61 protein-coding genes and 4 tRNA genes (1 of these 65 cut by a window edge) are annotated in these 54,930 nt (G+C 67.5%); 42 read left to right on the top strand and 23 right to left on the bottom strand.

Annotation, left to right across the window (positions count from 1 at the left end):
- A protein-coding gene (locus ACFWPX_RS14915) for an HAD family hydrolase (RefSeq protein ID WP_378913186.1) crosses the window boundary here: on the bottom strand, positions 1-628 show its 5' portion. The gene continues 398 nt to the left of window position 1, outside the view; 628 of the gene's 1,026 nt are visible here — the first part of the coding sequence; it begins with the start codon at positions 626-628; the stop codon falls past the left edge of the window.
- 88 nt (positions 629-716) lie between these two features.
- On the opposite strand from ACFWPX_RS14915, the gene ACFWPX_RS14910 reads away from it, so the two are divergent.
- The 5 genes from ACFWPX_RS14910 (at position 717) to ACFWPX_RS14890 (ending at position 6,217) form a co-directional block, all read left to right on the top strand.
- Positions 717-998: a glutaredoxin family protein gene (locus tag ACFWPX_RS14910; protein WP_378913187.1), complete on the top strand. Its 282-nt coding sequence runs from the start codon at positions 717-719 to the stop codon at positions 996-998.
- 207 nt (positions 999-1,205) lie between these two features.
- Positions 1,206-2,069, top strand: a complete 864-nt coding sequence (locus ACFWPX_RS14905; protein ID WP_378913188.1) for a redox-sensing transcriptional repressor Rex — start codon at positions 1,206-1,208, stop codon at positions 2,067-2,069.
- 76 nt (positions 2,070-2,145) lie between these two features.
- Complete coding sequence (locus tag ACFWPX_RS14900; protein ID WP_378913189.1) at positions 2,146-3,618, top strand: glutamyl-tRNA reductase; 1,473 nt, start codon at positions 2,146-2,148, stop codon at positions 3,616-3,618.
- Positions 3,615-4,646 carry a hydroxymethylbilane synthase gene (gene hemC / locus ACFWPX_RS14895; protein ID WP_378913191.1) on the top strand — a complete coding sequence of 344 codons (1,032 nt, stop codon included), beginning with the start codon at positions 3,615-3,617 and terminating at the stop codon, positions 4,644-4,646. The genes ACFWPX_RS14900 and hemC overlap by 4 nt, the downstream gene beginning before the upstream one ends.
- Positions 4,643-6,217 carry a uroporphyrinogen-III synthase gene (locus ACFWPX_RS14890; protein WP_378913192.1) on the top strand — a complete coding sequence of 525 codons (1,575 nt, stop codon included), beginning with the start codon at positions 4,643-4,645 and terminating at the stop codon, positions 6,215-6,217. Before hemC ends, ACFWPX_RS14890 begins: the two co-directional genes overlap by 4 nt.
- A 56-nt stretch (positions 6,218-6,273) precedes the next feature.
- Here ACFWPX_RS14890 and ACFWPX_RS14885 read toward each other — a convergent pair whose 3' ends face one another.
- Positions 6,274-6,552 carry a hypothetical protein gene (locus ACFWPX_RS14885; protein ID WP_062988789.1) on the bottom strand — a complete coding sequence of 93 codons (279 nt, stop codon included), beginning with the start codon at positions 6,550-6,552 and terminating at the stop codon, positions 6,274-6,276.
- A 252-nt stretch (positions 6,553-6,804) separates the two neighbouring features.
- Between ACFWPX_RS14885 and ACFWPX_RS14880 the strand changes: the two genes are divergently transcribed.
- The 6 genes from ACFWPX_RS14880 (at position 6,805) to ACFWPX_RS14855 (ending at position 10,289) form a co-directional block, all read left to right on the top strand.
- The gene (locus ACFWPX_RS14880; protein WP_378927851.1) at positions 6,805-7,983 is read left to right on the top strand and encodes a serine hydrolase domain-containing protein; all 1,179 of its coding nucleotides are present in this window, start codon (positions 6,805-6,807) and stop codon (positions 7,981-7,983) included.
- A 42-nt stretch (positions 7,984-8,025) separates the two neighbouring features.
- On the top strand, positions 8,026-9,003 hold the full coding sequence (gene hemB, locus ACFWPX_RS14875; RefSeq protein ID WP_378927850.1) for a porphobilinogen synthase: 978 nt from the start codon (positions 8,026-8,028) through the stop codon (positions 9,001-9,003).
- The gene (locus ACFWPX_RS14870; RefSeq protein WP_378927849.1) at positions 9,000-9,512 is read left to right on the top strand and encodes a hypothetical protein; all 513 of its coding nucleotides are present in this window, start codon (positions 9,000-9,002) and stop codon (positions 9,510-9,512) included. Before hemB ends, ACFWPX_RS14870 begins: the two co-directional genes overlap by 4 nt.
- Before the next feature lie 59 nt (positions 9,513-9,571).
- Complete coding sequence (locus ACFWPX_RS14865) at positions 9,572-9,694, top strand: hypothetical protein (protein ID WP_378913196.1); 123 nt, start codon at positions 9,572-9,574, stop codon at positions 9,692-9,694.
- Positions 9,695-9,724: 30 nt separating this feature from the next.
- Positions 9,725-9,988, top strand: a complete 264-nt coding sequence (locus ACFWPX_RS14860) for a hypothetical protein (RefSeq protein WP_378927848.1) — start codon at positions 9,725-9,727, stop codon at positions 9,986-9,988.
- A 76-nt stretch (positions 9,989-10,064) separates the two neighbouring features.
- Positions 10,065-10,289 carry a hypothetical protein gene (locus ACFWPX_RS14855; protein ID WP_378927847.1) on the top strand — a complete coding sequence of 75 codons (225 nt, stop codon included), beginning with the start codon at positions 10,065-10,067 and terminating at the stop codon, positions 10,287-10,289.
- Here the strand turns inward: ACFWPX_RS14855 and ACFWPX_RS14850 are convergent, their stop codons facing one another.
- Entirely contained in the window at positions 10,290-10,676 is a 387-nt protein-coding gene (locus ACFWPX_RS14850) for a hypothetical protein (protein ID WP_378913199.1), read from the bottom strand.
- A 207-nt stretch (positions 10,677-10,883) separates the two neighbouring features.
- Between ACFWPX_RS14850 and hemL the strand changes: the two genes are divergently transcribed.
- The 7 genes from hemL to ccsB all read left to right on the top strand — a co-directional run bounded on the left by hemL (position 10,884) and on the right by ccsB (position 17,242).
- Entirely contained in the window at positions 10,884-12,203 is a 1,320-nt protein-coding gene (gene hemL, locus ACFWPX_RS14845; RefSeq protein ID WP_378927846.1) for a glutamate-1-semialdehyde 2,1-aminomutase, read from the top strand.
- Positions 12,204-12,322: 119 nt separating this feature from the next.
- Positions 12,323-12,940: a histidine phosphatase family protein gene (locus tag ACFWPX_RS14840; RefSeq protein WP_378634497.1), complete on the top strand. Its 618-nt coding sequence runs from the start codon at positions 12,323-12,325 to the stop codon at positions 12,938-12,940.
- Positions 12,937-13,578, top strand: a complete 642-nt coding sequence (locus ACFWPX_RS14835; protein WP_378913200.1) for a TlpA disulfide reductase family protein — start codon at positions 12,937-12,939, stop codon at positions 13,576-13,578. The genes ACFWPX_RS14840 and ACFWPX_RS14835 overlap by 4 nt, the downstream gene beginning before the upstream one ends.
- Positions 13,575-13,802, top strand: coding sequence for a hypothetical protein (locus ACFWPX_RS14830; RefSeq protein ID WP_378913201.1), 228 nt, complete (start codon positions 13,575-13,577; stop codon positions 13,800-13,802). Before ACFWPX_RS14835 ends, ACFWPX_RS14830 begins: the two co-directional genes overlap by 4 nt.
- Positions 13,802-14,614, top strand: a complete 813-nt coding sequence (locus ACFWPX_RS14825) for a cytochrome c biogenesis CcdA family protein (RefSeq protein ID WP_378927845.1) — start codon at positions 13,802-13,804, stop codon at positions 14,612-14,614. Before ACFWPX_RS14830 ends, ACFWPX_RS14825 begins: the two co-directional genes overlap by 1 nt.
- Positions 14,614-16,242: a cytochrome c biogenesis protein ResB gene (locus ACFWPX_RS14820; protein ID WP_378927844.1), complete on the top strand. Its 1,629-nt coding sequence runs from the start codon at positions 14,614-14,616 to the stop codon at positions 16,240-16,242. Before ACFWPX_RS14825 ends, ACFWPX_RS14820 begins: the two co-directional genes overlap by 1 nt.
- Positions 16,243-16,285: 43 nt before the next feature.
- Positions 16,286-17,242 carry a c-type cytochrome biogenesis protein CcsB gene (gene ccsB / locus ACFWPX_RS14815; protein ID WP_378927843.1) on the top strand — a complete coding sequence of 319 codons (957 nt, stop codon included), beginning with the start codon at positions 16,286-16,288 and terminating at the stop codon, positions 17,240-17,242.
- A 130-nt stretch (positions 17,243-17,372) separates the two neighbouring features.
- Here ccsB and ACFWPX_RS14810 read toward each other — a convergent pair whose 3' ends face one another.
- The 3 genes from ACFWPX_RS14810 to ACFWPX_RS14800 form a co-directional block, all read right to left on the bottom strand.
- On the bottom strand, positions 17,373-18,020 hold the full coding sequence (locus ACFWPX_RS14810; RefSeq protein ID WP_378913204.1) for a hypothetical protein: 648 nt from the start codon (positions 18,018-18,020) through the stop codon (positions 17,373-17,375).
- 79 nt (positions 18,021-18,099) lie between these two features.
- Positions 18,100-18,291: a hypothetical protein gene (locus ACFWPX_RS14805; protein ID WP_378913205.1), complete on the bottom strand. Its 192-nt coding sequence runs from the start codon at positions 18,289-18,291 to the stop codon at positions 18,100-18,102.
- Positions 18,292-18,405: 114 nt separating this feature from the next.
- A complete protein-coding gene (locus ACFWPX_RS14800; RefSeq protein WP_056814442.1) occupies positions 18,406-18,615 on the bottom strand; it encodes a BldC family transcriptional regulator in 210 nt (69 codons plus the stop codon).
- 183 nt (positions 18,616-18,798) lie between these two features.
- On the opposite strand from ACFWPX_RS14800, the gene ACFWPX_RS14795 reads away from it, so the two are divergent.
- The 5 genes from ACFWPX_RS14795 (at position 18,799) to ACFWPX_RS14775 (ending at position 21,551) form a co-directional block, all read left to right on the top strand.
- Positions 18,799-19,125 carry a DUF4229 domain-containing protein gene (locus ACFWPX_RS14795; RefSeq protein ID WP_378913206.1) on the top strand — a complete coding sequence of 109 codons (327 nt, stop codon included), beginning with the start codon at positions 18,799-18,801 and terminating at the stop codon, positions 19,123-19,125.
- Complete coding sequence (locus ACFWPX_RS14790; protein ID WP_378927842.1) at positions 19,122-20,207, top strand: PLP-dependent cysteine synthase family protein; 1,086 nt, start codon at positions 19,122-19,124, stop codon at positions 20,205-20,207. Before ACFWPX_RS14795 ends, ACFWPX_RS14790 begins: the two co-directional genes overlap by 4 nt.
- Positions 20,208-20,295: 88 nt before the next feature.
- Positions 20,296-20,517: a hypothetical protein gene (locus ACFWPX_RS14785; RefSeq protein ID WP_019049431.1), complete on the top strand. Its 222-nt coding sequence runs from the start codon at positions 20,296-20,298 to the stop codon at positions 20,515-20,517.
- The gene (locus ACFWPX_RS14780; RefSeq protein ID WP_378927841.1) at positions 20,517-21,092 is read left to right on the top strand and encodes a Clp protease N-terminal domain-containing protein; all 576 of its coding nucleotides are present in this window, start codon (positions 20,517-20,519) and stop codon (positions 21,090-21,092) included. The genes ACFWPX_RS14785 and ACFWPX_RS14780 overlap by 1 nt, the downstream gene beginning before the upstream one ends.
- A gap of 63 nt (positions 21,093-21,155) precedes the next feature.
- A complete protein-coding gene (locus ACFWPX_RS14775) occupies positions 21,156-21,551 on the top strand; it encodes a phage holin family protein (RefSeq protein WP_378913209.1) in 396 nt (131 codons plus the stop codon).
- Here ACFWPX_RS14775 and ACFWPX_RS14770 read toward each other — a convergent pair.
- Together ACFWPX_RS14770 and ACFWPX_RS14765 are read right to left on the bottom strand one after the other, a co-directional pair.
- Entirely contained in the window at positions 21,548-22,420 is an 873-nt protein-coding gene (locus ACFWPX_RS14770; RefSeq protein WP_378913210.1) for a 1,4-dihydroxy-2-naphthoate polyprenyltransferase, read from the bottom strand. The genes ACFWPX_RS14775 and ACFWPX_RS14770 overlap by 4 nt on opposite strands.
- Before the next feature lie 90 nt (positions 22,421-22,510).
- A complete protein-coding gene (locus tag ACFWPX_RS14765) occupies positions 22,511-22,975 on the bottom strand; it encodes an SRPBCC family protein (protein WP_378913211.1) in 465 nt (154 codons plus the stop codon).
- Positions 22,976-23,096: 121 nt separating this feature from the next.
- On the opposite strand from ACFWPX_RS14765, the gene ACFWPX_RS14760 reads away from it, so the two are divergent.
- On the top strand, positions 23,097-26,639 hold the full coding sequence (locus ACFWPX_RS14760) for a BTAD domain-containing putative transcriptional regulator (protein ID WP_378927840.1): 3,543 nt from the start codon (positions 23,097-23,099) through the stop codon (positions 26,637-26,639).
- 54 nt (positions 26,640-26,693) lie between these two features.
- Here the strand turns inward: ACFWPX_RS14760 and ACFWPX_RS14755 are convergent, their stop codons facing one another.
- From ACFWPX_RS14755 to ACFWPX_RS14735, 5 genes are all read right to left on the bottom strand, one after another.
- Positions 26,694-27,518 carry an ABC transporter permease gene (locus ACFWPX_RS14755; protein WP_378913213.1) on the bottom strand — a complete coding sequence of 275 codons (825 nt, stop codon included), beginning with the start codon at positions 27,516-27,518 and terminating at the stop codon, positions 26,694-26,696.
- Positions 27,515-28,501, bottom strand: coding sequence for an ATP-binding cassette domain-containing protein (locus ACFWPX_RS14750; RefSeq protein WP_378913214.1), 987 nt, complete (start codon positions 28,499-28,501; stop codon positions 27,515-27,517). The genes ACFWPX_RS14755 and ACFWPX_RS14750 overlap by 4 nt, the downstream gene beginning before the upstream one ends.
- Before the next feature lie 59 nt (positions 28,502-28,560).
- Positions 28,561-29,685, bottom strand: a complete 1,125-nt coding sequence (gene menE, locus ACFWPX_RS14745) for an o-succinylbenzoate--CoA ligase (RefSeq protein WP_378913469.1) — start codon at positions 29,683-29,685, stop codon at positions 28,561-28,563.
- A 274-nt stretch (positions 29,686-29,959) separates the two neighbouring features.
- Positions 29,960-30,352 carry a VOC family protein gene (locus tag ACFWPX_RS14740; protein WP_378927839.1) on the bottom strand — a complete coding sequence of 131 codons (393 nt, stop codon included), beginning with the start codon at positions 30,350-30,352 and terminating at the stop codon, positions 29,960-29,962.
- Between the two features lie 13 nt (positions 30,353-30,365).
- On the bottom strand, positions 30,366-31,259 hold the full coding sequence (locus ACFWPX_RS14735; RefSeq protein WP_378913216.1) for a 1,4-dihydroxy-2-naphthoyl-CoA synthase: 894 nt from the start codon (positions 31,257-31,259) through the stop codon (positions 30,366-30,368).
- 141 nt (positions 31,260-31,400) lie between these two features.
- Between ACFWPX_RS14735 and ACFWPX_RS14730 the strand changes: the two genes are divergently transcribed.
- The 3 genes from ACFWPX_RS14730 to menD all read left to right on the top strand — a co-directional run bounded on the left by ACFWPX_RS14730 (position 31,401) and on the right by menD (position 34,416).
- A complete protein-coding gene (locus tag ACFWPX_RS14730; RefSeq protein ID WP_067449837.1) occupies positions 31,401-31,847 on the top strand; it encodes a DUF6918 family protein in 447 nt (148 codons plus the stop codon).
- A 365-nt stretch (positions 31,848-32,212) separates the two neighbouring features.
- Positions 32,213-32,473: a hypothetical protein gene (locus ACFWPX_RS14725; RefSeq protein ID WP_378913217.1), complete on the top strand. Its 261-nt coding sequence runs from the start codon at positions 32,213-32,215 to the stop codon at positions 32,471-32,473.
- A gap of 269 nt (positions 32,474-32,742) precedes the next feature.
- Positions 32,743-34,416, top strand: a complete 1,674-nt coding sequence (menD, locus tag ACFWPX_RS14720; RefSeq protein ID WP_378927838.1) for a 2-succinyl-5-enolpyruvyl-6-hydroxy-3-cyclohexene-1-carboxylic-acid synthase — start codon at positions 32,743-32,745, stop codon at positions 34,414-34,416.
- Here the strand turns inward: menD and ACFWPX_RS14715 are convergent.
- Entirely contained in the window at positions 34,371-34,625 is a 255-nt protein-coding gene (locus ACFWPX_RS14715; RefSeq protein WP_378913219.1) for a hypothetical protein, read from the bottom strand. The genes menD and ACFWPX_RS14715 overlap by 46 nt on opposite strands.
- A 182-nt stretch (positions 34,626-34,807) precedes the next feature.
- On the opposite strand from ACFWPX_RS14715, the gene ACFWPX_RS14710 reads away from it, so the two are divergent.
- The gene (locus ACFWPX_RS14710) at positions 34,808-35,413 is read left to right on the top strand and encodes a TIGR03086 family metal-binding protein (protein ID WP_378927837.1); all 606 of its coding nucleotides are present in this window, start codon (positions 34,808-34,810) and stop codon (positions 35,411-35,413) included.
- 59 nt (positions 35,414-35,472) lie between these two features.
- Here ACFWPX_RS14710 and ACFWPX_RS14705 read toward each other — a convergent pair whose 3' ends face one another.
- On the bottom strand, positions 35,473-36,105 hold the full coding sequence (locus ACFWPX_RS14705) for a TetR/AcrR family transcriptional regulator (protein ID WP_378927836.1): 633 nt from the start codon (positions 36,103-36,105) through the stop codon (positions 35,473-35,475).
- Positions 36,106-36,187: 82 nt separating this feature from the next.
- On the opposite strand from ACFWPX_RS14705, the gene ACFWPX_RS14700 reads away from it, so the two are divergent.
- Positions 36,188-37,231, top strand: coding sequence for an aldo/keto reductase (locus tag ACFWPX_RS14700; RefSeq protein WP_378927834.1), 1,044 nt, complete (start codon positions 36,188-36,190; stop codon positions 37,229-37,231).
- A gap of 9 nt (positions 37,232-37,240) precedes the next feature.
- On the opposite strand, the gene ACFWPX_RS14695 is transcribed toward ACFWPX_RS14700, so the two are convergent.
- The 4 genes from ACFWPX_RS14695 to ACFWPX_RS14680 form a co-directional block, all read right to left on the bottom strand.
- Positions 37,241-41,524, bottom strand: a complete 4,284-nt coding sequence (locus ACFWPX_RS14695; RefSeq protein ID WP_378927833.1) for a molybdopterin-dependent oxidoreductase — start codon at positions 41,522-41,524, stop codon at positions 37,241-37,243.
- Positions 41,525-41,722: 198 nt separating this feature from the next.
- Positions 41,723-42,436, bottom strand: a complete 714-nt coding sequence (locus ACFWPX_RS14690; RefSeq protein WP_378913225.1) for a demethylmenaquinone methyltransferase — start codon at positions 42,434-42,436, stop codon at positions 41,723-41,725.
- Between the two features lie 51 nt (positions 42,437-42,487).
- A complete protein-coding gene (locus ACFWPX_RS14685; RefSeq protein ID WP_378927832.1) occupies positions 42,488-43,630 on the bottom strand; it encodes a glycosyltransferase family 4 protein in 1,143 nt (380 codons plus the stop codon).
- A 72-nt stretch (positions 43,631-43,702) separates the two neighbouring features.
- On the bottom strand, positions 43,703-44,143 hold the full coding sequence (locus ACFWPX_RS14680; protein WP_378913227.1) for a DUF3592 domain-containing protein: 441 nt from the start codon (positions 44,141-44,143) through the stop codon (positions 43,703-43,705).
- 94 nt (positions 44,144-44,237) lie between these two features.
- Between ACFWPX_RS14680 and ACFWPX_RS14675 the strand changes: the two genes are divergently transcribed.
- Positions 44,238-44,735 (top strand): DUF2505 domain-containing protein, encoded by a 498-nt coding sequence (locus tag ACFWPX_RS14675; protein WP_378913228.1) that lies wholly within the window; start codon positions 44,238-44,240, stop codon positions 44,733-44,735.
- A gap of 42 nt (positions 44,736-44,777) precedes the next feature.
- Here the strand turns inward: ACFWPX_RS14675 and ACFWPX_RS14670 are convergent, their stop codons facing one another.
- The 3 genes from ACFWPX_RS14670 to ACFWPX_RS14660 are packed head-to-tail and all read right to left on the bottom strand — an operon-like array spanning position 44,778 to position 46,956.
- Positions 44,778-45,194 carry a VOC family protein gene (locus ACFWPX_RS14670; RefSeq protein WP_378913229.1) on the bottom strand — a complete coding sequence of 139 codons (417 nt, stop codon included), beginning with the start codon at positions 45,192-45,194 and terminating at the stop codon, positions 44,778-44,780.
- 9 nt (positions 45,195-45,203) lie between these two features.
- The gene (locus ACFWPX_RS14665; protein WP_378927831.1) at positions 45,204-45,665 is read right to left on the bottom strand and encodes a helix-turn-helix domain-containing protein; all 462 of its coding nucleotides are present in this window, start codon (positions 45,663-45,665) and stop codon (positions 45,204-45,206) included.
- A 10-nt stretch (positions 45,666-45,675) separates the two neighbouring features.
- Positions 45,676-46,956, bottom strand: a complete 1,281-nt coding sequence (locus ACFWPX_RS14660) for a geranylgeranyl reductase family protein (protein ID WP_378927830.1) — start codon at positions 46,954-46,956, stop codon at positions 45,676-45,678.
- 145 nt (positions 46,957-47,101) lie between these two features.
- On the opposite strand from ACFWPX_RS14660, the gene ACFWPX_RS14655 reads away from it, so the two are divergent.
- Positions 47,102-48,124 carry a polyprenyl synthetase family protein gene (locus tag ACFWPX_RS14655; protein WP_378927829.1) on the top strand — a complete coding sequence of 341 codons (1,023 nt, stop codon included), beginning with the start codon at positions 47,102-47,104 and terminating at the stop codon, positions 48,122-48,124.
- 62 nt (positions 48,125-48,186) lie between these two features.
- Positions 48,187-49,050: a zinc metalloprotease HtpX gene (gene htpX, locus ACFWPX_RS14650; protein ID WP_378927828.1), complete on the top strand. Its 864-nt coding sequence runs from the start codon at positions 48,187-48,189 to the stop codon at positions 49,048-49,050.
- A 120-nt stretch (positions 49,051-49,170) separates the two neighbouring features.
- On the opposite strand, the gene ACFWPX_RS14645 is transcribed toward htpX, so the two are convergent.
- Positions 49,171-49,662, bottom strand: a complete 492-nt coding sequence (locus ACFWPX_RS14645) for a YajQ family cyclic di-GMP-binding protein (RefSeq protein ID WP_056814350.1) — start codon at positions 49,660-49,662, stop codon at positions 49,171-49,173.
- 177 nt (positions 49,663-49,839) lie between these two features.
- Between ACFWPX_RS14645 and ACFWPX_RS14640 the strand changes: the two genes are divergently transcribed.
- From ACFWPX_RS14640 to rplA, 10 genes are all read left to right on the top strand, one after another.
- A tRNA-Tyr gene (locus ACFWPX_RS14640) sits at positions 49,840-49,922 on the top strand.
- Positions 49,923-50,153: 231 nt separating this feature from the next.
- Positions 50,154-50,226: transfer RNA gene (locus ACFWPX_RS14635), tRNA-Thr, on the top strand.
- 59 nt (positions 50,227-50,285) lie between these two features.
- Positions 50,286-50,361, top strand: a tRNA-Met gene (locus ACFWPX_RS14630).
- A gap of 36 nt (positions 50,362-50,397) precedes the next feature.
- Positions 50,398-50,568 carry a 50S ribosomal protein L33 gene (rpmG, locus tag ACFWPX_RS14625; RefSeq protein ID WP_056814348.1) on the top strand — a complete coding sequence of 57 codons (171 nt, stop codon included), beginning with the start codon at positions 50,398-50,400 and terminating at the stop codon, positions 50,566-50,568.
- A gap of 163 nt (positions 50,569-50,731) precedes the next feature.
- Complete coding sequence (locus tag ACFWPX_RS14620; protein WP_378927994.1) at positions 50,732-51,805, top strand: fused (3R)-hydroxyacyl-ACP dehydratase subunits HadA/HadB; 1,074 nt, start codon at positions 50,732-50,734, stop codon at positions 51,803-51,805.
- Positions 51,806-51,999: 194 nt separating this feature from the next.
- Positions 52,000-52,072: transfer RNA gene (locus ACFWPX_RS14615), tRNA-Trp, on the top strand.
- A 31-nt stretch (positions 52,073-52,103) separates the two neighbouring features.
- Positions 52,104-52,484 carry a preprotein translocase subunit SecE gene (gene secE / locus ACFWPX_RS14610; RefSeq protein WP_378913235.1) on the top strand — a complete coding sequence of 127 codons (381 nt, stop codon included), beginning with the start codon at positions 52,104-52,106 and terminating at the stop codon, positions 52,482-52,484.
- A gap of 112 nt (positions 52,485-52,596) precedes the next feature.
- A complete protein-coding gene (gene nusG, locus ACFWPX_RS14605) occupies positions 52,597-53,418 on the top strand; it encodes a transcription termination/antitermination protein NusG (RefSeq protein WP_378913471.1) in 822 nt (273 codons plus the stop codon).
- Between the two features lie 216 nt (positions 53,419-53,634).
- Positions 53,635-54,069 carry a 50S ribosomal protein L11 gene (gene rplK / locus ACFWPX_RS14600; RefSeq protein WP_063004011.1) on the top strand — a complete coding sequence of 145 codons (435 nt, stop codon included), beginning with the start codon at positions 53,635-53,637 and terminating at the stop codon, positions 54,067-54,069.
- A gap of 81 nt (positions 54,070-54,150) precedes the next feature.
- Positions 54,151-54,864 carry a 50S ribosomal protein L1 gene (rplA, locus tag ACFWPX_RS14595; protein ID WP_266293661.1) on the top strand — a complete coding sequence of 238 codons (714 nt, stop codon included), beginning with the start codon at positions 54,151-54,153 and terminating at the stop codon, positions 54,862-54,864.
- Positions 54,865-54,930 lie beyond the last annotated feature (66 nt).

Below are 54,930 nucleotides of genomic sequence, written 5' to 3'. Positions count from 1 at the left end.
TGGCGAGCTCGACCGGGGTGGCCGTGACCAGCCAGACCTGCTGGCCCGCGTCGAGGTGCATCTGGGCGAGCGCGCGGGTGCCGGGCCAGATCTTGTCGGCGATGATCTCGTCGTAGATCTCCTCGCCGAGCGCCGCGAGTTCGGCGGTGGGGCGGCCCGCGATGAAGCTGAGCGCCTTCTCCCGGCCGGAGACCATGTCGGAGGAGTTCTCCTTGCCGGTGACCCGGAACTTCACCTGTTTCCAGGCGACGTCGACCAGGTCGGAAGTCTTGAAGTACTTGCGCGCGGCCAACCCTCGGGCGAAGTGGACGATCGAGGCACCCTGCACGAGGGTGTTGTCGACGTCGAAGAACGCCGCGGCGGTGAGGTCGCGAGGGGCCTCGGGGCCCGCGTCGGCACCCTGCTCGGCGAGCTCGGCATCGTGGAGCTCGAGCGCGGCGTCGGCACTTGCCTCGCCGGCCAGGTTGGCGCGTAGCTCTTCATCACTCGGCCCGAACGGGCTGCGTGGCAGCCGTGCGAACTGTTCCTGCAGTTCCTGACCGAGGCGGCTGGGCTGCCACCGCGCAGGGAACTCCCCGAATCGCCCTGCGACGAATCCGGCCCTAGTCACCTTCGAACGTTCCGGCACCAGTACCCTCCGCTAGTCGCGCGAACCATGTCCACAGTAACCGGCTGCACCGACAACCCGCTGCGGGCTCGAGGATTAAATAGGGCTCATGACTAATCCCACATCGACGGTGACCCTGTTGACTCGCGCTGGTTGCGGCCTGTGCAGCACCGCACTGGCGCAATTGCAGACGATCTGTGGTGATTTCGGTCTCCCGGTCGCCACCATAGACGTCGATGAAGCCGCGGTCAGCGACCCGGAACTGCGTGCCGAATACGGTGATCGCCTGCCGGTGGTCCTGTTGAACGGCCGTGAACACAGCTATTTCGACGTCGACGAGCCCCGTTTGCGGGCCGACCTGAGCCGGATCGCTGGTCGCGACGGAAAATGAGGCCGAATTCACCGACTTTGTGAACGCCTGCACAAGCGGTTACGGTGGTGACACGCAATCCGCACCGCCCCTGGCACGCAGCGGCGGTGGCCGGGTTTGTACCGCCCCTATGGCACCGGTCGCGCTCTCGTAATCGCAGCGACCCACACCGGTGAACGAAACAGAGGAACCGGACCGCGATCAGGCCCGGAACGAGGAGCCGACGACGTGACAGAGCAGCACGAGACGCCGAGTGGCGTCTCCGGCAAGGCTCTTGTGCGGGACATTCCGCAGGCCACGGTGACTCGTCTCGCTACCTATCTCCGTGTTCTCGCCGGGTTGGCCGACGAGGGTGTAGTCATCGTATCGAGTGAGGAACTCGCTGTCGCGGCGGGTGTCAATTCGGCGAAGCTGCGCAAGGATCTTTCCTTCCTCGGACCCAACGGTGTGCGGGGTGTCGGCTATGACGTAGCCAAGTTGCGCACCAGGATCGAAGATGTGCTCGGACTGTCGCAGGGACATCGGGTAGTGCTGATCGGCGCGGGCAATCTGGGCCGCGCTCTGGTCGGTTACGGCGGATTCGGGGTACGAGGCTTCACCGTGGTCGGGATCTTCGACAACGACCCTTCGGTGATCGGTCAGTCGTACGCCGGTCTCGTCGTGCGCGATGTCGAGCAGCTGACCGGCCAGATCCCGGCGCTCGCGCCGACGATCGCCGTGGTGGCCGTGCCAGACGAGGCCGCCCAGGACGTGTGTGACCGGCTCGTCGCCGCCGGACTGCCGTCGATTCTGAGCTTCGCGCCACTGGAACTGCGCGCGCCCGCGCATGTGCAGGTTCGCCGCGTCGACCTGGCGATGGAACTGCAGATGCTGTCCTTCGACGCCGCCCGCAACGACGCGACCGCCCTGCCCGAGGTCGCCGAGGTCGGCTCCGGCCGCGTCGCGCGCCGGGTACCGCCGCCAAGCCATCTCACGCACGCCGCACCGGTCGAACCGGCCCGTGGCAGGCCAGCGCGTCGCACCGCGCCGCACTCGGCCACCCCCCACTCGGCAACGGAGCCAAGCACCAAGGGATCGGTGATCACGCCATGAGCGAGCGCCAGCGAGCGAATCAGCAACACCGCGTGCGGACGCGCATGACGAAACCGGGCGGCGGCGAGGTGCGGTCATGAGCGTTCTTCTCGTCGGTATTTCGCATCGGAGTGCCCCGGTCTCGGTGTTGGAGAAGGTCGCGATCAGTGACTCCGATCGGCCGAAGCTGGTGGATCGGCTGCTCGCCTCGAGCCATGTGTCCGAGGCGATGATCGTCTCCACCTGTAACCGGGTAGAGGTCTACGCGGTGGTCGACGCCTTCCACGGCGGTCTCGGTGAGGTGAGCGAGCTGCTCACCAAGCATTCCGGACTGCCGCTGGGCGATCTGACCAGGCACGCGTACGTGCGCTACAGCGAAGCCGCGGCCGAGCATCTGTTCGCGGTCGCCAGCGGTCTCGACTCGATGGTCGTCGGCGAGCAGCAGGTGCTCAGCCAGATTCGCAGTGCCTATGCCAGCGCCGATGGGCAGCAGGCGGTCGGGCGCACGCTGCACGAGCTGGCGCAGCACGGGTTGCGAGTCGGCAAGCGGGTGCATTCGGAGACCGGGATCGACCGGGCCGGAGCCTCGGTGGTGTCGGTGGCGCTGGACCGGGCGCGCGGAATTGTCGGCGATCTCGCCGGGCGGACCGCGGTGGTGGTCGGTGCGGGCGCGATGGGCGGACTCGCTGTCGCGCATCTGTCGCGGGCCGGGATCGGGCGCATCATCGTCGTCAACCGGACCCTCGAACGCGCACAGCGCCTCGCCGAGACCGGGCGCGCCATGCACGGTGTCGATGCCGAAGCGGTCGAGATGTCGAGGCTCACCGAGGCCATGGCGGGCACCGATGTCGTGATCACCTGTACCGGCGCGGTCGGGTCCGTGGTGACCCTGGCCGACACCCATCGCGCGCTCGCGGACCGGGCGCGCACCGACGCCGCCGAGCGTCCGCTGGTCTTCTGCGATCTCGGCCTGCCCCGCGACGTGGAGCACGCCGTCGCAGGCCTGCCCGGCGTCGCCGTGATCGACATCGAATCGCTGCAGCGCGATCCGGCCGCGGGTGCCGCGGCCGACGACACCGCCGCCGCGCGCCTCATCGTCGCCGACGAACTCGCCAAATACCTTGCCGGGCAACGCATGGCGGAGGTCACCCCCACGGTGGCCGCACTGCGTCAGCGTGCCGCCGATGTGGTGGAGGCCGAACTGCTCCGCCTCGATTCGCGGCTGCCCGACCTGGCCGACCCGGCCCGCGACGAGGTGGCGCGCACGGTGCGCCGCGTCGTCGACAAGCTGCTGCATGCGCCGACGGTGCGGGTGAAACAGCTGGCATCGACGCCGGGCGGCGACAGCTACGCCGAAGCGTTGCGTGAGCTGTTCGAACTGAAACCCGGTGCGGTACAAGCGGTTGCCGCGCCGATGGAGGTCGCCGCGGGCGAGTCCGCGCTGGCCGACGACTTCACCGCAGGCCACCTCGGCGATGGGCCGTCACGCTTGACCGAGTCAAGACCCGACACAGGCAGCATGCGAAACCACGCAGCGCCGCTCGGGCATGCGCAGGAGGAAACCGCATGACCACGACAGTGCAGGAAGAGGACACCGTGACCGCAGGCAGCACCAGTGCGCCGTGGCGGATCGGCACGCGCGGCAGCCTGCTCGCGCTGACACAGGCGGGCACCATCCGTGATGCGCTGATCGCGGCGGGGCAGCCCGCCGAACTGGTGGTCATCAAGACACCGGGCGATCTGTCGTCGGATCCGGTGCAGAAGATCGGTGTCGGTGTATTCACCTCCGCGCTGCGCGACGAGCTCGCCGCGGGCGGCATCGACATCGCGGTGCATTCCTATAAGGACCTCCCCACCGCGCAGGACCCGCGCTTCACCATCGCCGCGATCCCGCCTCGCGAGGACCCGCGCGACGCGCTGGTGGCTCGCGACGGCATGGTGCTCGGCGAGTTGCCCGCCGGTGCCCGCGTGGGAACCTCGGCCCCGCGCCGTGCCGCGCAGCTGCGCGCACTCGGTCTCGGCCTCGACATCCTTCCGCTGCGCGGCAATATCGACTCCCGCCTGCGCAAGGTGAGCGAGGGCGAACTCGATGCCATCGTCATCGCCCGCGCCGGCCTGTGCCGGATCGGGCGCACCGACGCGATCACCGAATCGCTCGAACCCGTGCAGATGCTGCCCGCCCCCTCGCAGGGTGCCCTCGCGGTCGAATGCCGCAGTGACGACCCGCAATTGATCGAGATACTCGCCGGTCTGGACGATGCCGCGACCAGAGCCGCGGTGCTCGCCGAGCGTTCGCTGCTCGGTGAGCTCGAGGCAGGCTGCACCGCACCGATCGGAGCGCTCGCCGAGATCGTCGAGTCGATCGACGAGGACGGCCGGATCTTCGACGAACTCTCGCTGCGCGGCTGTGCCGCCGCGATCGACGGCTCCGACGTTCTGCGCGCCTCGATCGTCGGCGCGCCGAGCGACGCGGCCGAACTCGGTCGCACGCTGGCGCGCGAACTGCTGGACCTGGGTGCTCGCGCATTGCTGAGCGTCACAGACGAACCGGCGCCCACCGACTTCACTAATTCCAGCCCGATGGAGAACAACCGATGAGCAGCAGCCGAGCTACCAAGAAGCAACCAGGGCGGATCCTCTTCGTCGGATCCGGCCCCGGCGACCCGGCCCTGCTGACCGTGCGTGCCCGTGAGGTGCTCGAGCGGGCGATGCTGGCGTTCACCGATCCCGATGTCGACAAGGGCGTGCTCGCCCTGATCGGCATCGCCCATGAGGTGGGCGAGGACGGCGAGAGCCCGGTCGACGTGCGGCCCGCCCTCGGCGAACCCGCCGAGGTGGCCAAAACGCTGATCGCCGAGGCGCGCAACGGTCACGACGTGGTCCGCATCGTCACCGGCGACCCGTTGACCACCGATTCGGTGATCAACGAGGTCAACGCCGTCACGCGTTCGCACATGGTGTTCGAGGTGCTGCCCGGCCTGCCCAACGGCTCGGCCGTGCCCAGCTACGCGGGCATCGCGCTCGGCTCCGGGCACACCGAGGCCGATGTGCGCGGCGAGGTCGACTGGTCGGCGCTGGCCGCCGCCCCCGGCCCGCTGGTGCTGCACGCCACCTCGGGACACCTCGCCGAGACCGCGAGCGCGCTGGTGGAACACGGTCTTGCGCCGCAGACTCCGGTCGCCGTCACCGTGCGGGGCACCACTCGTCAGCAGCGCACCATCGAGGCCACGCTGGCCTCGCTGAACAACGCCGCTTCCGAGCTGGTCGGCCCACTGGTGGTCACTGTCGGCAAGGAAGTCGACAAGCGCGCCAAGATGTCGTGGTGGGAATCGCGTGCCCTCTACGGCTGGACCGTGCTCGTTCCGCGCACCAAGGATCAGGCGGGCGAGATGAGCGAGCGGCTCGTCACCCACGGCGCGATCCCGATCGAGGTGCCGACCATCGCGGTGGAGCCGCCGCGTAGCCCCGCCCAGATGGAACGGGCGGTCAAGGGCCTGGTCGACGGGCGCTACCAGTGGGTGGTGTTCACCTCCACCAACGCTGTGCGCGCGGTGTGGGAGAAGTTCGCCGAGTTCGGTCTCGACGCCCGCGCGTTCTCCGGTGTGAAGATCGCCTGCGTCGGTGAGGCCACCGCGGAGAAGGTGCGCTCCTTCGGCATCAACCCCGAACTGGTGCCCAGCGGCGAACAGTCCTCCGAGGGCCTGCTCGCCGACTTCCCGCCCTACGACGACGTTTTCGACCCGGTGAACCGGGTGCTGCTGCCGCGCGCCGACATCGCCACCGAGACCCTGGCCGAGGGTCTGCGTGAGCGCGGCTGGGAGATCGACGACGTCACCGCCTACCGCACGGTGCGCGCCTCGCCGCCGCCCGCGGAGACCCGCGAGATGATCAAGACCGGCGGTTTCGACGCGGTGCTGTTCACCTCGTCCTCCACGGTCCGCAACCTGGTGGGCATCGCGGGCAAGCCGCACGCTCGCACCATCGTGGCCTGCATCGGCCCGAAGACCGCCGAGACCGCGATCGAGTTCGGTCTGCGCGTGGACGTGCAGCCCGAGTCGGCACAGGTGGGCCCACTGGTGGAGGCGCTGGCCGAGCACGCGTCGCGCCTGCGCGCCGAGGGCCTGCTGCCGCCGCCGCGCAAGAAGAGCCGCCGCAGCAGCAGCCGCTGATCTGCGCAGATACCCCGAAAGCCCGCCCGCGACGGCGGGCTTTCGGCGTATCAGGGTCATCGGCTGTAGCGCAGCAGCGTGCGCACCAGACGACAGGTGGCATCCGACGGCGGACGGATGTCGATCTTCTCGGCGGTGCGCCGAATCGTCTCGTTGGTGGCCTGATTGGGTAGGTACACACCGGAATCCAGCAGGGCGATCGTCAAACGCATGGCCTTGAGCCGACGATTGTGCGCCACGTACCAGCGGCGCGGACGGCCCGCGGGCAGTCGCTTCTTCTCGAGCGGCACGTACGGCGCGGTGATGAAAGTGGTCTGAGCGGCAATGGCATTCATTCGGCGTCCTCCCGTTGCGTTTGGGTCCCGCCCCCGATCGTCGGAACCCTCGAACACGCTTTCGATTATAGCGAGGGGTACCGACAGGTTTCGGTGATCTCGCGCGGAAGCCATTGAGCTCCACTGGGTTTCGATGTTATCCACAGGTTCGCCGGGCCCGGTTGCCGACCTCGACGCAGCGCTGCCGGTGGTGATTCACCAGTTGCTGTCGGACCGCTGTGGTCTAGTAGCAACGCAACCCGAGGAGAGGCGATGACGGTGGACGAGATCGACAAGCGGCTCGGCGCGCACGTCGCCGCGGACGAACTGCTGGGTCTCGCCTGGCTCATCGCAGCCGGCGACGACGTAACCACCGGCGCCATCGGCCATTTCGACACCGCACGCGAAATACCTGTCCGTACCGACACGATCTTCCGGATCTCCTCGATGACCAAACCGCTCACGGCGGTCGCGGCCTCGATCCTGATCGAGGACGGCGTACTCGACCCGACCGAACCGGTCGACAGGCTGCTTCCCGAACTCGCCGACTTACGGGTGCTCGCGAACCCCGCCGCCGAAGTCACCGACACGGTCGCGGCGAACCGCCCGATCACCGTCGACGACCTACTCACCTTCCGCCTCGGCTGGGGCATGGATTTCGCCGACTTCTCACCCAAACCACTCGACGCCGTCTGGAGCGACCTCGACCTCGGCTGGGGCCCGCCGACACCCGCGCGCATGTTGCCCCCGGACACCTGGCTGCGGCAACTCGGCACCTTGCCCCTGCAATATCAGCCCGGCGAACGCTGGCTCTATCACGTCGGCGCATCGATCCTCGGCATCCTGGTCGCCAGGGCAGCGGGCAAACCGCTCTCGGAATTCCTGGCCGACCGTGTCCTGCGCCCACTTGGCATGACCGATACCGGTTTCTCCGTCCCGCCGGACAAGCTGGCCCGCTTCGGCCCGCACTACGCGGACATCGACGGCACCCGCACCGTCTTCGACCCGGCCGACGGCCAATGGAGCACCCCACCCGCCTTCGAAGGCGGCGGCGACGGCCTGGTCTCCACCCTCGCCGACTACCACCTCTTCGCCCGCATGCTGCGCGACGGCGGCGAACTCGACGGCACCCGCATCATGTCCGAACAGGCCGTCAACGCCATGACCACCAACCACCTCACCCCTGAGCAACTGTCCCGCGGCGGCCCGAGTCCCGACGGCAGCGCGGGCTGGGGATACGGCGTCGGCGTCCAATTACGCGACCTCCCCGCCGGTCCCCGCGCAGGTGCCTACGGCTGGGACGGCGGCCTCGGCTCGACCTGGTCCAACGACGGCGCGGTAACAGCGATCCTGCTGACCAACCAGGCATGGAGTTCCGCCGGTCCGTCCCCGGTCTTCGCTACCTTCGAGCAGATTCTGGGCGAACTGGCCCGCGGATCCGACCCGATATAGGCGCTGCGGCGACCAACTGGCGACAGGCGTATTCTGCGGGCTATGACCGCTTTCGACCGCCCGCGGCGGTTGCGTAGGACACCCGCATTGCGTCGGCTCGTCGCCGAAACCACGCTGCAGCCGCGTCAGCTCGTGCTGCCGATGTTCGTCGCCGATGGCCTCGACGAGCCGCGGGAGATCAGCTCGATGCCGGGGGTGTATCAGCACTCACTGGACTCCCTGCGCAAGGCCGCGGCGGAGTCGGTGGCCGCCGGGGTCGGCGGGCTGATGCTGTTCGGGGTGCCGCTGCCGGAGGACAAGGACGCGACCGGTTCGCAGGCCAGTGATCCGAACGGAATCCTGAATCGTGGGCTGCGCGCGCTGGCCGAAGAGGTCGGCGACGCGACGGTCATCATGGCCGATACCTGTCTCGACGAATTCACCGATCACGGCCACTGCGGGGTGATCGGGACCGACGGCGCTGTCGACAACGACGCCACCCTGCACCGCTATGTGGAGATGGCGCTGTCACAGGCCGAAGCGGGCGCCGATCTGCTCGGGACCAGCGGCATGATGGACGGCCAGGTCGGCGCGATCCGGCGCGGACTCGACGCGGTCGGCAGCACCGACACCGCCATCCTCGCCTACGCGGCCAAGTACGCCTCGGCCTTCTACGGCCCGTTCCGCGAGGCCGTCGGCTCGTCGCTGGAAGGCGATCGCCGCACCTACCAGCAGGATCCGGCCAACCGCCGCGAATCGCTGCGCGAACTCGACCTCGACCTCGCCGAGGGCGCCGACATCGTGATGGTGAAGCCCGCGATGTCCTACCTCGACATCCTGCGCGACGTCGCCGATCGCTCGACGGTTCCCGTCGCGGCCTATCAGATCTCCGGCGAGTACGCGATGATCACCGCCGCCGCCGAGCGTGGCTGGATCGACCGCAGGGCCTCGATCCTGGAGTCGCTGATCGGCATCCGGCGGGCAGGCGCGGACATCGTGCTCACCTACTGGGCGACCGAGGCAGCACACTGGCTGTCGTGATCGTTCCACCGAACAAACCCGAAACCCTTCCCATGCCGGAAGACGTCGGCACCGCCCGTCAATTGTGGTGGGCAATCGCAGGCCTCGGTGTCGTCTACACCCTGGCCAGCGTCATCACCATGACCGGGGAGCGCGACAAGCTCAGCAAGCAGTTCCTCGACGAGATGCACAAGTCGGATCCGAACTTCCCGGCGTCCACCGTCGACGTGATGGTGCTGGTGGCGTTCGCGCTGACCGCGCTGGTCGGCGTACTGCTGGCCGGGGTCACCGTGGCCGTCGCGCATCAGCTCGGCCGCGGCAAGAGCTGGGCGCGCACGGTGCTCACGGTCGTCGCGATCTGGCTCGGACTCGGTGCGATCGCGACCATGTTCACCTTCTCCGCCGTCGCCAATCCCGCCACGATCGTGGCGGGTGGCTCGGCGATCGTGCAGGGCGTGCTGGCCGCGGGTGCCGCGTTCCTGAGCTACCGGCCGGAGTCGACGAAGTACTTCCAGTCCAACCGGAAGTGACACTGCGCAGTGTATGGTGAGGATTATCACACCGGCTGAACGCCGGGGGAGCGGAGGCAATGATGCGCGTGGTGATCGAGCAACCACACAGCCTGCGACGCGACCTGTTGGTCATCGGGTTGATGGTTGTGCTCACCATCGCGGTCATCGCGCTGATTCTGGCACCGAGCCTGGTCGGCTGATTCGATCTCGCCCCTGGCAGGATCTCAGGAATGAGACGCTGGATCGCGCTGTTCGAACTCGGCTTCGCCGTGCTCTTCCTGGCTTGCGCGGTCGTCAGCTGGCGTGCCGCACGGCGCACGACCGAATTCGCGGGCACCGATGAGCACCCCGGGTTCGCGGCGGTGCGCTATGTGCCGCCGTTGCTGTTGCTCGCCTGCGCGCTGGTGACTGTGAGCGGGGTGCTGGTGATCGATGCCGTCACCAGGATCTATCGCAGATCTGTAGCACGGCGCGACGTCGAACCGATGATCTAGAGGAAGCCGAATTCCGATGTGCGCGTGGGGGTTCGGGACGCGAGTTCGCACCGCGGGCTCCCTCGAGGAGGAATCGATGACCAGACTGACCGCAGGAATCTGTACCGTCGCCGCCGCCGTGGCGACGATCGCGCTGGCCGTGGCGCCCGCTCATGCTGCCCCCGGCCTGCCGCTCACCCCGATGATCGCCGAGCCGGCCGCCGACGGTTTCGCCCCGGAGACCGGCTCGAGCGGGATCTACAACGGCATCATGTGCCAGCTGCACACGATCTCCGCCGAAGTGCCCTGCATGTACACCTGATCAGCCGGTCCACTGCTGATAGACGTCGACGACGCGGCCGCCGCGCGTGCCGGGCGCGTTCAGGAAAATGGTGACGGTGCCGTCGGGATGAGCCGCCGCTTCCGTCACCACCTGGCGCAAGGTGGCACGGATGCCGCCGTCGGCGTCACGGTACAGATCGGTATCGGTGTGTAGACCCGCGCCGATCCGATTGGCGGGCACCATCATCGCGGTGATCGCCGGAATCGGCCCCGACCCGAGTGCCACGGTCTCCTCGTGGCTGAGCTGGGCACCGATCCGATCGGGCTGGGCCTGTGGTGCGAAGGCGGTGGCCGAACCCGCGCCGAGTAGCACTCCCACCGCGACGAACCCCGTGCCAAGGGCAGTGCTGGTGACGCCGAAAAGCATGAAATACCCTCTCGCTGATAACTGATTTCCCGGTGGCTCAGGTGCTGAGCCGCCCGGAGCGTAGTCGCAGGCCAATGGGCCTAGATCGAATTCTTTCGCCGATAGGGGCGGCGTGTCGGGCGTGTCGTCGGTGGGTCGCTGCGGTCTGGGTCACTGTGCTCCACCCTGTCGTCCGGCGTGCCGAGGCGAGCTGAGAGACTGGAATCCGTGAGTCCTACGCAGGTACCGGTTTCCGCCCAGCTCTTCGAGCGGGCAGCCTCGGTGATCCCGGGTGGCGTCAATTCCCCGGTCCGTGCGTTCAATTCGGTGGGCGGTACGCCGCGGTTCTTCACCTCCGCGAGTGGCTACACGCTCATCGACGCCGATGGCAACGACTACGTCGATCTGGTGTGTTCGTGGGGTCCGATGATCCTCGGTCACGCCCACCCCGCGGTCGTCGAGGCCGTGCAGAAGGCCGCGACCAGTGGACTCTCGTTCGGCGCGCCGACCGAGGCCGAGATCGAGCTGGCCGAGGCCATCGCCGCCCGCGTCGATCCCGTCGAGCGGGTGCGCCTGGTGAACTCCGGTACCGAGGCCACGATGAGCGCGGTCCGCTTGGCCCGCGGCTTCACCGGCCGATCCAAGATCATCAAATTCTCCGGTTGCTACCACGGCCATGTCGACGCGCTGCTGGCCGACGCGGGCTCCGGCGTGGCGACGCTGGGTCTGCCGACCTCGCCCGGTGTCACCGGTGCGCAAGCCGCCGACACCATCGTGCTGCCCTACAACGACCTCACCGCCGTCGCCGCCGCCTTCGAGGCGCATCCCGGTCAGATCGCTTGCGTCATCACCGAGGCCGCCGCGGGCAATATGGGCGCGGTCGCGCCGCTGCCCGGCTTCAACGAGGGCCTGCGCACCCTGGCGCACGACAACGGCGCGTTGCTGATCATGGACGAGGTGATGACCGGTTTCCGGGTCAGCGCGTCGGGTTGGTACGGCCGTGAGGGCGTCGCCGGTGACCTCTACACCTTCGGCAAGGTGATGAGCGGTGGCCTGCCCGCCGCCGCGTTCGGCGGTCGCGCCGAAATCATGAACAACCTCGCCCCGCTCGGTCCGGTCTATCAGGCGGGCACGCTGTCCGGTAACCCCGTCGCCGTCGCGGCGGGCCTCGCGACCCTGCGCGCGGCCGACGCGCAGGTGTACGCGGCGCTGGACCGCAATGCCGATCGTCTCGGCTCGCTGTTCGCGAAAGCCCTGACAGAGGCCGGTGTCGAGCATCAAGTCCAGTTCGCAGGCAATATGGTGAGCGTGTTCTTCGCCGAGCGCCCGGTGACCGACTACGCCGCCGCCAAAGCGAGCCAGACCTGGCGCTACCCTGCCTTCTTCCACGCCCTGCTCGACGCGGGCGTGTACGCGCCGCCGAGCGCGTTCGAGGCATGGTTCGTCTCCGCGGCACTCGACGAGGACGCGTTCGACCGTATCGCCGCCGCTCTGCCCGCCGCCGCCCTCGCGGCCGCGGCCGCAACCCCCGAAGGATCCCCAGCGTGAGCTCCGACCAGCCCGACGCAGAATTCGCCCTAGCCCCGGCGGATAGCGACGAGGCGCCCCATCCTGCCCCCGCCGCCGCGCCGCCCGCCCTCGACGACGACCCGTCGAGCGTCGAAACCATCGTGCACGTGCTGCGCCACGGCGAGGTGCACAACCCGAACGGCATCCTGTACGGCCGCCTGCCCGGCTTCAGTCTCTCGGTGGCCGGTCGCTCGCAGGCCGGTGCGGTCGCGCGCTCGCTGGCCGATCACGACATCGCGATGGTGATCGCCTCCCCGCTGCAGCGCGCCCAGGAGACCGCGGCGCCGATCGCGGCCGCGCACGACGTGATCGTGCGCACCGACGAGAACCTGATCGAGGCGGGCAACACCTTCGAGGGCCTTCGCGTCTCCGTCGGTGACGGTGCCCTGCGCAAGCCGCGGCACTGGTGGAAGCTGCGCGACCCGTTCACCCCGTCGTGGGGCGAGCCCTACCTGCAGATCGCGCATCGCATGCTCGCCGCGGTGAACAAGGCCCGTGTCGAGGCCGCCGGTCACGAGGTGGTGCTGGTCTCGCATCAGCTGCCCGTGTGGACACTGCGCCGATTCCTGCAGGGCCAGCGGTTGTGGCACGACCCGCGCAACCGGCAGTGCTCGCTCGCGTCGCTGACCTCGCTGGTCTACCACGGCGACACGCTCGTCGACATCGTCTATTCCGAGCCCGCGGGCGCGTCGGATCCGTCGGTACACGGCGCATGACTCGCTTGTCCTCATCGGGATCCGCCCGTGGCCGTCGGCCGCGGGCGCTGACCGCCGTTCTGTCCGCCGTGCTGGTGATCGTCGCCGCGGCGGGCTGTTCGACGGGTACCGATGCGGTTGCCACCGGTGGCGGGACCTTCGAATTCGTCTCACCCGGTGGTAAAACGGAGATCTACTACGATCCGCCCGCGACGCGCGGGACGATCGGCACGCTCTCGGGGCCCGACCTGATGAACGAGGGAAAGACCGTTTCGGTCAGCGATTTCCCGAACCAGGTCGTGGTCGTGAACCTGTGGGGACAGTGGTGTGGCCCGTGCCGCGCCGAGTCGCCCGCTCTGGAAAAAGTCTTCGCGGCGACCAAAGATCAAGGCGTCGCGTTCCTGGGGATCAACGTCCGCGACCATCAGCGCGACAAAGCCCAGGACTTCGTAGTGGACAACAAGATCGAATACCCGTCCATCTACGACCCGTCGATGCGAACCTTGCTCGCCCTCGGCGGAAACTTTCCCACCAGTGTTATTCCGACCACGTTGATCCTGGATCGTCAGCACCGGGTCGCCGCGGTCTTCCTTCGCTCGCTATTGGCAGAAGACCTACAGCCCGTGGTCGAGCGCATCGCCGCCGAGGAGAAGCAGTGAGCCGTCGTCGTCCTGGAAATCTGACCGCGTGTCGCCCCCGTCAGGGTGCTCGCCGCATGGGTGCGGGCTGGACGGTCGATGACCGTTGGGCCGGCATCGCGACCGTCCCGCGCAGTGTCGCCGGTGCCGGTCTGTTCGATTTCGGCCCCGCTGAACCGGCCGAGACCGAGCGAACTCTGTCGTTGCCGCGCGACGAGCAGCATGACGAGGACAGCACCGAGTGATGGTGCTCGCCGCAGTCGGGGATTCCTTCCAGCAGACGGCGGCATCGGGTCCGCTACTGCTGGCGCTGGGAGCCTGCCTGCTCGCGGGCCTGGTGTCGTTCGCTTCACCGTGTGTCGTGCCGCTCGTCCCCGGCTATCTGTCGTATCTGGCCGGGCTGGTCGGTGCCGAGGGGCCGCCTGCCACCAACGCGCAGGCGAGCACGCTCACCGCGCAACGCCGTAGCGCGAAGTTGCGGGTGGCCGGTGCCGCCGGGCTGTTCGTCGCCGGGTTCACGGTGGTGTTCGTGCTGGCTACAGCCACTGTTTTCGGCGTGATCCAGACCCTCAATGTGAATCGGGAACTGCTGCAGCGCATCGGCGGTGTGGTGACGATCCTGATGGGTCTGGTGTTCATCGGTCTGGTCCCCGCCCTACAGCGCGACACGCGGATGGAGCCGCGCAGGCTCACCAGCATCCTCGGCGCGCCGCTGCTCGGCGGGGTGTTCGCGCTCGGCTGGACGCCGTGTCTTGGGCCGACGCTGTCGGGTGTGATGGCGGTGTCCGCGGGCACCGAGGGCACCACCGCCGCGCGCGGAGTGACGTTGATCGTCGCCTATTGCCTCGGCCTCGGGCTGCCCTTCGTGGTGCTTGCCTTCGGGTCGGCCGGTGCGTTGCGCGGGGTCGGCTGGCTGCGGCGCAATTCGCGCACTATTCAGGTTGTAGGGGGTGTTCTGCTCGTCGCTGTCGGCGTCGCGCTGGTCACGGGGGCATGGGATCAGTTCGTCGGCTGGGTGCGTGACGGGTTCGTCTCCGAGGTGACTCTTCCGATCTGATGACTGACACGCTGACCACTCCGACCACCCCCACCCCGCCCGTCCGGCAGTCGCTGCCGGGCCGGGCCTGGGCCCTGGTCCGGAATTCCTGGCGCGGCCTGACCAGCATGCGCACCGCACTGGTGCTGCTGTTCCTGCTCGCACTCGCCGCCATCCCCGGCGCGCTGCTGCCACAACGCAGTCTGAACACGCAGAAGGTCGAGCAGTACATCGCCGACCGCCCGACGCTCGGCCCGTGGATGGACCGGGTCGAACTGTTCGACGTGTTCGGCAGCTTCTGGTTCACCGCCATCTACGTGTTGCTGTTCATCTCGCTGGTGGGCTGCATCCTGCCGCGCTGCTGGGACCACTACCAGGCGCTGCGCACCCCGCCGGTGCCCGCGCCGCGCAACCTCGGCCGGTTGCCGCACCACTTCAGCGAGACCGACGACCGCGCTCCCGATGAGGTCATCGAGGCCGCCAAGGCTTCGTTGCGTGGGTGGCGGACCGAGGTTCGCCCCGGTCAGCGCGACGGTGAGGTGACGCTGTCCGCGGAGAAGGGTTATCTGCGCGAGTTCGGCAACCTGGTGTTCCACCTGTCGCTGGTGGGACTGCTGGTCGCGATCGCGCTGGGCAAGCTGCTCGGCTACGAGGGCAATGTCATCGTGATCGCCAACAACGGTCCCGGCTTCTGCACCACCTCGCCCGCGGTGTTCGACTCCTTCCGCGCGGGCAACACCAATGACGGCACCGGCATGACGCCGCTGTGCATCAAGGTGAAGGACTTCAAGGCCGACTACCTGCCCACCGGCCAGGCAGAGATGTTCCACTCGAACATCGAATATCAGGCAGGCGCAGATCTCGCCACCGACACCTGGCGCAGCACCGAGCTCCAGGTGAACCACCCGTTGCGGGTCGCCGGTGACCGCGTTTACCTACAGGGACACGGCTTCGCGCCCACGTTCACGGTCACCTTCCCCAACGGGCAGACCCGCACCGAGACCATCCAGTGGCGGCCCGACGACGCCCAGACCTTCCTGTCCAGCGGTGTGCTGCGCATCGACCCGCCCGGTGGCATGTACGCCACCGACGAGGAACGCAGGCAGAACCAGATCGCCATCGAAGGTCTGTTCGCGCCGACCGCGATGTTCCACGGCAGCCTGCTCACCTCGGCGTTCCCCCGGATGGACGATCCGGCGGTCGCGGTCGACGTCTATCGCGGCAACACCGGCCTCGACACCGGTCGCTCGCAGTCGCTGTTCTCGCTGGATCCGGAGATGATCAAGCAGGGCCGGCTGACCAAGGAAGCACGGGTCAACCTGCGTCCCGGCGAGTCGACCACGTTGCCGAGCGGGGCGAAGGTCACCTTCGACGGCGCCCAGGAATTCGTCAACCTGCAGGTCTCGCACGACCCCGCCCAGCAGTGGGTGCTGGTGAGCGCGCTGACGATGATGGCCGGTCTGCTGGTGTCGCTGTTGCTGAAACGGCGGCGGATCTGGATCCGGGCGTACCCGGCCGACACCGCGACGGGTACCGTGGGTCAACGACGCGCCGTAGTAGAAATGGGCGGCCTGGCCAGAAGCGATCAAGCAGGCTGGGGTGCCGAATTCGATCGACTGCGCACACGGCTGCTCGGAGCGCAGAACTGATGCGGACCAGGGCACACGCACTCGACATGGAGACGGAATCCTGATGCAGATCGACGAAACGCTGGCACGGTATAGCGACTTCGCGTTCATGTCGGCCATGGCGGTCTACGCGCTGGCCACGGTCCTGTTGATCGTGCAGTACGCCTCGGCGCGGACCAAGCAGGTCGCCGCGCGCGAACTCGTCCCTGCGGGTGATCCGGGGTTGCCCGGCCGCATCGAGACCCCGCAGGCCAGACCGCTGGGCGAACGACTCGGCAACATGGCCTTCTCGGTGCTGCTGGTCGGCGCGGTACTGCACATCGGCTCGATCGTGCTGCGCGGCTTCGCGACCCACCGCTTCCCGCTGGGCAACATGTACGAGTTCACCACCATGGCCACCGTGGCCGCCGTGGTGATCGGCCTGATCTTCCTGCGCGACCAGCGCTATCGCGCGATGTGGGCGTTCCTGCTGGTTCCCGTGCTGATCCTGATGTTCCTGGCAGGCACGGTCCTCTACGCCGACGCCGCCCCCGTTGTCCCCGCACTTCGCTCGTTCTGGCTGCCGATCCACGTCACCATCGTCAGCATCGGCAGCGGCGTCTTCCTGGTCTCCGGCGTAGCCAGCCTGCTCTACCTGTTCCGCATGCGTCAGCCCGCGGGCGAGGAATCCACCAACATCCTCGGCACCATCGCGCGTCGTCTCCCCGACGCCCGCACCCTCGACCAACTCGCCTACAAAACCACCATCATCGGCTTCCCCCTCTTCGGCGCAGGCGTCATCCTCGGCGCCATCTGGGCCGAAGCCGCCTGGGGCCGCTTCTGGGGCTGGGACCCCAAGGAAACCTGCTCCTTCATCGCCTGGGTCCTCTACGCCGCCTACCTCCACGCCCGAGCCACTTCCGGCTGGCGAGACACCAAGGCAGCCTGGATCAACATCGCCGGCTTCGTAGCCATGCTGTTCAACCTCTTCATCATCAACATGGTCATCAGCGGCCTGCACAGCTATGCCGGATTGAACTGAGCGCTCAGCCCATCCGGCCTACAGCCGAGGCGTACAGCCGTCGGGGGATGCCGGCCTGCCTGGATCGCGGACATACGTAAGGCCCAGGGCTCGGAAGAGCTTCTGGGCCTTCGGTGTTCCTAACCGCTGATCAGCAGTAGTAGCAGATCTTGTTGGCGGGGAGTTCTACGTGGCAGTTCAGGCAGACCGGTTTGCGGAGTGGTTCGGGCTTGGGGATGGCTGCGGTGCGGCGGGCTGCGGAGGGGCGTTTGACGGCTGCCTCGGCGGCTTCGGCGGTGGCCAGGTCCTGGGAGGTGGACTGGCGGATGGCGGCGACCTTCGGGGGGAGGGTGGGCAGGCCGCCGTCGGCGGGGAGGTCGGTGGCGTAGTGCTGGTAGCACTGCCAGCGGGCGGCGGCGGCGTGCATTTCGAGGTCGTCGGGGATGGGCAGGCCCGCGAGTTCGAGGATGTAGCGGTAGCCGGTGCCGACGGTCTGGTTCTTGCGCACACACAGGGCGCTCAGCGGCGGCTCGTTGTTCTTGTGACAGTGCTCGGCGACCTTGTCCAGCACGACGGGCAGCCAGTGCTGCCACTTCACCGCGGTGCGGATGCCGGATTCTTCCTGGACCAGCTCGGCCAGCTCGGTGTTGACGATGAAGTTGTTGAAACTGGTGGCGGTATCGGCCAGCACCTCGTGTGCGGCGCGAGTCCACTCCAACCGTGCCTCGGTGAACGTCACGGCGCTGCCGTCGGCCGCGCGCCAAGTGGTCGGGACAGAACCCTGCTGCACATCAATCACCGGAATACGTTATCTACCCAGCTCTTTCGCCGCACAACGGGGGTATGTGCGTCAGCTCACGGCGACGCACATCGCGAGGTCACTCGGTGGGGCCGGAGTCGTCGCGGGGTTGTTTGCCGAGGCGCCAGAGGAATTCCGGGTCGTCGTCAGGGCCGAGAACCGGTCTGCGCGAGGGTGGGCCGGAATTCGGGCGCCGCATTTCGGGGCCGAACGCCTTCCAGCACAACACCGCGATGGCCACGATCGCGATGAGTGCCAATAGGTACGTCACGTCGCTCACCTCCTGCTATCGAGGGTAGCCGTGTCCGCACCGTGTGCACATCCGCAACGGGAGGGAAATTTTTGGCAAACGCGAGCCCGCGGTGGGCTCGCGTCGGCCGGCGAGTCAGCGGGGTGCTGCCTCGGTGGTGAGCGATCTGAGCAACTGCAAGACCTCGGACTCGCGGAAACGGCGATGTCCGCCCGGTGTGCGCAACGAGCCGAGCCTGCCGGCATGAGCCCACCTGGTGACGGTCTTGGGGTCTACGTGGAACATGGCGGCCACTTGGCCTGGTGTCAGCAGAGTGTCCTGAAGGCCGACGGTGATCGCAGTCATAGCTAACCTCTCCGTTTCGACAGTTCCCTCATCAGTGGCGTCATCGTCGCACTGCGACCCCCATGTAGTCGAACCACCTACAGTTGGTAAAGGGGAAGTAATAGACAAATGCCGCGAACGGGCAGCATCGAAGAGAGCGAACGGGCCGCGTCGAACAGATATGCGCCGGGCTACGCTGTAGTCGTGAGTGAAGCAACAGGTCAGCAGGGCTCTGGCGCCGGGAAGCGACTGGTACGCAATCTTGCGCTCTATACGCTGGCTCGTCTCGGGCTGGTGGTGGCGATCGCCGCGCTGATCGTGGGCATCGCCAAGCTGGTCGGAGTCGATGTGCCGATCATCGTCGCGGCGCTGTTCGCGTTGCTCGTCGCGATGCCGCTTTCGCTGACGCTGTTCAAGAAGCTGCGCGTGAAGGTGAACGAGGATATCGCCGTCGTCGACTCGCGCCGCCGCCAGGACAAGGCGCAGTTGCGGGCCCGCCTGCGGGGTGACGACGACAGCAAATCGGCGTGAAGTACCTCGACCGCAGCGCCCCACGTGACTGGGTCGACAATGCCGTCCGGCTGATCGACGCCGACACCCAGCGCTCCGCCGACACCCACCTGCTGCGGTATCCGCTGCCCGCCGATTGGCCGGTGCAGCTCTACCTCAAGGACGAATCCACCCACATCACCGGCAGCCTCAAGCATCGGCTGGCGCGATCGCTGTTCCTGTACGCGATCTGCAACGGCTGGGTGACCGAGGGGACGACCGTGGTCGAGGCGTCGTCGGGCTCGACGGCGGTGAGCGAGGCCTACTTCGCCAAGCTGCTCGGCCTCGACTTCGTCGCGGTGATGCCGGCGAGCACCTCGCCGCAGAAGGTCGCGCTCATCGAAGCGCAGGGTGGCCGATGTCATTTCGTCGATCGAGCGCCGGACATGTACACCGAGGCCAAGCGTCTCGCCGCCGAATCCGGCGGGCATTTCATGGATCAGTTCACCCACGCCGAGCGGGCCACCGACTGGCGCGGCAACAACAACATCGCCGAATCCATCTTCGAACAGCTGGCGCTGGAGAACCACCCGGTGCCGGAGTGGATCGTGGTCGGCGCCGGTACCGGCGGCACCAGCGCGACGATCGGGCGCTACATCCGTTATCGCAGGCACGCGACGCGCCTGGCCGTGGTCGACCCGGAGCACTCGGCGTTCTACGGCGGCTACGAGACCGGCGACGCGGGCTATGAGACCGGAATGCCTTCGCGCATCGAGGGAATCGGCCGTCCCCGGGTGGAACCGTCGTTCGTGGGCCAGGTGGTCGATCGCATGATCGTGGTGCCCGACGCGGCCTCGATCGCCACCGCCCGCCACGCGAGCACCGCGCTCGGCCGCCGCGTTGGCGGCTCGACCGGCACGAACCTCTGGGGCGCCTTCCATCTCATCGCCGAACTGGTCGCGTCGGGCCGCAGCGGCAGCGTGGTCACCCTGCTGTGCGACGGCGGCGACCGGTACGCGGGCACCTACTTCAACGACGACTGGGTGGCGGCCCAGAACATCGATCTGAGCGGTCCGGCGGAGATCCTCGCCGAATTCGCCACCACCGGTCGCTGGAACGGCTGACCTCACCCGCACCACTCTTCGGGGTCCTTCCACGCTCATTTGTCAATTTTTGTTGACAAATCTGTGGTCGTCAATCAAAATTGACGACATGACCGACGCAACAACCCTCGCCTCAGCGGCCGGTAATCCCGACCCGGCGGTCGGGCTGCGCGCTGTGCTCGCACTGCGCAGATTGGCCGACCGCCTCGAAACCATCCAGGTGGCCAACGCCAGAGCCAACGGATGGTCGTGGCAGGCCATCGCCGAGGCGCTCGAGGTGAGCAAGCAGGCGGTCCATCAGAAACACAATCGGAAAGGTGGAACCCGCTGATGTTCGAAAAATTCAGCCGCGAGGCCAGGGCCGCGGTGGTAAGCGCCCAGGACGACGCCAAGGAGTTGGGCGCGAAGCGGATCGGTCCTGAGCATGTGCTGCTCGGCACCCTGTCGAACGCCGAACCCGCCCTCCGGACGGTGCTCGACACGCGCGGCATCACCGCCGACGGTCTACGCACCGCGCTCGCCGCCCGCACGGGCGAGCCGCCGCTGGGCGCCGATGACGCGCAGGCCCTGCGCTCGATCGGCATCGACCTGGACGCGGTGCAGGCCAGCATCGCCGAGAACTTCGGACCGCAGGCGTGGGATCAGGCCGAACCGGAGGCCAAACGCGGCATGTTCGGCCGGCTGCTCGGCTCCGGGCACATCCCGTTCACCGGAACGGCCAAGAAGTCGCTCGAACTCGCACTGCGTGAGGCGATCCACCGCAAGGATCGCGAGATCACCTCGACCTACCTGCTGCTCGGGATTCTGCGCGGGGCGGACCCGGCCACCACCGACCTGCTCGGTGGGCGCGACGCGGTGTCGGGTTTACGCACAGATCTCTACGCGATGCTCGACCGCGCCGCGTGAATTCCACATCGGGTGTGTGTCAGACCCGCCGCAATGTCCGTTTACGGGCCTAGCATTGCGTCTATGCAACTAGCAATCCGGTTGGTCATCAACGCCATAGCCATCTGGGCTGCGGCCGCGTGGATCGACAAGATCGATATCTACGTGCCGCCCGAGTGGTCATCGGAGTGGGGCAACTGGGGCAAGGCCCTGGTCCTGCTCATCGTCGCGCTCGTGTTCACGGCGGTCAACGCCGTGATCAAGCCGATCGTGAAACTCCTGTCGCTGCCGTTCGTGATCCTCACGCTCGGCCTGTTCCTGTTGGTCGTCAACGCGGGGATGCTGTGGCTCACCGCCAAGATCACCGAGATCACCGACTACGGCCTTCGCGTCGACGGCTTCTGGGCGGCGTTGTGGGGTGGCTTGATCATCACGTTGGTCAACTGGGTGCTCGGCATTCTGGTACCCGACGGCGACTAGCCGACGAGCCCGACGGCCAGCGCGCTCAACGCCGACCAGGCCAGCAGCGCCAGCCCCGAATCGCGGAGGGCGGGAATCAGTTCCAGCCCGCCCTTGCCGGTACGCACGGGGGCGTTGGCCCGGATCGCCAGCGGTAACGCGAGCAATCCGGCCAGCGCCCACGGCGTGCGCGCGATCAGTGCGAGACTGATCACGAACGGCGCCGCGAGCAGCACCACGTGCAGGGTGCGGGTGCGCGCGTCGCCGAGTTTCACCGCGAGCGTGACCTTGCCGGACTCGGTGTCGGTGGGAATGTCACGCAGGTTGTTGGCCACCAGCACCGCGCTGGAGAACGCGCCGACACCGATCGCGAGCAGCAGGCCGACCCAGTCGACCCGCAGCGCCTGCACGTACTGGGTACCGAGCACCGCGATCAACCCGAAGAACACGAACACCGCGATCTCGCCGAAACCGCTGTAGCCGTAGGGCTTGCTGCCGCCGGTGTAGAACCAGGCGCCTGCCAGGCACAGCGCTCCGATCAGCACCAGCCACCACGCGGTGGTCACGGCCAACACCAGTCCGGCGACCGCGCCGATCGCCAGGCTGAGCACCGCGGCGGTGCGAACAGCCTTGGGGGAAGCCAGCTTCGAGCCGACCAGCCGCAGCGGCCCGACGCGCACGTCGTCGGTGCCGCGAATGCCGTCGGAGTAGTCGTTGGCGTAATTCACCCCGACGATCAGTGCCAGCGAAACCAGCAGCGCCAGAATCGCTTTCCACCAGACGGCTCCGTCGACAGATGCGGCGGCGCCGGTGCCCGCGAGTACCGGCGCGATCGCGTTGGGCAACGTCCGCGGCCGGGCGCCCTCGATCCATTCCGCTGCTGTAGCCATGGATCGAAGCCTAATCCGGCACCGGCGCTCCGCGCTCGTCAGTCCCTCGCGCACGGCCGGAGGGAGGCGGAGGTGCGCTTGGTCGCGGTGTCAGGCCGGGGTGGATTCGGCGATCGTCTTGAGCTTGGCCAGACCCTTGTCGAAGTCCTTGCCGATGAGGTTGTCGATCGGGAAAACCTTGCCGAGTACGCCCATCAGACCGGAGTGGGTGCCGGTCATCTGCCAGGTCACCTCGGTACCACCGACGACCGGCGTGAGCGTGAAGGTGACGAAATTGGTGGCTTTGAAAGGCTTCTCGAAGGTGAGCTCCACCCCGATCTCGCGTTCGGCGTCGGCTTTGATCTCCATCACGCCCGCACCGGCTTTGCGGTTGCCACGCCAGGCGTAGCGGGCGCCGACGCCGGATTCGGGGCCGGTGTAGGTACGCGCGAGCTGCGGGTCGGTATCTTCCCATGGCGACCACAGCCGCCACTGGTGGAAGTTGTCGATCAGTGCGTGGATTCGTGCCGGTTCGGCCGCGATGACAGTGTGCCGCGACACCTCGAAGTTGCCCATGTGCGTGAGCCTAAGCCGAGGTGGGGACATTTTCTCGGCACACGTCGACCGTGGTGTCGGAGTCGTGCGCGTGGCGCGAACCGAGATGCTGTCGCTGTGCTCGCCTACGATGACTTGCGGCATGTCTGTACAGCACCGCGGCCCCGAGGGGCCGCCATCCGAGGCCCTCGCCCGCGTTGTCGTGGGGGTGCTCGGCGTGATCGCGATCCGCCGCGACGACGCCATGATCGCGCTGCCCGGCGCCCGCGCCAGGCTGCTGCTCGCCGCTCTCGCGGTGCATCCGGGCCGGGCGCGCGGCGCCCAAGCGCTGATCGACGAGGTGTGGGGCGAACAACCACCCCGCGCGCCGATGAACGCGCTGCACACCCAGGTCTCGCGACTGCGGGCGATGCTGCCCGATGGCGCGCTGGAGATCGGCCCCGCGGGCTACCGGCTGACCTTGCCCGCCGACAGCGTCGACCTCACCGCCGTCACCACGCTGGCCCGCCGAGCCGACGAACTCCTTGCCGCGGGCAACACCGTCGACAGCCTCGCCGCGATCGCCCTTGCCCGCACCCTCTGGCGTGGCGAACCGGGTGCCGATCTCCCCGATTCGGCCCCCGCCGACGACCTGCGCGCGGCCGCCGACGACCTCCGCCGCCACCTCGATCACATCGAGCTCACCGCCCACACCACCCAGCGCGACTTCACCGCGGCCATCCCGCTGGCCCGCACAGCCGCCGCGACCGATCCCTTGGACGAATCCGCCCACACGACCCTGATCCGCCTCCTCGCCACCGCGGGCCGAACCAGCGAAGCCCTCGAAGTCTTCGCCACGTACCGCCTGCGCCTGATCGAAGAACTCGGCGCCGACCCGGGCCCCACGCTCCTGGCCCTCAACACCGCCATCCTTCGTGGCGACGAGCTTCCCGGAACCCGCGCGCGACAGCGCGATGCTGAGGCCGACCTGAGCGCCTCGACGCCCGGAAACCTCTACTCGGCTGTTGCCGCCCGGTCGCATTCCGTTGCCGAGGCGGATCCGGTCGACTCAGCGGCGAACTCGACCAGCGACGGTGGCTCTCGACGGACCGGCGCGTCACCCACCGTGGAGGTGGGCGGCCGGGAGCCGGCGAACACACTGCCCGCCGAAGCGTCGAACGGCAGCAGGCCTGACCGATCGACGGCAAACCACCGCACAGCAGTCGGCCTGCGTGCCGCACCCAATGAATTGCTCGGTCGCTCGACAGATCTCGATGCGATCGCCGATCTGGCGCATCGCTCCAGGGTCACCACCGTCCTCGGACCCGGCGGTACGGGCAAGACCCGGGTCGCCAACGCGGTGGGTGAACGGCTGGCTCGTTCGGTGCCGGTGGTGCTCGTCGAATTGGCCTCGGTGCAAGCCGAATCGGAGGCGGGTGCCGAATCGCGCACCGGCATCGAGGTTGCGATCGGGCAGGTGATGGGCCTGGGGGAGGTGATTCGTGAACCGGGTGCCATCCGACAGGGCATCCACATCGACGCGAGGACCCGGCTGCGTGAGGCGCTCGCGGCGCGGCCGATGGTGCTGATTCTGGACAATTGCGAGCACGTGATCGATGCCGCGGCCGAGGTGGTCGCCGATCTCGTCGGCAGTTGCGCCCAGCTGACCGTGCTCACCACCAGCCGCTCGCCGCTGGCGATCACCGCCGAATCCGTCTATCCCCTCGCCCCTCTGGCGATCGACGCGGCTGGTTCGCCTGCCACCGAGCTGTTCTCGGCTCGCGCCCGGGCGGTGCGCCCTGACGTGCGGCTCGACCCCGACACCGTGGCCCGGTTGTGCCGCACCCTCGACGGTCTCCCGCTGGCGATCGAGCTCGCCGCCGCCCGGGTTCGCACGATGAGCGTCGCCGAGATCGAGACCAGACTCGAGCATCGTTTCGCCCTGTTGCGCAGCGGTGATCGGTCCGCGCCGCACCGGCATCGCACACTGCACGCGGTGATCGCTTGGAGCTGGAACCTCCTCGACCCCGATCAGCAGGTGACCCTGCGCAGGCTGAGCCGTTTCGTGGCCGGGTTCACCCTGTCCGCGGCCGAGGTCGTCGCGGCGGGCCCGGATGTGGCCGCCGCGGTCGACGGGCTGGTCGGCCAGTCTCTGCTCACCGTCCTCGACGACCCGGACGGCGTTGGCATCCGCTATCGGATGCTCGAAACGGTCCGTGAGTTCGGGGTCGAGCAGATCGCCGCCGTCGACGCGGTGACCGACGGCGCCGAATCCGCGCTCGTGCTCGCCAGGATGTTCTGCTGGGCGCGGGAATTCGCGCTGGAGTCGTTTCGTGGTTACCGCGGCGGCGATCAGGTGACATCGGTGCTCGCGGTGACCGCCGACCTGGACAACCTGGTCGCCGTACTGCGTACCGCCGTCGATCGCGCCGACCCACACACCGCGTATTCGGTCTTTCCCGTGGTCGCGATGGTCTGGGTGATGCGCGGCGCGCACCTGGAATTCACCGGGTGGGCAATGCGATTGGTCGCCCTCGTGCCGCCGCCACCGTCGACGGGCGAGACCGCCGACCTGCAGATGATCGCGCATCTGCTGACCTGCTTGCACATGCTGTTCCTCAAGGACGGTGGCGTCCGCGCGACGGCGATCGTGCGCTCGCGCGCGCGGCGGTTGCAGACGCACCCTGATCTGGATCCGGGCCTGTCCTTCCTCGGTGCGGTGATCACCGTGCAGCCCAGGCAGTTCCGGTTGGGCAGGCTGTTCGCCCGGGGCGCGCGCTCACGTCATCGGCAAGTCCGCATCGCGGCGCTGGTAGCGCGCGCCAACTTCTGGGAGAACGGAGGCAACGTCGCGGGCTCGACCCACGACTCCTTACGCGCCCTCGACGACATGGACCAGGCGGAGGTGTGGGGCATGGCGACGGTGTGCCAGCACCTGGCCCAGCTGGCCGGCCAGTCCGCGCACTATGACGACGCCGTGGAGTACTACCGCCGTGCGCTGGAGCTGATGGGCAAGCTCCGCGTGCACGAGGAGATCATGGAGAGCCGCTGCTACCTGGCCGCCGCCTTGGTGGGCAGCGGCAGGCTCGAGCAGGCGCGCGCCGAACTCGACTTCGCTGTGCGCCCGGATGATTCCGGCGTCAGCCCGGTCGACGACCCTACTGTTCGCCGCAACCACCGGCTGGCGAACGCCGCCACCGCCCTCGCCGAGCTCGAACTCGCCGAGGGCGATATCGACGCCGGACTCCGCCATTACCGGCGTGGGTTGGAGCTGCTCGGGTGGCCCGATTTCGAACCGACGCCCGGTCCCGGTTCGCTGATGGTGGCGGCGGCCACCGTGAGCGCCCATGTGCTGCACGGCCGGGCATCCGTTGTCACCGGCCTGGTCACCGAGGTGATCGAGACCGCCGATCAACGGCTGGCGCAGTACATAGACCTGCCGCAGATCGGCGCGGTCGCGTGCGCACTCGGGTCCTACCTGCTCGCCACAGAGAACCGGCATACCGACGGTCTCGAACTGCTCACTCTGGCAAAGACATCGATGGCAAGGCAGGACGGGCCGTCGACGGAACTGGTCGCGCACCTCGCCCTGCATCGGAGCGTGGTGGGCGATGCCGTGATGGATGCCGCCCTGCATCGCGCGGCGGGTACGCGTCGTCTCGATGCCGCGATGCGGATCATCGAGATCATCGCCGGACTGCACTGACACGACAACGGCACCCGACCCGGTGGATCGGATGCCGTTGCGGGAGATCGATGGTCAGGCGCGGCGCATATAGGCCCGCACCGCCAGCGGCGCGAACACCGCGATCACCACGAGCGACCCGACCAGCGACCAGATGAGATCACTGCCATAACTGTTGGCGTTCATCAGTTCCCGGCAGGTGTTGACCATGTAGTACACCGGGTTGGCGTGGTTGAGTGCCTGCATCCAGCCCGGCATGGTGCTCACCGGGGCGAAGGCGCCGGACATGAACGTCAGCGGGAACATCACCATCATCGAGATGCCCTGCACGGACGCGGCGCTCTTACCGGTGACACCGACCAGCGCCCAGATCCAGCTGACCGCGAACGAGCACACCACGACCACCAGGCAGGCCGCGACCACGCCGACCAGACCGCCGCCCGGCCGGTAGCCCAGGCACAGTCCGACCAGCACGGTCAGTGTCGAGGCGATGGCGTAGCGCACCATGTCGGCCAGCAACGCGCCTGCCAGCGCCGAAACCCGGGCGATGGGCAGGGATTTGAAGCGGTCGAACACCCCTTTGTCCATGTCCTCGCGCAACTGCGTACCGGTGACCACAGAGGTCAGCACCACGGTTTGCACCAGGATGCCCGGGATGAGCACCGGCAGATAGCCGGACACGCTGCCCGAGATCGCCCCGCCGAAGATGTAGGTGAACAGGGCGGTGAACAGGATCGGCTGCACCGTCACGTCGAAGAGCTGTTCGGGATTGTGTTTGATCTTGAGCAGGCCGCGATAGGCCATGGTGAACGAGGTGGAAATCGTGTCGCGCAGACCGATCCGGTCGCTGGCCTGGGGGATGTCGTCGATGGTCGCGGGAGCGGTGAGTACTGCGGTCATGCCGCGCTCCGTTCGGTGTCGTCGGATTCGTCGGCCGGGTGGCCGGTGATGGTGAGGAAGACTTCGTCCAGCGTCGGCTTGCTGACGGTGATCTCGGAGACCCCGATCTCCCAGTCGCGCAACCGGATCAGCAGGTCGGCGGTGAGATTCGGGTCGGGCAGCGGCGCGGTGAGCCTGCCCGCTTCCGGGCTGATCTGCGCGCTCACGTCGAGGAAGTCGCCCACGATGCGGCGGGCCTCGTCGAGCTGCTCGGGATCGACCAGCGTGAGGTGGACCGATGCGCCGCCGATGGAGGCTTTGAGCTGGTCGGCGGTGCCGTCGGCGATCACCTTGCCCCGGTCGATCACCGCGATCCGGTCGGCCAGCTGGTCGGCCTCGTCGAGGTACTGGGTGGTGAGCAGCACCGTCGCGCCCTCGCGGACCAGCCTGCGGATGGTTTCCCACATCTGCGCACGGGTGCGCGGATCCAGGCCGGTGGTCGGTTCGTCGAGGAACAGCAGAGGCGGGGTGGAGATGAGGCTGGCGGCGAGGTCGAGGCGCCTGCGCATGCCGCCGGAGAAGTTCTTCAGCGGCTTGTTCGCCGCCTCGGTGAGGTCGAACTCCTCGAGCAGTTCGACGGCCTTGCGGCGGGCGTCGGGGCGGCTCAGACCGAGCAGCCGGGCGAAGATGATCAGGTTCTCGGTGGCGCTGAGCATCTCGTCGACCGAGGCGTACTGGCCCGTGACACCGATCAGCGAGCGCACCGCGTTCGGTTCGGCCACCACGTCGCGGCCGAAGATCCGGGCGCTACCGCCGTCGGGGCGGAGCAGGGTGGCCAGCATCTTGATGGTCGTGGTCTTGCCCGCGCCGTTCGGTCCGAGCACGCCGTACACAGCGCCGCGCGGCACCGCCAGGCTCACGCCGTCGACCGCCCGCTGTTTCCCGAACACCTTGACCAGCCCGTCCGCCTCGACGGCGAGGGATGAAGTGGGTGTGTAAGTCATGAGCACTACCGTGCCCACCCCCACTTGCACGCCCCTTGCACGGCACTGTCGTCGCGCGGTTACTCGGCCAGCAGGAGCTTGCGCAGGGCGGTGCGGTCGGGCTTGCCGGGGCCGCGGAGCGGGATTTCGGACAGGACGGCCAGCTCACGCGGTGCGGCGATCGAGTCGAGTTCAGCCACCACGTGGGCACGCAGTTCGTCCAGCGTCGGCGCGGCACCCGGTGTCGGCACGATCGCGACCGCGACCCGCTGACCCAGCCGCTCGTCGGGCAGACCGAGCACGATGCATTCGCGGATACCGGGATGGTTGGCCAGCACGGCCTCCACCACCTGCGGAATCACCAGCAGCCCACCGGTCATGATCGCCTCGTCGAGGCGCCCCGAAATCGAGAGCACACCGTCTTCGAAGGAGCCGGCGTCCTCGGTCCGGAACCAGCCGGGCTCGGCGAAGGCCGGATGGTCGGGCAGATTGCGGTAGCCGTGCGCGATCATCGCGCCGCCGAGGATGACGCGACCGTCCTCGATCCGCACCTCGGTGCCGTCGAGCGGCACGCCCTCGTAGACGCACCCACCGCAGGTCTCGCTCATCCCATATGTCCGCACCACGGTGATACCGAGGTCGCGGGCCCGGTCGAGGACGGGCGCGGGCGTGGCCGCACCGCCGACCAGGACACCGTCGAGCCCGGCCAGCGCCTTGGCCGCCACCGGCGAATCCAGCGACTTGATCAGCTGCGTCGGCACCAGCGCGGTGTAGCGACGCGGTCCACGCATCGCCCCGACCGCCCCGGCCAGCGCCTCTGGCAGGAACCCGCCCGACACGTCGAGCACGGTCGGCTCGGTGCCCGCGAGGATGCTGCGCAGCAACACCTGGATACCGGCGATGTGATGAGTCGGCAGAGCCAGCAGCCAGCTACCCGGTCCGCCGAGGCGGTCGTGGGTGGCATTGCCGCTGGCACGCAGAGCCTCGGCGCCCAGCAGCGCGCCCTTGGGGATGCCGGTGGTGCCCGAGGTCGTCACGACCAGCGCGACATCGTCATCGATCGGATCGCCAGGCTTGAGCGCGTCGGAAAGCCTGCGCGCCTCCCGCCGGTCGGTGGTCGGGATCGGTAGCCACGCCGGTCCGCTGCCGTCGAGGGCTTGGCGCAGGTGGGGCATCACTTCGCTGACCCCGGCACCGGTCGGCATCTGCAGCGTCCGCAAGGTTCTGCTCACCCCACCACCTCCGGAAACAGCTTGCCGCGCGCCCTCACGGCTTCGATCGTGTCATGCGACCGACAAGACCCGGCCAACGGGTCGGTTTGCCGGGAAACGGGTCGGGAAAGCCAGACATAGCGACTGCGATTCAGTAGGTGGACACTCGTACTGCGTTCCGGACGGCGTCGGTCGGGCGCTTGCTCGCAGCTATCGTGCGCGGCCGAGCCGCCATCGGCAACTCGGCTCGGCCGCGGGCACTGCTCGCTCACTCCGGCGACCAGCGCGAATCCCGCCGGATCGGATGTTCGGCGGGAACCTGAACCAGCACGATCGCGACCCCGTCCGGATCTCGCACCCACATCTCCCACAGACCCCACGGTTCGAGCACGGGCGGGCGCTCGATCGCAATTCCCTTCAGCGACAACTCCGCCGCCGCGTCCTCGACATCGCGCACCTGCAACCAGATCGCGCCGTCGAAGCTGCCGGAGTGTCCGCTGCCACCGTGCGCGGCGACTTCGATCAGCGACTGCCCGGCGAAGAACACCGTGCCGCCGGGGTACTCCCGCGCGATCGCCAAGCCGAGGCCGTCGCGGTAGAACGCCAGCGTGCGCCCGTAGTCGCTGGGACGCACGATGATCCGGCTGTTGAGAATCTCCATGGGGTGTCCGTTCTCAGAAGTACCAGGGGTAGGGCGTCCAATCGGGCTTGCGCTTCTCCAGGAACGAGTCTCGGCCCTCGACCGCTTCGTCGGTCATGTACGCCAGGCGGGTCGCCTCGCCCGCGAACAGCTGCTGACCGACCAGACCATCGTCGAGCAGGTTGAACGCGTACTTCAGCATGCGCTGCGCCTGCGGCGATTTGCCGTTGATGTCGGCGGTCCACTCGAGCGCGACGTTTTCCAGCTCGTCATGGTCGACGACCTTGTTCACCGCACCCATCTGGTGCATCTCCTCGGCCGTGTACGGCCTGCCGAGGAAGAAGATCTCGCGGGCGAACTTCTGGCCGACCATCTTCGCCAGATACGCGCTGCCGTAACCGCCGTCGAACGAGCCGACGTCGGCATCGGTCTGCTTGAACCGCGCGTGCTCGCGCGAGGCGAGCGTCAGATCGCAGACCACGTGCAGGCTGTGCCCGCCACCCGCCGCCCAGCCGTTGACCAGCGCGATCACCACCTTGGGCATGAAACGGATCAGCCGCTGCACCTCGAGGATGTGCAGTCGGCCCGCGCGCGCCGCGTCGACGGTGTCGGCGGTCTCGCCGTCGGCGTACTGGTAGCCGTTGCGGCCGCGAATGCGCTGGTCACCGCCGGAACAGAACGCCCAGCCACCGTCCTTCTCGCTCGGACCGTTGCCGGTGAGCAGCACCGCGCCCACATCGGGGCTCATCCGCGCGTGATCGAGCGCGCGGTACAGCTCGTCGACGGTGTGTGGGCGGAACGCGTTGCGCACTTCGGGCCGGTCGAACGCGACCCGCACCGTGCCCTGCCCGATATGTCGGTGGTAGGTGATGTCGGTCAGGTCCTCGAACCCGGGGACGGGCTGCCACAGCTTCGGATCGAAAGTCACGAACACGATTATTGCCCTACTGTCCGGCAGCTCGGTACAAGGTCGTAACACCGCAGCTCGAGCGGTCGCCGCATACTCTGAACACCCGATGCGTATAGTTGCGCCTGCTCGTACATCGAACCGATCCGGAGGAACCTGAAAGTGGTTGCAGCACTGTCTGAATCCCTGCTCGACGACGCCAAGCGTCCGGCTTTCCTTGCTGACGCCGTCGAGGTGCTCGACGCCGAGGTCTCGGACAAAGGTGGTGCGTCCGGCCTCGCCGTGAAGGGTGGCTACGCGGCGGTCAAGAAGATCAGCCCGACCATCGTTCCCGACGGCCTCGCGTCGCTGGCGCCGAAACTGCTCGATCAGCTCCAGCCGTACTGGGCCGAATTCACCGCCTCCGGCACCGGCACCTTCGCCGATCTGCTGGCCGCGAAGTCCGATCAGGTCGCCGAGTCGCTGCTGGCCGTCACCGACGCCCGCGCCGAATCGTCCACCCGGCCGGCACTGAAGAAGGTGTATTCGTCGATGCGTGGCTCTGCCAAGAAGCACGTCATCGAGGCACTGCCGCGCGTGGGCGATCTGGTGCAGAAGCACGCGGGCTGAGCGGTACGGCGGGGTAGCCCTCGCCGCGATCGTTTGATCCAGGCCGGTGCGAGTTCGGGCAACCGAACCGCACCGGCCTTTTCGCGTTCGCAGGTGACCACCCTCACGTAACGGGGGTAGGCGGTGGCGGCGGACACATCGATTCCCGGTCGGCGGTAAATTCCACGACGGGCTGTGTGAGAAACATTACCGCCAGGGTGAACTCCAGGATAATTGCGGGTTGCCACGAATTCGACAAGAGCGCGCGAGTCATCTGCGCGATTGACAACCACCCGGCCCCATCGGTTACGTTGCCAATCAAGCGATTCGGAATACGAATTGTTTTGAATGACCGCAATGCACAGGTCGAAAGGAAGTTTGCTCACATGATCTCTCGCAAGACCCTCGCCGCCACCGGTGCTGCCGCTGCCGCCGCTGTCATGTTCCTCGGTCCCGTCGCCGTCGCGGGCGCCGACACCGGCTCCGCCGACGCCGCCACCGGCTCGGCTGACGTGCTGACCGGCTCGTCCGCGGGTTCGGGTGTGCTCGAGTCGGGCAGCGCCGCGGTCGACAGCGCGACGTCCGCCGTCCTCAACATCATCGAGTCCATCACGGGCATCCAGGATCTCACCGCGCCCGCGGAGTGAGCTGAATATTCGTTCGACCAGCCTTTTGCCGGGTTGGCGGAAATTCCGGCGGCGGGCAAGTAGCTCGTCGCCGGATTTCTCTCTTTTGTTGTTCTCTTTGCGATTTCATGAATATCGGCCGCCCTCGTCTATGAATTGCTGTTCATCTCGCCCTTGGCCCCGCGGTAATTGGTCGTATGGCCGAATTCCGGTGCGCCGCGCGCACTCGGTGACGTAGGCAACGCGGGCCGGGGGCAGACGGGTGCGCGCCGGTCTGACAGGCTGTGATTGTGAATCCGTCTACTGCGCAGGCACGAGTGGTCGTCGACGAGCTCGTCCGCGGCGGCGTCCGCGAGGTGGTGCTGTGTCCCGGATCGCGCAACGCGCCATTGGCCTTCGCGCTGCAGGCGGCGGACGCGGCCGGGGAGCTTCGGCTGCATATGCGCGTCGACGAGCGCACCGCGGGATTTCTCGCGATCGGTCTCGCGGTGTCGTCGGGACGGCCGGTCCCGGTCGTGATGACCTCCGGCACCGCGGTGGCGAACCTGGGTCCGGCGGTGCTGGAGGCCAACTACGCGCGGGTGCCGCTGATCGTCGTCAGCGCGAACCGCCCCTACGAGATGCTCGGCACCGGCGCCAATCAGACGGTGGAACAGCTCGGGCTGTTCGGCTCTCAGGTGCGCGCCACGATCAGCCTCGGGCTGGCCGAAGCCGAGGCGGGGGAGTCGGCCTATCCGCGGCAGAACAGTGTGTGGCGCTCGTCGGTATGCCGGGTGCTCGCCGCCGCGCGCGGAACCCGCTCCGGCAACGCGGGTCCCGTGCAGTTCGACATCCCGCTGCGTGAACCGCTGGTCCCCGAGCTTTCCGACGATCCGCTGCCCGTCGGTCGCGAGGGTGAACGACCGTGGACGGCAACCCAGTACGCCACTCTCGACGTGCCGCTCGACATCGACCTGACGCCCGACACCGTCGTCATCTCCGGCCACGGCGCGCGGCTGCTGCCCGAACTCGCCGCGCTGCCGACGGTGGCCGAACCCACCGCGCCGATGCACGGACCCGCCCTGCATCCGCTCGCGTTGTCGCTGCTGAAGCCGACCCAGGCGATCATCACCGGCCGCCCGACCCTGCACCGGCAGGTCTCGCGGGTGCTGGCCGATCCGGACGTCACCGTGTTCGCGCTCACCACCGGTCCGCGCTGGCCCGATGTCTCCGGCAATGTCGTCGGCACCGGTACTCGCGCGGTGACCACCGGCGCACCCGGTCCCGCCTGGCTGGCGCGCTGCTCGGAACTGAACCAGCAGGCCGAATCGGTGGTGCGGGCCGAGCTGGCCGGGCATCCGAAGGCGACCGGTCTGCACGTGGCGGCCGTGGTCATGGACGCGTTGCGAGACGGCGATCAATTGCTGCTCGGCGCGTCGAACCCGGTGCGCGACGCCGCTCTGGTCTCGCATCCGCGCCCGGGCATCCGGGTGCTGTCCAACCGTGGTGTCGCCGGTATCGACGGCACCGTCTCCGGTGCCGTTGGCGCCGCCCTGGCACATCCGGGCCGCACCGTGGCGCTGATGGGTGACCTCACCTTTCTGCACGATGCGTCCGGCCTGCTGATCGGGCGCGGCGAACCACGGCCGGACAACCTCACGATCGTCGTCGCCAACGACGACGGCGGTGGCATCTTCGAACTGCTCGAGCAGGGCGATCCGCAGTACGCGGGCGTATTCGAGCGGGTATTCGGCACACCGCACGGCATGGATCTGGCCGCACTGTGCGCCGCCTACCGCATCCCCCACCGGCAGGTCGATCCCGACGAATTGGCTCTGGAACTGGTCGCCGACGCGCACGGACTGCGGGTGCTGGAGGTCGCGACCGAGCGTTCCAGCCTGCGTGAACTGCACGCGGGCCTGCGGGCGAAGATCGCCGGTCAGGCGTCCTCCGCGCCGGTGAACCCCTCGCCGCCCTCGTCGTAGGGAACGGGGATGGCCTGTTCGATCACGTCCGCCGGATTCGCGGTTTCGGCGTCTCGGGCGATCTGTGCGGCCATCTCGTCGGTGTAGTCGGCGGCGTCGAAGTAGGCCGGATCGTCGGGGTCGTCATCGCGGAAGGCGGACTGTTCCTGCTCGACACGATCGGCCTCGGGGACTTCGTCCAGTGGGCGAGCGGGTTCGTGGTCGATCATCGGTGCTCCTCGTTCGTCGGCCTGCTCGATCCGTCGAGCCTCGGACGTGATGTGGACGCTGATCGGGTCCTGCGCTGTCCAGCGTGCGCCGATCCGGTGCGCACGGCAACCCGCACCGATGACTTTCCGGCGATGGTGCCGTCTTCATGAGTGCAGCCACCTGCCACCGATGAGGAGTGCTCATGCAACCGCAGTTCGATTTCGAACCCGCCGCCCGGTCGCTTGCCGCGGTCGTCGACGGCATCACCGACGATCAGCTCGCCGACCCGACGCCGTGTGCCGAGTCCACGGTGCGCGATCTGCTCGCCCATGTGGTCGGGCTCACCGAGGCTTTCCGGCAGGCCGCGACCAAGGAATCGGTCGGTCGGTCCGCGCCGCCACCGGCCGGTTCCGACAGCCCGCTGCCCGATGACTGGCGCACCCGCATCGCCGCGCAGCTCGAGACATTGACGTCGGTGTGGCGAGTGGCCGAGGCATGGGACGGTGATACCGAGGCCGGTGGAGTCGAGTTGCCTGCCGCCGTCATGGCGATCGTCGCGCTCGACGAGATCACTATTCACGCGTGGGACCTCGCCGTCGCGACGGGACAGCAGCTGACCGTGACCCCCGCTGACCTGGCGATCCTGCACGAGTTCCTGCGCGAAACCGACCCCGCGGGTACACCCGGCTTGTTCGGCCCGGTCGTCGAGATCCCCGCCGACGCACCGGCATTCCACCGATTGCTCGGCCTCACCGGTCGCGACCCCGCCTGGCGCTCCGCGACGGTCGCGTCGAATCCTCGGGCTTGACGCGAACTTCCGATACCGGCGCTGAGTCGATTTAGACCCCGGGCGAATTCGTCAGGTGGTCACGCGCTGCCGTCGCCGGGCGTGATGACGAATGTTCCCGCGGCGGTGGCGATGGTGGCGGCTCGTGCCGAGCGGTCGGCGATGTCGTCGTCGATCGGATCGCCGCTGGCCAGTAATCGGTAGTAGAGCGGTGCGGAGACGGCGGAGAGCACGGCGCGCGGGTCGGTGCCGACGGGTGCCTCGCCACGGATGACGGCCTGTTCCACGCACGGTGCCCACTCGTTGAGGCGGGTGTCGTAGAAGGTGTGCAGCGCGGCGGCGGTGGCATCGTCGCAGGTGGCGGCGGCGATGACGGCGCGGAAGAGGTTGCTCTGGCGGCCGTCGGCCAGGGTCTTCGCGACCAGCCGGGCATTGGCTGTCAGGTCGTCGAGCAGTGAGCCGGTGTCGGCGCGGGGCAGCGACTGTTCGGCCATGTCGACGAGCAGGTCGGCGACCAAGCCCGCCGGGGTGCGCCAGCGGCGATAGACGGTGGTTTTGCCGACCCCGGCACCGGTGGCGACCTCGGTCAGGTCGAGCTGCGCGAATCCCCGGTCCGCCAGCAGATCACCGGCCACTTCCAGGACGGACTCGCGTACCCGGGCGGTGCGCCCACCAGGGCGAACAGAGCCCGGCCAAGCGATGTCGTGATCCATAACGGAACTCCTGTTTCATTTAGTGCGAATCGGGTGTACTGTCGGTCGTGTTAACGAAACAATAGACCCTTTAGGAGCTCTCATGGAATACCGGCGGCTCGGCGCATCTGGTCTTCTCGTTCCGGCACTCGGCTTCGGCGCAGGTACTTTCGGCGGCCGTGGTGCGCTGTTCAGCGCATGGGGCGATACCGATGCCGCGCAGGCCAGGCGCTTGATCGACATCAGCCTGGAGGCCGGTGTCACCCTGTTCGACACGGCCGATGTCTATTCCGACGGCGCGTCGGAGGAGGTGCTCGGCGCGGCGATCAAGGGCAGGCGCGAGCAGGTGCTGCTGTCGACGAAATCGGCCCTGCCCACCGGCCCCGGCCCGCACGAGGCGGGCTCGAGCCGCGCCAGGCTGATCCGTGCCGTCGACGCCTCGTTGCGCCGCCTCGGCACCGACTACCTCGACCTGTTCCAGCTGCACGCCTTCGATGCGGGCACCCCACTGGCGGAGACCCTCACGGCCCTGGACGATCTCGTTCGGGCAGGCAAGATCCGCTACCTCGGCGTCTCCAACTTCGCCGGCTGGGAGTTGATGAAAACGCTCGCCACCGCAGAGGCGCTCGGCCTGGAAAAGCCGGTGGCACATCAGGTCTACTACTCGCTGGTCGGTCGCGACTACGAATGGGAACTGATGCCCCTCGGCACCGACCAGGGCGTCGGTTCCATCATCTGGAGCCCGCTCGGCTGGGGCAGGCTCACCGGCAAAGTCCGTCGTGGACAACCGCTTCCAGCGGGTAGCCGCCTGCACGAGACGGCGCAGGCAGGCCCACCCGTCGATGACGAACGGCTCTACGACGTTGTCGACGTGCTCGATCGGATCGCCGCCGAAACGGGCCGCAGCGTCCCGCAGATCTCCCTGAACTGGCTGCTCACCCGGCCCACCGTCGCCACCGTGTTGATCGGCGCCCGCAACGAGGAGCAGTTACGCCAGAACCTGGGCGCTGTCGGCTGGCAACTCGACCCCGAGCACTTGGCCGCCCTCGATGCCGCGAGCGCGACCACACCCCCGTACCCCTACTACCCGTACCACCGGCTGCCCGACTTCACCCGGCTCAACCCGCCGGCGATCCGCGCGGCCTGATCGAGCAGGTCAGTACACGTCGCGCACGTACCGCTTCTCGGCCACGAGCTGCTTCTTGAAGGCCAGCGCGCCCGCCTCGTCCAGCTTTCCGTGGATCTGGGCGATCCGCAGCAGGGTGTCGTCGACATCCTTGGCCATGCGGGCGGCGTCACCGCAGACGTAGAAGTGGCCGCCGTCGCGCAGCCACGACCACAGCTCGGCACCGTGCTCGATCATCCGGTGCTGGACATAGACCCGTTCGCGCTGATCACGGGAGAAGGCCAGGTCGAGGCGGGTGAGGAAACCGGAGCGGAACATGTCCTCGAGCTCGGCGCGGTAGTAGAAGTTCTGGGCGGCGTGCTGGTCGCCGAAGAACAACCAGTTGCGGCCGGTCGCGCCGATAGCCCGCCGCTCGTGCAGGAAACCGCGGAAAGGAGCGATACCGGTACCCGGCCCCACCATGATCATCGGGGCATTCGGGTCCAGCGGCGGACGGAAATGCGGTGCCCGCTGCAGAAAGATCGGCACCTCGGTAGTGCCCCGGTCGGCCAGGAACGTCGAGCACACCCCACCACGCCGCGCCGAGGTGCCCACCGGGTCGCCGTAGCGGACGACACCGACCGTCAGCTGCACCTCGTCGGGAGTGGTCAACGGGCTCGAGGAGATCGAATACTGGCGTGGTTGCAGCTTTTTCAGTGCACCCAGCCAGTCGACGAGATCGGTGCGCACCGGGAAGTCGCGCAGCACATCGACGGCCTGGCGATCCCACAGGTAGGAGGCGAGCTCATTGCGGTTGTCGCGGCGCAGCAGCTTGGCCAGCTGCGGGTGCGGGTTGCGCTCGCCGATGAAGCCGAGCAGATCCTGGCTCACCTTGGTGATGTCGTAGTGGGTGCGCAGGGCATCGGTGAGCGTGAGTTCGCGGTCGTCGACTTCGATCACGCGCCGACCGTCGAGGCCGGTGCAGGCGAGCCATTCATCGACCAGGTCGGGACAGTTGGCGGGCAGCACGCCGAGGGAATCGCCCACTTCGTACCCGGCATCGAGGTCGTGGAGGTCGAAACCGAAGCGCCGCACCTCTTTCGGCGAGCCGGGTGCGCTCAGGATCTCGTTGCGCATCAGGGTGGCGCGGACCGGGGACTGGCGGGTGAACGGAGCGGCGGTGGTGCGGCGCTGTGCCCGGGCGGGGGCAGGCGCGAGTTGCCGGTCGAGCACGATCGCGCCACCGCGACCGGCCGGTGACGGCATCGCATGGGACGAATTCGCTTGTAGGGCATGGCCATTTGCGCCCAGTGAATCGCGGCCATTCGATGCACCGGCGAGCGAACCGTCGCGGCCGCGCGGAGTGCCTGCCGGTACGGCGTCGCGACCGGGTGGGGTGCCGCCGTCGTCGGGTGATCCGCTGGTGATCGCGGCCAGGACATCATCGAGCCACTGCTCGGCGGTGTCGGCGAAATCGGGTTCGCTGTCCACCCGCGGCAGCAGCCGCTTCGCGCCACGTTCGGCGAACAGCGTGTCGAGCTTGCGGCCATGTCCACAGAAATCGTCATAGGAGGAGTCACCGAGCGCGAACACCGCGTAGCGAACACCGTTGAGGCGAATGATGCTGTCTTCGAGCCTGGTCCAGAAGTCGGCACCGTTATCCGGTGGGCCACCGTCACCGAACGTGCTGGTGACGATGAGAACGTCACCGGCAATCGAGGTCAGCTCGCACGAATCCATATCGAGCAACGACGGCATGAGGCCCGATTCCGAGAGGCGGGCCGCGACGGTGGCGGCCAGTTCTTCGGCGTTACCGGTCTGGGAGGCCCACAGTACGGTGACCGGGTGGGGGGCAGCGCTGTCGGTGGCTTCGGCGGTGGCGCCCGTATTGCGGGAGTACATGCCGGCCAGTAGCCCGTCGACCCACAGGCGCGACTGTGTCGACAACGGTGCGCTCACCGGCAGCACCGGCTGCCCGGTCACCGGCAGTGACTGCAGGGCGGCGAGGTAGCCACCGAGATAGATGCGCTCGGTCTCGCTGAGCGTGGGCGAGGTACCGGCGTCGAGGCCGAGTATCCCGGCCAGCGGATGCGCGGCCGGTTGCGCGGGCAGCTGTGCGGGTTGTGTCGGCGCCTGCTCGGGGGTGGCGGCGGGGCCGACCCGGCGCAGTGCCACCGCGCAGGCCTTGAACTCCGGCTGCAACGAAGCCGGATCCACCGCGTCATTGGTGACCGCGTTGATCGTCAGATATTCGCCCTGTTCGTCATTCCAGTGGAAAGGAGCAAAACAATCACCAGGTCGCACCCGGTCGCTGATCCGCACCGGCAGCACAGCACGGCCTCGGCGCGACGCGATCTCGAGCTGATCGCCCGGCTTCAGATCGAGTCGCTCGGCATCGGTGGGATGCACTTCGACGAACGGCCCGCCTGTCAGCTTGGTGAGCTTGGTGACTTTGCCGGTCTTGGTCATCGTGTGCCACTGATGTTGCAGCCGGCCGGTATTGAGCAGGAACGGGTAGTCGTCGTCGGGCAGCTCGGCGGCGGGCAGATGCGGACGGGGGAAGAACACCGCGCGCCTGCTCGGGGTGGCGAACGCGAGCCGCGGAGTGGTGCCGTCGGCCGCCACGTGCAGCGGCTGATGGGTGCCGTCGTTGACGTAGCGGATCGGGTTGCGCGGGCTGTCGGCGTCCTTGCACGGCCACTGCATCGGCCCTTCCGCCAAGCGCTCGTAGCTCATGCCGCTCAGGTCATAGCCGGTGGCCGGGTTGGTGAACTGGCGCAGCTCGGCGAACACCTCGGCGCTGGAGGTGAAGTCGAAGCCGGGGAAACCCATGGCGGTGGCGACCTGGGCGATCAGCAGCCAGTCCGGTCGCGCGTCGCCGATCGGGTCGACCGACTGCTGCAGCAGGGTGACGTTGCGCTCCGAATTCACCATCACCGCATCGGTTTCGGCCCACAGCGCGGCGGGCAGCAGCAGATCGGCGTAGGCGTTGGTCGCGGTCTCGGCGTAGGCATCCTGCACCACGACCAACTCGGCCGCTTCGAGACCCGCGATCACGGTTTTGCGGTTGGCGACGGTGGCGACGGGATTGGTGCAGATGATCCACGCGGCCTTGATCTCGCCGTCGGCCAGCCCGCGGAACATGTCGATGGTGCCGGGGCCCGACTCGGTGCGCAGGGTGCCGTCGGGCAGATCCCAGGCGGTTTCGACGAAGGTGCGATCGGCGGGGGAGAGCAGGCTGCGCTGGCCGGGCAGGCCGGGGCCCATGTAGCCCATCTCGCGGCCACCCATGGCGTTGGGCTGGCCGGTGAGCGAGAAGGGCCCACTGCCCGGCCTGCAGATGGTGCCGGTCGCCAGGTGCAGGTTGACCAGGGCGTTGGTGTTCCAGGTGCCGTGCGTGGACTGATTGAGCCCCATCGTCCACAGCGACATCCACTCGCCCGCCTCGGCGATCATCGTGGCCGCGGTGCGGATATCGGCCTCGGCCAAGCCGGTCAGCTCGGCGACGCGGGTCGGCGGATAGTCGGCGAGGAACTCGGGCATCGCGTCCCAGCCCTCGGTGTGCTCGGCGATGAACGCGGTGTCGATCGCACCGTCGGCGACCAGCAGGTGCAGCAGTCCGTTGAGCAGTGCGAGGTCGGTACCCGGGGCGATCTGCAGGAACAGGTCGGCGCGGGCGGCGGTATCGGTGCGGCGCGGGTCGACCACGATCAGCTTGGCGCCCGCCTTGAGCCGGTCGGCCATGCGCAGATACAGGATCGGGTGGCAGTCGGCCATGTTCGCGCCGCTGACCAGGAACAGGTCGGCGTGTTCGAAGTCGTCGTAGGAACCGGGCGGGCCGTCCGCGCCGAGCGACTGCTTGTAGCCGGTGCCCGCGCTGGCCATGCACAGGCGCGAGTTGGCTTCGATGTGCTTTGTCCGCAGGTAGCCCTTGGCCAGCTTGGTGGCCAGGTACTGGGCCTCCAGCGACATCTGTCCGGAGACGTAGAGGGCGATCGCGTCGGGGCCGTGCTCGTCGAGGATCGCGCGCAGGCGGGTGGCGGTTTCGTGCACGGCCTCGTCGACCGGCAGCGGAACCGGGACCTGGCCGCGTTCGGGGCGCCGGTAGGCGGTGTCCATCCGGCCGGGTGCGGCCATCATCTCCGCGTGGGTGGCGCCCTTGGTGCACAGCCTGCCCGCGTTCGCCGGATGCAGCTTGTCGCCGCTGACCTTCGCGATCAACCGCGCGCCAGACTGATCAGTCTTTGTCTGGACGTTTATGCCGCAGCCGACGCCACAATACGAGCACTGTGTACGCACAGTGTCCGTGTCGCGGCCGTCCGCTTCCCCTGTCATGACTCGATCATCCGCATTTGTCGTTGCGCTCGATTTACCGAACGTTATGTCCAGGTGACAATCGACCTCACAAGTCAAAATTTCGACGGTGAGGAGATGGCCCGAATATCGCCCCTGATCAGGGCGCATTCCGGGCCGAAGGCATGCAACGGCGCACGGACCGGGGTGACCGGACTCACCCCGGCGATCGACAGGGTTTCAGCCCAATTTGTAGCCGCGGTGCAGTGCCACCACTCCGCCGGTGAGGTCACGCCACTGCACAGAGTCCCAGCCGGCGTCCGCGATCCGGCGGGCCAGCCTGCGCTGGTTCGGCCAGGCGCGGATCGACTCGGCCAGGTACACGTACGCGTCCGGGTTGGAACTCACGGCGCGCGCCACCCTGGGCAGCGCCTTCATCAGATACTCCATGTACACGGTGCGGAACGGCCCGAACACCGGCGTGGAGAACTCGCAGACCACGACCCGTCCGCCCGGTTTGGTCACGCGCAGCATCTCGCGCAGTGCCAGATCGATATCGGCGACATTGCGCAGCCCGAACGAGATGGTCACCGCGTCGAACGAATCGTCGGCGAACGGCAGTGCCATCGCATCGCCAGCCACCATCGGCACCTGCCGGAACCGGCCCGCCGCGAGCATGCCCTGGGAGAAGTCGGTGGCCACGCACCAGGCGCCGGACTTGCCGAGCTCCACGGTCGAGACGCCGGTACCCGCGGCCAGATCGAGGACCCGTTCGCCGGGACGCAGCCCGAGTGCCCGTCGCGTCGCCCACCGCCAGTACCGATCCTGGCCACCGGAGATGACCGTATTGGTGAGGTCGTAGCGCTTCGCCACACCGTCGAACATCGACGCGACCTCGTGGGGTTGCTTGTCCAGCGAAGCCCGAATCGGTTCTCGCTGCTCTGTTGTCGCCACGAACCGAGCTTAGAGTTTTTTCGCCGCGATAGCGCGGGTGGGTTTCACCACTCAGGCCGTACGTGGCAATCGCTCGCGCATCCCGGTGACGTCGGCGTAGTGGCCCATCAGTTCGGTGCAGACCGCGGGCCAGGTGCGGTGCAGCACCGACTTGCGCGCCGCCGCGGCGAACAACCCGCGCTGCCCCGCATCACGCAGGGCCGACACCGCGCTCGGCAGCAATTCCGCGAACCGGTCGACCGGCAGCAGGTACCCGTTGCGGCAGTGGGAGACCAGATCCCGTGGCCCACCGGCGTCGGGCCCGATCACCGGCACACCCGAGGACAGCGCTTCCTGCACGCCCTGGCAGAACGTCTCGTGCTCGCCGGGATGCACCATCACGTCCAGGCTCGCGTAGTGCGTTGCCAGTTCGCTGCCACCCAGCTCGCCGGTGAACACCGCGTCCGGCATCAACCTGCGCAGCCGGGCCCGTTCCGGTCCGTCGCCCACCACGACGAGCTGGATCGACGGGTCACCGGCCAGCGCGGCCAGCCGCTCCACGTGCTTCTCCGGTGCGAGCCTGCCCACGAAGCCGACGACGAGCCGGTCATCGGACCCCAGCCAGCTCGCCCGCAATTCGGCACTGCGCGCGGCCGGGTTGAACCTGGCGATATCCACGCCACGGCCCCAGCGACGCACTCGCGGGATCCCGTGCTCGGCGAGGTCGTGCGCGGCCGCCGACGACGGCGCCAGCGTGCGGGTAGCGCCCTCGTGGATCCGGCGCGTCCATGCCCACGCGGCCCGTGCGGCGAGCCCGAGTCCGTAGCTCTTGGCGAACCCGGCCACATCGGTCTGGTACACCGCGATGGTCGGCAGATCCAGCCGCGTCGCCGCGGCGAGCCCGCCGGCGCCGAGCAGGAACGGCGAGGCCAGGTGCACCACATCGGGATCGAAATCGGCGATGGCGGCGGTGATTCCCGGTTGCGGCAGACCCACAGGCAGCGAACTCACCTTCGGCACCATCATCGCGGGCACCCGGTGCACCGGGAAGCGGCCGTGAAAACGTGGTGCCGGTGGGGCGCCGCGCAGGGAATCGGGCGCCACGATCATCGCGTCGTGTCCGTGCTGGTCCAGGTGGTCCAACACCCGCAGCACGGAGTTGACGACGCCGTTCATGTTCGGCAGGAAAGACTCCGAGACGATGGCTACGCGCACTCTCTCAGGGTGACCGCCACAGCGCGCGACACCCCCACACCGACGTGAAGCCGGGACGAACAGCAAACGAAGTTACAGCTCGCGCCGCTTGCGGCGCACGATCCACAGCACCGGCAGAGCAAGTGCCCATGCCACGAAGATCACCGACGCCGCCGGGATGATCGCCACCCGTGAGTCGCGGCCTGCCACCCGGACCAGGTCGGGATCGCGCGTGCTGTACTCCACGTTGATCCGCTGACCAGCGGTCAGGTTCGTCGGATACAGGATGCCGACCTTCGGATTGTGGGTCACGCTGTCGGGCGTCACATAGGTCACCGCCGAACGCAGCCGACCCGCGGAGAGCACTTCGCCGGAGGTCACACCGCGATGCCGCTCGATCTCGAAATCGTTGCGCCAGGCAGCCAGCACCAGCAACACCATCAGCACGCTGATCACGGTCGCCGCACCGACCACCCACGCTCGAACCCGTCGCAGGCGCTTGTCCCGCCGCTCCGACAGGCTGGTTTCCGACACCCGCCACACAGTACCGGCTGTATTTCCGGCGGGCTGGTCCCGCGGGTTCGGACTGCCGCAGCCGCGCATCGCGAATACGCCTAGCATTCCCGTCATGTCCCGCAAATTCAGCTTCACCGTGCCCTATACCGTCCCGGTCGAAGAGCTTCACCGGGCACTTGTCGACGACGCTGTCTGGCAGGAGCGTTTCGCCGCCGCCGAGACCGCGACCATCGAACTCTCCCATCCCGACGGCCCCGGCTCGATTACCATCCATATGACCGAAACCCCAGGTAAAGACAAGGTTCCCGCCCTCGTGCGGAAGGTCCTCAAGAGCGATCTCGTGCTGGTACGCACCGACAATTGGCAGCCACTGCAGGGCGAGATCGCCAAGGGCAGTTTCACCGGCAACACCAGCGGCATCACCACCGAGATGTCGGGCACCTACGAACTGCGCCCCACCGCCGAAGGCAGCGAAATCGAGGTCGTGGGCACCGTGAAGGTGAAGGTTCCCCTGGTCGGCGGCGCCATCGAGCCACTGGCCGAGCAGCTGCATCAGCGCGTCCTCAACAGCGAACGCAAGTTCATCGAAAACTGGTTCGCCAAGCTCTGAGCGGCGGCGACGGGTGCCGCTCCACCGAGCGGCACCCTCGCGTCAGCCGCGATTCTCGACCAGTACCAGCCAGTTGCCCGAGTTGTCGCGAATGATCGCCTCGGTGCCGTACGGGCGTTCGGACGGCGGCTGGATGAACTCGACCCCCTTCGCCGTGAGCTCTTCGTAGGTCTTCTGGCAGTCGGCGGTGCGCAGCCCGAGGGCACCGTGGGTGCCGTCGGCCAGTGCCCGCCGGATCGCGTCGGCGAGGTCGTCGGTGAGCGGTGGCCCCGGCACCATCAGCGTCACCTCGAGCTCGCGATGATCGGGGTGCGCGATGCTGACCCAGCGGAACCCGTTGTCGCCCATGCTCACATCCGCGGTCTCGACGAAACCGAGCTTGTCGATGTACCACTGTTTGGCGGCATCCTGATCGGTGACGTACACGGTGACCAGGGAAACGTTCGTGATCGTTGTCATGATTCGAGGCTATGGCCGCGCGGTGTCATCCGGCTTCTCCGAAATTGCGGTGTCGCGGCGGACGCGATCGGAGAGCCCGTGCATGAAGACATAACAGCCCGGAATGTGCGGTGCCCCGTCGGCGAATTTCGACTGATACTCGCTCGGCGTCACCCCGACGAGCTGACGGAATTTGGCGCTGAACGAGCCGAGGCTCGTATAGCCGACCAGCATGCACACCTCGGTGACGGTCAGGTTGGTCGACCGCAGCAGATCCTGCGCCCGCTCGATCCGTCGCTCGGCCAGATACACCGCGGGCGTGCGGCCGTACACGGCGGCGAACGCGCGCAGGAAGTGGTACTTGGAAACACCCGCGGCGCGGGCGAGTGCGTCGAGGTCGAGCGGGTCGGCGTAATTCCGGTCGACCAGGTCACGGGCTTTGCGCAGATGCGGCAGCAGGGCCAGCACCGGACGACGTCCTGTCGCGCTCACAGCAACCCCTTCACGGGGAGGCTGGGGAGCCGAACGGCGGGAGGTCGTCGGCGCGGAGCGAGGCTCGTCCCGCCGCACGCCAGGCGCGGGCGGTGAGGTCGAGATCCTCGTCGGTCACCAGATTGCCCATCACCCGAACCGCCGTGCGCTGCAGATACTTCGAGCGCATCACCGGCGGGCCACCGAGCGGGACCATCCTCGGCTGGGTGGCCAGGCCCGCGAGCCTGCGCGCCACCGAGAAAGTGCGTCCGTAGTGGTCACGCAGCAGCTGCGGCCACGCCCGGCTCAGATCGGGCTCGTCGAGCAGGTCCGCGAGCATGTGCCCGCCTTCGAGGCCGTAGTCGATGCCTTCGCCGTTGAGCGGATTCACGCAGCCCGCCGCGTCGCCGACCAGCACCCAGTTCGGGCCGGCCACATTGGAGACGGCGCCGCCCATCGGCAGCAGCGCGGAGGCCACCGCCCGCAGTTCGCCCTCGAGTTCCCATTCCTCGCGGCGCAGCCGGGTGTAGTGCTCGAGCAGCGGCTTGAGCGCGACGTGCGAGGGCCGCGCCTCGGTGGCCAGTGAGCCGACGCCGATATTCACCTCGCCGTTGCCGAGCGGGAAGATCCAGCCGTAGCCGGGGACCAGTTCGTCGGCGGCATTGCGCAGTTCCAGGTGCGAGGAGATCCACTGGTCGTCGCTGCGGCCGGACTTGATGTAGGCACGGGCTGCCGTGCCATAGGCGTAGCGGCGATGCCAGATGCGGCCCAATTGCTTTCCGATGGGGGAGCGCACCCCGTCGGCCACCACCAGCACCCGGCAGCGGACCGTATGGGTGTTCTCGCCGATGCGCACCGTCACCCCGGTGACCAGCTCGCCTTCGCGCAGCACCTCGGTGACTTTGGCACCGTCGACCATCCGCGCACCGGACTTGATCGCGGTCTCGCGCAGCTTGTCGTCGAGTTCGGTTCGTGGAACGGCACTTCCGTACGTCGGGAACGACCCGCCCGGCCACGGCAGCAGTGCCTCCTTGCCGAAGCCCGCCATCCGCAGGCCGTGGTTCACCGTGTGCGCGCGCAACCATTCGCCGAGACCCAGCTGCTCCAGCTCGGCGGTGGCGCGCGGCGTGAGCCCGTCACCACAGGTCTTGTCGCGCGGGAAGACCGCCGAATCGAGCAGCAGCACATCACGTCCGGCGCGCGCGGCCCACGCCGCCGACGCCGAACCGGCGGGCCCTGCCCCGACCACCAACACCTCGACGGCGGCAGGCAGCGGAGCACGGTCGGCGGGGGTGAGATCCGGTGAACCCATGGCTCAATACTGGCACTGTCGGCCGCTGTGCGAGAGTGTCGGGTACACCGGGAATTGTCACTGTGTGACGGGGTTCATCGGCCATCGTGCCGGAACACGCTAGGTTGCTACCCGTCGGGGTCGGACGCATCGCTGGGAGAAGATAATGAGCACATCGGCTGTGAGCGACGAAAGCACCGTGGTTGCCGGGGTGGATCTCGTCGATCCCGAACTCGCCGTCACCGTGCGCGACGGCTTGGCCGCGGTCGAGAAACTGCTCGTCGACGAACTCTCCGACGGTGAGGAATTCCTCCAGGAGGCGGCCCTGCACCTGGCCAGGGCGGGCGGCAAGCGGTTCCGGCCGCTGTTCACCGTGCTCACCGGCCAGCTCGGCCCCAATCCCACCGATCCGGCGCTGGTCACCGCGGGCACGGTCGTGGAACTGGTGCATCTCGCCACGCTCTATCACGACGACGTCATGGACGAGGCGACCCAGCGTCGCGGTGCCGAGAGCGTCAACTCGCGCTGGGGCAACAACATCGCGATCCTGGCCGGCGACTACCTGTTCGCCCACGCCTCGCGCCTGACCTCCACCCTCGGACCCGACGCGGTCCGCATCATCGCCGAGACCTTCGCCGAGCTGGTCACCGGCCAGATGCGGGAAACCATGGGCGCCAAGCAGACCCAGGACCCCGTCGAGCACTACCTGCGCGTGGTGTGGGAGAAGACCGGTTCGCTCATCGCCGCCGCGGGCCGCTTCGGCGGCACCTTCTCCGGCGCGGGCCAAGAGCACGTCGAACGCCTTGCCCGCCTCGGCGACGCCGTCGGCACCGCCTTCCAGATCTCCGACGACATCATCGACATCTCGTCCTCGGCCGAGCAGTCCGGCAAGACGCCGGGCACCGACCTGCGCGAAGGCGTGCACACCCTGCCGGTGCTCTACGCCCTGCGCGAGACCGGCGCCGACGGCGACCGCCTGCGTACCCTGCTGGCAAACCCGCTGGAAAACGATGCCGAGGTCGACGAGGCACTGGAACTGCTGCGCCGCTCACCCGGCATGGCGCTGGCCAAGGAAAAGCTGGCCGAATACGCCGACCTCGCCGACACCGAACTCGCCGCCCTCCCCGCCGGTCCCGCCAACGACGCCCTCACCCGCCTGGTCCGCTACACCATCGAACGCGTGGGCTGAACCGGAAAGATCGCAGCGTCCACCAGCCGGAACTTTCCGGCCGCGATTCGCGTTGCTCATTCATGCCCAATGGGATCAAAACCTTCGGTTTGATGGTTGGCATGTCGGCGCTGATCGTCGCCATCGGGGCGATGTTCCGCAGCCCGACGATCCTCATCATCTCGATCGTGCTGGCCGTCGGCATGAACGCCTACGCCTACTTCAACAGCGACAAGCTGGCGTTGAAGGCGATGCACGCGCAACCGGTGAGCGAACTGGAAGCGCCGGTCATGTACCGGATCGTGCGCGAGCTCGCCACGACGGCGCGTCAGCCGATGCCGCGCCTCTACATCAGTCCGACCAGCGCCCCCAACGCGTTCGCGACCGGCCGCAATCCGCGTCACGCCGCGGTCTGCTGTACCAGCGGCATCCTGCAACTGCTCGATGAACGGGAGCTGCGGGCCGTACTCGGCCACGAGCTGTCCCACGTCTACAACCGCGACATCCTGATCTCGTCGGTGGCGGGCGCGATGGCCTCGATCATCACCGGCTTGGCGAACATGGCGTTCTTCGCGAGCTCGTTCGGCAACAGAGACGGAAACGGCCCGAACATCATCGGTGTGCTGCTGGTCTCGTTGCTCGGCCCGATCGCGGCGGGCCTGATCAAGATGGCGGTCTCCCGATCGCGGGAGTACCAGGCAGATCAGTCCGGCGCCGAACTCACCGGTGACCCGCTGGCCCTGGCCTCGGCCCTGCGCAAGATCGAACGCGGCGTACAGGCGGCCCCACTTCCGCCGGATCCCAAGATCACCAGCGAATCGCACCTGATGATCGCCAACCCGTTCCGCGCGGGCGACCGAGTCGCCCGCTGGTACTCCACCCACCCCCCGATGGACGAACGAATCAAGCGTCTGGAGGAGATGGCCGGAGACAACACCCAGTATTGAGTGCTGTCCCCCCGCCATTCGCATCATTCCCGGAGACAACACCCAGTACTGAGCGCCGTCCTCCGCCATTCGCATCATTCCAGGCGGCACTCATCACCACTGAGTGCCGCCACACCGGACCTACCGGTAGTTGACGAACTGCAGGGCGATACCGAAGTCCTCGCCCTTGAGCAGCGAGATCACTTCCTGCAGATCATCACGCTTCTTGCTGCTGACCCGCAGCTCCTCACCCTGGATCTGCGCTTTCACACCCTTGGGGCCTTCGTCGCGGATCTTCTTCGAGATCTTCTTCGCCTTCTCGGTGTCGATGCCCTGCACCAGCGTGCCGGTGATCTTGAACACCTTGCCAGAGGGCTGCGCCTCGCCGGCGTCGAACGCCTTCAGCGAGATATCGCGGCGGATCAGCTTCTCCTTGAAGACGTCGAGTGCCGCCTGCACCCGCTCCTCTGCGTTGGCGGTGAGCACGATGGCTTCCTCGCCCGACCACGCGATGGACGCATCGGTGCCCTTGAAGTCGTAGCGCGAGTTCAGCTCCTTCTCCGCCTGATGCAGAGCGTTGTCGACCTCCTGACGATCGACCTTGCTCACGACGTCGAATGACGAATCAGCCACACTGCGCTCCTGTCCTGTGAAGGTCCGGCGAACTCCGGGGCCGGGGTTCTACCGGCCACCGAGACAGTTGTACCCGCATAGGGGGACAACCGGTGCTCGCAGGGGGTCTGTGCAGGCGTTTTGATAGTCCGGGTGAGTACGTTGTAAGCTGCTCAGCGCACCGGAAACGGCGCACACGGCAGATTGCCCGAGCGGCCAATGGGAGCGGACTGTAAATCCGTCGGCTTATGCCTACGTAGGTTCGAATCCTACATCTGCCACATCGAACCCCCGTCGATCATGAAGATCGGCGGGGGTTCCTTGGTTTCACCGCCCATCGGGGTAGCCTCGACATGAGCCGGTACGGATCTAGCGGGTTGAACTCCGTGAAAACGCCCTTTGAGCTGCCGATTTGGTGCTCTGGGTGGGGAGTGTGTAATCTCGTTCAGGACGCCGGAGCACGGGGTCACGCTGATCGGCTTGCCGGTTCAGACTCTGTGCCACGTTGTCATGCCCCCTTAGCTCAGTCGGTAGAGCGTTTCCATGGTAAGGAAAAGGTCAACGGTTCGATTCCGTTAGGGGGCTCGCCGGATTGCCGGTGGTGAGCGGCTAACCGCGGCATCATCGGGATATTAGTCCGCCGTGGCGGTGTAGCTCAGTTGGTAGAGCAAACGACTCATAATCGTTGTGTCGCCGGTTCAAGTCCGGCCATCGCTACCAATTTCAACTCAGCCCAGACCGGAAAGAAGGCAAATCGTGGCCGCGAAGTCCACCGATGTCCGGCCAAAGATCACCTTGGCCTGCGACGAGTGCAAGCACCGCAACTACATCACGAAGAAGAACCGGCGTAACGACCCGGATCGCCTTGAGCTGAAGAAGTTCTGCCCGAACTGCGGAACTCACCGGGCGCACCGCGAGTCGCGCTAGTTTTCAACAGCATCTGCCGAAGGCCGGACGAGAGTCCGGCCTTTGTGCTTTTCCAAGGAAGTTCACGCGAAGTTCGGGGCCGATACAGTATCCGGACGCGTCACGTTTTACACCGGTCGACTTCGGTGCTGTCTTACAAGTGAGTAAGGTCCACGTTGTGACAGTGAACACCGGAACTCACGAAGCGGTCTCTGCCGCAGCCGCCGAATCATTCGATCCCGCCGCCCACGCGGCGTCGATGGTCGGCCACCACTACCGCGTCGACGACTACTACGAGGTCGGCCGCGAGAAGGTGCGTGAATACGCCCGCGCGGTGCAGGACTACCACCCGGTGCACTGGGAAGAAGACATCGCGCGCGAGTACGGCCACCAGGGTCTGGTCGCCCCGCTCACCTTCATCTCCCTGGTCGGGATTCTTGCCCAGCGCAAACTGTTCGAACAGATCGTGACCGGGTACGACCTGAGTCAGATCATGCAGACCGACCAGATCCTGGAGTTCCACCGCCCGATCCGGGTCGGCGACCAGTTGACCTGTGATGTGTATCTGCATTCTTTCCGCCAGGCCTTCGGCGGCGACATCATCGTGACCAAGAACATCGTCACCGCCCAGGACGACGAACTGGTGCTCACCACCTACACCACCCTGATCGGCCGCAGCGGCGGCGATATCGATCCACGGATGTCGGACGCGGTACGCAATGTGCTCATGCACGGACTCGGCGACGAAGAACCCGACCACCACGCGCCGTCCGAGCTCTCCGTCGGGATCGCCCCCGACCCGATCACCAAACAGCCCGAACCGACGGTCAGCGCGCATGCCCTGTCCTTCGACAGCGTGTCGGTCGGCGACGAGCTGCCCGCGCGCGTGGCGCGACTCACCCGCGGCGATCTGGTCAACTACGCGGGCGTGTCCGGCGACGCGAACCCGATCCACTGGAGCGACGAGGTCGTGAAGCTGGTCGGCCTGGACAACGTGGTCGCGCACGGCATGCTCACGATGGGTCTTGGCGGCGGTTTCGTCACCTCGTGGCTGGGCGATCCCGGCGCGGTGAAGGAATACAACGTCCGCTTCACCAGCCCGGTCTATGTCGGGTGCGCCGTCCCCGCCGAGGTCGAATACACCGGCAAGGTGAAATCGGTCGACCCGCAGACCCGCACCGCCGTTATCGCCATCACGGCGAAGTCGGCGGGCAAAAAGATCTTCGGCCGCGCCACCGCAACCGTCGCGCTGTCCTGACCTGGTCGAGTGTCCCGGATTGGCGATAACCGCGAGCGGTAACGTATAGTCGGGACTCTGGGGTCACGAGATGCTGCGCGCTGATCTTCCCGAGGGGTTAGCTCCTCATGGAAGCGGCGCGCGTGTTGTGTGACACTGGGGACAACCGAATATCGAATGTGGTTGGGCACTACAGCTCAGGCTGGTCCAACCGAAGGGGCGTAGCTCAATTGGCAGAGCAGCGGTCTCCAAAACCGCAGGTTGCAGGTTCAAGTCCTGTCGCCCCTGCCCTTAATGCCAGCGACGAGAGAGGATCGACGTGAGCGACGAGCGGGATACTCGCGGCGAAGACGGCGAGGACACCGCCGCTGCCACTCGACCGAGTGGCAAGCGGTCTGCTCGTCGTGTGCGCGCGTCGGACGCTCCGGCAGACACCGGATCGGTGGCCACGCTCGATCGGTCATCGGCCTCGCACAAGGCAGACAAGACTGCCGGTAACGCTAAGACGGGCAACCCGTTCAAGCGGCTGCTCAAGTTCCTGCGAGAGGTCATCGCGGAACTGCGCAAGGTGATCTGGCCCAACCGGAAGCAGATGGTCACCTATACGGCCGTCGTTCTGGTGTTCGTGGTCTTCATGGTCGCGTTCATCGCCGGGATCGACGTAGCGTTCGTCAAGGGTGTCGACTGGCTGTTCGGCTGATCGCCGACACCCACGCCGGTAGCCGATCGCGGGTCGGAACGGCGGAGTGTGCCTCCGCGCACCCGACCCGGCCCAGAGGATGTACGTGACGACACAGGAAGCGAGTGCCTCAGTGAGCACCCCGGAGAACGAAACCAACGACGAGTTCCCGGTTGACGACGCTGTCGTGGCAGAAACCGCCACCGACGAGGTCGAGGCCGCCGAGCCCGCCGATGCCGACGAAGCCGCCGCCGACGAGGTTGTCGTCGACGAAGCCGTGATCGAAGAAGTCGCCACCGAAGAAGACCCCGAGGCCGACCCGATCGAGTCGATGAAGACCAAGCTGCGCCGCGTGCCCGGCGACTGGTACGTCGTGCACTCCTACGCCGGCTACGAGAACAAGGTCAAGACCAACCTCGAGACCCGCGTGCAGAACCTCGGCCTCGAGGACTACATCTTCCAGGTCGAGGTGCCGACCGAAGAGGTCACCGAGATCAAGAACGGCCAGAAGAAGAACGTCAACCGCAAGGTGCTGCCGGGCTACATCCTGGTCCGGATGGAACTGAACAACGAGTCGTGGGGCGCGGTTCGCAACACCCCCGGCGTCACCGGTTTCGTCGGCATGACCGGCGGTGGCCCCGGCGCCAAGCCGACCCCGCTGACCATCAACGAGGTCGTGAAGTTCCTGGTCCCGGCCGGTGCGCAGGCGCAGAAGAAGGCCGCCGCGGCCGCCGCCGGTGGTTCGGATGCCGGTAGCTCGGCTTCGGGCAAGCCCACCATCGAGGTCGACTTCGAGGTCGGCGAGTCGGTCACCGTCATGGACGGCCCGTTCGCGACCCTGCCCGCGTCGATCTCCGAGGTCAACGCCGAGCAGCAGAAGCTCAAGGTGCTCGTGTCGATCTTCGGTCGTGAGACCCCGGTCGAGCTGAACTTCACCCAGGTTTCCAAGATCTAAGATTTTCCACACTCGCGTCAACGGCACCGCTCACCGGCGGTGCCGTTGGTGTTTGCGCTGGTCGCCACCCGATTGCTAGGTCATGACCTATGTCAAGTAGAGTGTGATGGTTCGTGTTCTGACTTCCCCGCAGTACTTGTCGGGGCCTAGTCGTGCGCGGATACGAGGCTTACGGCAACCGTAAGGAACCGAACCCCAGAAAGCCAAGGAAGAAAGATGCCCCCCAAGAAGAAGAAGCTCGCCGGGATCATCAAGCTGCAGATCCAGGCCGGCGCAGCCAACCCGGCACCGCCGGTCGGCCCCGCGCTCGGTCAGCACGGCGTCAACATCATGGAGTTCTGCAAGGCGTACAACGCCGCGACCGAGTCGCAGCGTGGCAACGTCATTCCGGTCGAGATCTCGGTGTACGAGGACCGGACGTTCGACTTCAAGCTGAAGACCCCGCCTGCCGCTCGTCTGCTGCTCAAGGCCGCCGGTGTGCAGAAGGGCTCCGCTGAGCCGCACAAGACCAAGGTCGCCAAGGTCACCATGGACCAGGTCCGGGAGATCGCCAAGACCAAGGCCGAGGATCTCAACGCCACTGACATCGATCAGGCCGCGAAGATCATCGCCGGTACCGCGCGTTCGATGGGTATCACCGTCGAAGGCTGAGCGAATCCTCGCTCTGTGTGGGAGGGCCGGCCAGGCCCGAACAAACCACATCTGAACTCAGAAACTTAAGGACAGAAAATCATGGCAAAACGAAGCAAGGCGTACCTCGCCGCTGCTGAGAAGGTCGATCGCGACGCTCTGTACTCCCCGCTGGCCGCCGCGCGCCTGGCGAAGGAGACCGCGACCACCAAGACCGACGCGACCGTCGAGGTCGCCGTCCGTCTAGGCGTCGATCCCCGCAAGGCCGACCAGATGGTCCGTGGCACCGTCAACCTGCCGCACGGCACCGGTAAGACTGCCCGCGTCATCGTGTTCGCCGCGGGCGAGAAGGCTTCCGAGGCCGAGGCCGCGGGCGCCGACGCCGTGGGCGCCGAGGACCTGATCGAGCGGATCCAGGGCGGCTGGCTCGACTTCGACGCCGCGATCGCCACCCCGGATCAGATGGCCAAGGTCGGCCGCATCGCGCGTGTCCTCGGCCCGCGTGGTCTGATGCCGAACCCGAAGACGGGCACCGTCACCAACGATGTGACCAAGGCCGTCAACGAGATCAAGGGCGGCAAGATCAACTTCCGCGTCGACAAGCAGGCCAACCTGCACTTCGTCATCGGCAAGGCGTCCTTCGACGACGCCAAGCTGGTGGAGAACTACGGCGCCGCGCTGGACGAGATCCTGCGTGTGAAGCCGTCGACCGCCAAGGGTCGCTACGTCAAGAAGATCACGGTTTCGACGAACACCGGACCGGGCATCCCGGTGGACCCGAACCGCACCCGCAACCTCCTCGACGAGGATGCGTGAGCTTCGGCTGACAGCTAGCTCCTCCTGAGAGCAACCGCGAGGGTGGGAACGCAATGCGTTCCCACC

Origin of the sequence: Nocardia sp. NPDC058518, assembly GCF_042719655.1 — a bacterium.
GTDB lineage: Bacteria > Actinomycetota > Actinomycetes > Mycobacteriales > Mycobacteriaceae > Nocardia.
This window is presented reverse-complemented; position numbering and strand designations above follow the sequence as displayed.

Coding starts and splice junctions, on each gene's coding strand:
- ACFWPX_RS14910 (WP_378913187.1), top strand. CDS start 717: ATGACTAATCCCACATCGACGGTGACCCTGTTGACTCGCGCTGGTTGC.
- ACFWPX_RS14900 (WP_378913189.1), top strand. CDS start 2,146: ATGAGCGTTCTTCTCGTCGGTATTTCGCATCGGAGTGCCCCGGTCTCG.
- hemC (WP_378913191.1), top strand. CDS start 3,615: ATGACCACGACAGTGCAGGAAGAGGACACCGTGACCGCAGGCAGCACC.
- ACFWPX_RS14890 (WP_378913192.1), top strand. CDS start 4,643: ATGAGCAGCAGCCGAGCTACCAAGAAGCAACCAGGGCGGATCCTCTTC.
- ACFWPX_RS14885 (WP_062988789.1), bottom strand. CDS start 6,552: ATGAATGCCATTGCCGCTCAGACCACTTTCATCACCGCGCCGTACGTG.
- ACFWPX_RS14880 (WP_378927851.1), top strand. CDS start 6,805: ATGACGGTGGACGAGATCGACAAGCGGCTCGGCGCGCACGTCGCCGCG.
- hemB (WP_378927850.1), top strand. CDS start 8,026: ATGACCGCTTTCGACCGCCCGCGGCGGTTGCGTAGGACACCCGCATTG.
- ACFWPX_RS14865 (WP_378913196.1), top strand. CDS start 9,572: ATGATGCGCGTGGTGATCGAGCAACCACACAGCCTGCGACGCGACCTG.
- ACFWPX_RS14860 (WP_378927848.1), top strand. CDS start 9,725: ATGAGACGCTGGATCGCGCTGTTCGAACTCGGCTTCGCCGTGCTCTTC.
- ACFWPX_RS14855 (WP_378927847.1), top strand. CDS start 10,065: ATGACCAGACTGACCGCAGGAATCTGTACCGTCGCCGCCGCCGTGGCG.
- ACFWPX_RS14850 (WP_378913199.1), bottom strand. CDS start 10,676: ATGCTTTTCGGCGTCACCAGCACTGCCCTTGGCACGGGGTTCGTCGCG.
- ACFWPX_RS14835 (WP_378913200.1), top strand. CDS start 12,937: ATGACTCGCTTGTCCTCATCGGGATCCGCCCGTGGCCGTCGGCCGCGG.
- ACFWPX_RS14825 (WP_378927845.1), top strand. CDS start 13,802: ATGGTGCTCGCCGCAGTCGGGGATTCCTTCCAGCAGACGGCGGCATCG.
- ACFWPX_RS14820 (WP_378927844.1), top strand. CDS start 14,614: ATGACTGACACGCTGACCACTCCGACCACCCCCACCCCGCCCGTCCGG.
- ccsB (WP_378927843.1), top strand. CDS start 16,286: ATGCAGATCGACGAAACGCTGGCACGGTATAGCGACTTCGCGTTCATG.
- ACFWPX_RS14800 (WP_056814442.1), bottom strand. CDS start 18,615: ATGACTGCGATCACCGTCGGCCTTCAGGACACTCTGCTGACACCAGGC.
- ACFWPX_RS14785 (WP_019049431.1), top strand. CDS start 20,296: ATGACCGACGCAACAACCCTCGCCTCAGCGGCCGGTAATCCCGACCCG.
- ACFWPX_RS14780 (WP_378927841.1), top strand. CDS start 20,517: ATGTTCGAAAAATTCAGCCGCGAGGCCAGGGCCGCGGTGGTAAGCGCC.
- ACFWPX_RS14775 (WP_378913209.1), top strand. CDS start 21,156: ATGCAACTAGCAATCCGGTTGGTCATCAACGCCATAGCCATCTGGGCT.
- ACFWPX_RS14770 (WP_378913210.1), bottom strand. CDS start 22,420: ATGGCTACAGCAGCGGAATGGATCGAGGGCGCCCGGCCGCGGACGTTG.
- ACFWPX_RS14765 (WP_378913211.1), bottom strand. CDS start 22,975: ATGGGCAACTTCGAGGTGTCGCGGCACACTGTCATCGCGGCCGAACCG.
- ACFWPX_RS14760 (WP_378927840.1), top strand. CDS start 23,097: ATGTCTGTACAGCACCGCGGCCCCGAGGGGCCGCCATCCGAGGCCCTC.
- ACFWPX_RS14755 (WP_378913213.1), bottom strand. CDS start 27,518: ATGACCGCAGTACTCACCGCTCCCGCGACCATCGACGACATCCCCCAG.
- ACFWPX_RS14750 (WP_378913214.1), bottom strand. CDS start 28,501: ATGACTTACACACCCACTTCATCCCTCGCCGTCGAGGCGGACGGGCTG.
- menE (WP_378913469.1), bottom strand. CDS start 29,685: ATGCCGACCGGTGCCGGGGTCAGCGAAGTGATGCCCCACCTGCGCCAA.
- ACFWPX_RS14740 (WP_378927839.1), bottom strand. CDS start 30,352: ATGGAGATTCTCAACAGCCGGATCATCGTGCGTCCCAGCGACTACGGG.
- ACFWPX_RS14725 (WP_378913217.1), top strand. CDS start 32,213: ATGATCTCTCGCAAGACCCTCGCCGCCACCGGTGCTGCCGCTGCCGCC.
- ACFWPX_RS14715 (WP_378913219.1), bottom strand. CDS start 34,625: ATGATCGACCACGAACCCGCTCGCCCACTGGACGAAGTCCCCGAGGCC.
- ACFWPX_RS14710 (WP_378927837.1), top strand. CDS start 34,808: ATGCAACCGCAGTTCGATTTCGAACCCGCCGCCCGGTCGCTTGCCGCG.
- ACFWPX_RS14705 (WP_378927836.1), bottom strand. CDS start 36,105: ATGGATCACGACATCGCTTGGCCGGGCTCTGTTCGCCCTGGTGGGCGC.
- ACFWPX_RS14700 (WP_378927834.1), top strand. CDS start 36,188: ATGGAATACCGGCGGCTCGGCGCATCTGGTCTTCTCGTTCCGGCACTC.
- ACFWPX_RS14695 (WP_378927833.1), bottom strand. CDS start 41,524: ATGACAGGGGAAGCGGACGGCCGCGACACGGACACTGTGCGTACACAG.
- ACFWPX_RS14675 (WP_378913228.1), top strand. CDS start 44,238: ATGTCCCGCAAATTCAGCTTCACCGTGCCCTATACCGTCCCGGTCGAA.
- ACFWPX_RS14670 (WP_378913229.1), bottom strand. CDS start 45,194: ATGACAACGATCACGAACGTTTCCCTGGTCACCGTGTACGTCACCGAT.
- ACFWPX_RS14660 (WP_378927830.1), bottom strand. CDS start 46,956: ATGGGTTCACCGGATCTCACCCCCGCCGACCGTGCTCCGCTGCCTGCC.
- ACFWPX_RS14655 (WP_378927829.1), top strand. CDS start 47,102: ATGAGCACATCGGCTGTGAGCGACGAAAGCACCGTGGTTGCCGGGGTG.
- htpX (WP_378927828.1), top strand. CDS start 48,187: ATGCCCAATGGGATCAAAACCTTCGGTTTGATGGTTGGCATGTCGGCG.
- rplK (WP_063004011.1), top strand. CDS start 53,635: ATGCCCCCCAAGAAGAAGAAGCTCGCCGGGATCATCAAGCTGCAGATC.
- rplA (WP_266293661.1), top strand. CDS start 54,151: ATGGCAAAACGAAGCAAGGCGTACCTCGCCGCTGCTGAGAAGGTCGAT.